Genomic DNA, 42,327 nt, shown 5'->3' on the forward strand with positions numbered 1-42,327 from the left:
CCGTCCGGCTCCAGGTCGGTGCGCCGTGCTGGTCGCACACCACGCGCAGCACGTCGCGTTCCTGCCCGAACTCGAGCATCGTACGCAGGAAGTTCTTACCGCGCATGCCGTACATCCAGCTGGTGCGCAGGATCAAGTGAGGGATGCCGGCCGCGGCGACCGCCTGTTCAGCCTCGAGCTTGGTGACGCCATAGACATTGACCGGATTGGCCACGTCGCTTTCCAGGTAGGCGCCCTGCTTGTTGCCATCAAACACGTAATCGGTGGAATACTGGACCATGGCGGCGCCCAGCTTGCGCGCCTCGTCCGCCATGACGGCGGGCGCCTCCGCGTTGATGCGGCGCGCCACGGCCGGCTCGGTTTCCGCCTGGTCTACCGCCGTGTATGCCGCCGCATTGACGACCAGGCCGGGGCGGACGGCGCGGATCACCGCGCGCACCTGCGCCAGGTCGGCCAGGTCCATCTGCGCACGTCCGGGCGCGACGACCTCGCCCAGCCCCTGCAGGCTGCGCTGCAGCTCGTAGCCAAGCTGTCCGCTACCGCCGGTCAGCAATATCTTCATGCGAATACTTCGGCGTCGGCAAGCAGCACGCCATGGCTGTCCTTGCCGGAAAGCATAGGCTCGCCAGACAGCGGCCAGTCGATGGCGAGTTCGGGATCGTTCCACAGGATCGAGCGTTCATGCTCGGGCGACCAGTAATCGGTGGTCTTGTACAGGCATTCGGCGCTGTCGCTGGTGACCACGAAGCCGTGCGCGAAACCCGGCGGCACCCACAGCTGGCGGCAATTCTCGGCCGACAGCTCGACGCCGATCCAGCGGCCGAAAAATGGCGAGGAGCGACGGATATCCACCACCACGTCGAAAATCGCGCCGTGGATAACCCTGATCAGTTTTCCCTGCGGCTGGCGGATCTGGTAATGCAAGCCGCGCAGGACATTCCTGGCGGAGCGCGAGTGATTATCCTGCACAAAATTTGCGTTCTGGCCGGTCTGTTCGAAAAACTCGCGCGCATTGTAGCTTTCGTAGAAAAAGCCGCGGCTGTCGCCAAATACCTTCGGCTCAAAGACAGGACTTCCGGCATCGCGGTTGGCGTAGCTTTCATTTAGAACACCCTATCGTTGAGGACGCGCAGCAGGTATTGGCCGTAGCCGTTATTCTTCAGGGGTTCGGCCAGCTTGGCCAGCGCGGCGGCGTCGATATAACCCTTGCGGTAAGCCATTTCTTCAGGCACGGCCACCTTCAGGCCCTGGCTCGATACCGGTACCACGAATCGCTGCTGGAAGCGTCGCAATTCATCGCGACGATCGAAAAACGCCAGGGCCTGAAGGTGGCCGTGCCTGAAGAAATGGCTTACCGCAAGGGTTATATCGACGCCGCCGCGCTGGCCAAGCTGGCCGAACCCCTGAAGAATAACGGCTACGGCCAATACCTGCTGCGCGTCCTCAACGATAGGGTGTTCTAAATGAAAGCTACGCCAACCGCGATGCCGGAAGTCCTGGTCTTTGAGCCGAAGGTATTTGGCGACAGCCGCGGCTTTTTCTACGAAAGCTACAATGCGCGCGAGTTTTTCGAACAGACCGGCCAGAACGCAAATTTTGTGCAGGATAATCACTCGCGCTCCGCCAGGAATGTCCTGCGCGGCTTGCATTACCAGATCCGCCAGCCGCAGGGAAAACTGATCAGGGTTATCCACGGCGCGATTTTCGACGTGGTGGTGGATATCCGTCGCTCCTCGCCATTTTTCGGCCGCTGGATCGGCGTCGAGCTGTCGGCCGAGAATTGCCGCCAGCTGTGGGTGCCGCCGGGTTTCGCGCACGGCTTCGTGGTCACCAGCGACAGCGCCGAATGCCTGTACAAGACCACCGATTACTGGTCGCCCGAGCATGAACGCTCGATCCTGTGGAACGATCCCGAACTCGCCATCGACTGGCCGCTGTCTGGCGAGCCTATGCTTTCCGGCAAGGACAGCCATGGCGTGCTGCTTGCCGACGCCGAAGTATTCGCATGAAGATATTGCTGACCGGCGGTAGCGGACAGCTTGGCTACGAGCTGCAGCGCAGCCTGCAGGGGCTGGGCGAGGTCGTCGCGCCCGGACGTGCGCAGATGGACCTGGCCGACCTGGCGCAGGTGCGCGCGGTGATCCGCGCCGTCCGCCCCGGCCTGGTCGTCAATGCGGCGGCATACACGGCGGTAGACCAGGCGGAAACCGAGCCGGCCGTGGCGCGCCGCATCAACGCGGAGGCGCCCGCCGTCATGGCGGACGAGGCGCGCAAGCTGGGCGCCGCCATGGTCCAGTATTCCACCGATTACGTGTTTGATGGCAACAAGCAGGGCGCCTACTGGAAAGCGACGTGGCCAATCCGGTCAATGTCTATGGCGTCACCAAGCTCGAGGCTGAACAGGCGGTCGCCGCGGCCGGCATCCCTCACTTGATCCTGCGCACCAGCTGGATGTACGGCATGCGCGGTAAGAACTTCCTGCGTACGATGCTCGAGTTCGGGCAGGAACGCGACGTGCTGCGCGTGGTGTGCGACCAGCACGGCGCACCGACCTGGAGCCGGACGGTGGCGGACACCACCGCCTTGCTGCTGGCGCACGTGCATGCCGGCGGGAGCGCCGGGTGGGACGCGCACGGCGGCATCTATCACCTCAGCAGCCAGGGCGAGGCCAGCTGGTGCGAATTCACGCAAGCGATGTCGATATCGCCGGACTGGAGTGCCGGGTCACGCCGATCACCGCCGCCGAGTATGGCGCACCCGCACGCCGCCCCCGCAATTCGCGGCTGGATACCGGAAAGCTTGGGGCGATCTGCCGCCTGCCGCACTGGCGTGAAGCGCTGGCGCTGTGCATGACCTAGCTGCTGCTGCCGGTTCAATATTCCAAATGTAAATAACCTCGGCATGGCCCGATGATCCGGGCACAATCGTTGGTTGCCAGAAACGTAACTATTCAGCCTGAATGAACACGGCAATGAGCAGTTGTAAACTATTGGCTATTGCCGCATCATGTCGGCATGCCACCGAAACCGCCTCGTCCGACCTCACGCAGCTGTCCGATACCGACAAGGATCGTCTCATCGACGTGCTCTTTGCACGCATGGATGCGCTTGAGGCAAAGCTGGGAATGAACAGCCAGAATTCGAGCAAGCCACCATCCTCGGATGGACTGGCCAAGAAGCAGAAGACTAGCTCGTTGCGCGGCAAGTCTGGCAAGGCGGTTGGCGGCCAACCGGGCCATAAAGGCAGTACACTCAAGCGGGTGGCCGAGCCCACCAGTACGAAGGATTATCCGCCGCCGTCGCATTGCAACCGCTGCCACAGTGCGCTGGCGCTCGAACAGGCGCAGGTGCTGGAGCGCCGCCAGGTATTCGATGTGCCTGCGATGAGCTTCGAGTGGTGGAACACCGTGTCTACACGGTGGTCTGCGCCTGCGGTCAGCGGCACGACAGCGTATTCCCGGCTGCGGTCGGCGACCTTGCGCAATACGGCCCGAACGTGCGCGCACTGGGCGTGCATCTGACCCAGGGCCAGATGCTGCCATATGCCGCGCCGCCGAGTTGATTGGCGAGATGACGGGCTTGTCTGTGTCGCCAGCAACCCTGCTTGCCTGGGTTGGCGAAGCGAGCCTGGCCCTGCAGGGTACAGCCGACCTGATAGCGCGGCAATTGCACCACGCGCCAGTGCTGTGCGCCGACGAATCGGGCTTGCGCGTGGATGGCAAACTGCACTGGATGCATGTGGCGGCCACGGCGGAACTGACCTGGTATGGCATGCACGCAAAGCGCGGCCTGGATGCCATCGTCGCGCATGGCATTCTCCCCAAACGCATCGGCGTTCTGGTGCATGATTGCTGGGCCCCTTACTGGAAACTCGACGATGGCCTGCATGCCTTGTGCAATGCCCATCTCCTTCGAGAACTGGTGTATGCGCAGGAAGTGACTGGCCAGCAATGGCCGACCGCCATGACGGAACTGCTGCTCAACGCCCAACGACTGAGCGCGGCGGCGCGACAGCAGGGCCGGCCATTTGATGCCGATGCCATCGCCGCCTTCACCATCGTCTACAACGACATCGTGCGCCAAGGGGAGCAATTGAACCCTCCCCAACTCAAACCAGACGGATCATCCGGTCGCTGCAAGCAATCCGACGCCTATAACTTGCTGCGCCGCTTCCGGCTGCACGCCGATGCTATCTTGCGCTTCATCGCCGATCCGACCGTCCCGTTCTCCAACAATATTGCCGAGCGGGCCGTCCGCATGCCCAAGGTCAAACAAAAATATCGGGATGCTTCCGCACCATTGCCGGCGCCGACAATTTCTGCATCATTCGCTCCTGCCTCGACACGCTACGCAACAGGGGCACAGCATGCTGGAAGTGCTACGCCGCGCATTTACTGGCGATCCGATCATGCCAGCTGCGTAGCGGCCGAACAGTTAACAATCGCATTCAATACCATGGCCCGAAGCGCAAACTGACCGTCGCCCAGAAGAGGGAGAAGGCACAGTTCATGACTATCTTCATCAACGGAAAACAAAGGCGGGTACGTCGTCCGGTCCTGATCGATGGCCTGGATCCCGATGAGTTCTACTTGCGAAATGCCGATTCGATCGCGCTGCATCAAGACGGCCTGTGGGAATGCATAGCTGAGGCCGAACAAGGCGACATCGCGTTCACCGATGCGGATGACGCGGATTGCTTTGGCCATTCAGGCTGAACAGTTACCCAGAAACAATAGTGATTACCAGTTGGTCTATACAGAGTTATTGCGGCTGGGGTTATTGTCCCCAATCCGGTACAATCACGGCAATAGCGGGCAGGCAAATGCCCGCGTCATTCGAACTCCAGTTGCGCACGGCGGGGCACACGAGCCTGTCGGAAATGTCGTCATTAGAATAATAAGATAATAATGTTTTCTTTCCTCGTGAGTTTCGTCGCCTCCGCCCTGCTGACCCTTCTTGTAATCAAGCAGGCAAAGCTGCACGGTCCCGCCCTCGATTCCGACTTCCTTGGCGTCCAGAAGGTGCATTCGCACGAGGTGGCGCGCATTGGCGGGCTTCCCATCTTTCTGGCGGTGCTGACCAGCGCCTGCATTTCGGTGTGGCGCGTGCCGCAGATGGCGCAATGGGTATTGGCGCTAATGCTGTGTTCCTCGCTTGCTTTCATCGGCGGTATCGTCGAGGACTATACGGGGAATGTCAGCGCGCTGCGCCGCCTGATATTGACCATGGCGGCCGCACTGCTCGGTTATTTCCTGCTCGACGCCAAGCTGGCGCGCCTGGATACGCCATTCGGCGTATTCGTGTTCGATTATGTCTGGCTGGCGCTGCCGGTCACCGTGCTGGCGGTCGCCGGTATTGCGAATGCGGTCAATATCATCGACGGGTTCAATGGCCTGGCCAGCGTCGTTACCATATGCATGTTAATTTCGCTGGCTTATGTCGCATTCCAGGTCGGCGATGTGTTTGTGCTGGTGGCCGCACTGATGGTGGCGGGCGCCACAGCCGGGTTCCTGATATGGAATTACCCGGTCGGGCTTATCTTCCTGGGCGACGGCGGCGCCTATTTCATTGGCTTCATGCTGGGCGAACTGGCGCTGCTGCTGGTGATGCGCAATCCCGAGGTGTCGACCTGGTACGCGGCGCTGCTGCTGATTTATCCCGCTTTCGAAACGATATTCTCGGCCTATCGCCGCATGTTTGTGCGCGGCAAATCCCCGGCAATGCCGGACGGTATCCACTTGCATAGCCTGATTTTCCGGCGCATTGTGCAATGGGCGGTAGGTCGAAAAGAAGCGCGCGCGCTGATGCGCCGCAATTCGCTAACATCGCCCTACCTGTGGACGTTCTCCCTGATGGCGGTTATCCCGGCCACGGTGTTCTGGAAGAGTACCGGCATTTTGATTTGTTTCTGTTTATTGTTCGTTATCAGCTACATCTGGTTGTATGCGCGTATTGTTCGATTCAAGTCACCGCGCTGGTTGATTATGTACAGGAAGGACTAGCATTTGATCGGAAATGTAGTATATTGCGACAATTGGTGATATTTCATTTATTCGTTCAAACCCACAACTAAGGAACCATGATGGATCTGTCAAATATGTCCGTTGGTGATTTGCGTAACCTGCAGGAGCAAATCAAGCAGGAAATGAAGAAGCGCGAACACCAGGAAGTCGCGAAAGCGCGTGAACAAATCATGGCAATCGCCCAAAGCGTGGGCGTTCCCCTGAAAGACCTGATTGCCACCGGAGCACGCGGCGGTAAAACGGGCAGCGTGGCGGTGCGCTATCGCCACCCTGACAATTCGGCGCAACAATGGACCGGCCGCGGCCGCCAGCCGAAATGGGTCAAGGAGTGGGTCGAAGGCGGCAAGTCGCTGGACAAGCTGCGCGTCTGATCCCGGCCCGAATGTAGCGGCGAGAGCTGCGGGCGCAATTCCCAAGCGCCCCGCTTGCCGCTACAATATGATGTGTTCCATTCAATCCAACTCCCCCAGGCTTACGACGGTTTTCCTCCAGCGTCGCCGGTTTCCAGGCCGGGGCGGCCGGGCCGATCGCGCCACGCTCATTCAAGGTAAAAAAACAACATGGTTTCCCTTTCCAAGACGATTTTCAAAGCCTATGACATCCGCGGCGTCATCGGCAGCACCCTCGACGAGGGCGTGGCGCGCCAGATCGGCCACGCCTTCGGCAAGGCGGCGCTGGCCAAGGGCGAGCGCAAGGTGGTGATCGGCCGCGACGGCCGCCTGTCCGGTCCCGGCCTGTCCGCGGCGCTGGCCGCCGGCCTGCAGGAAGCCGGCGTCGACGTGATCGACCTGGGCATGGTGGCGACCCCGATGGTCTACTTCGGCACCAATGTGCTGGGAGCGGCGTCGGGCATCATGGTCACCGGCAGCCACAACCCGCCGGATTACAATGGTTTCAAGATGGTGCTGGCCGGCGAAGCGATCCACGGAGAGACCATCCAGGCGCTGTACCACGCCATCGCCGCCGGCGATTTCGCCGCCGCGGCCACCGCGGGCAGCTACAGCACCCATGACATCCGCGCCGAATACATCGAGCGCATCGTGGGCGACGTGAAGATTTCGCGCCCGATGAAGATCGCGGTCGATTGCGGCAACGGCGTGGCCGGCGCCTTCGCGGGCGAGCTTTACCGCGGCATGGGCTGCGACGTGATCGAACTGTTCTGCGAAGTGGACGGCACCTTCCCGAACCACCACCCTGACCCTGCCCATCCCGAAAACCTGCAGGACCTGATCCGCTGCCTGCAGGAGACCGACGCCGAGATCGGCCTGGCCTTCGACGGCGACGGCGACCGCCTGGGCGTGGTGACCAAGGACGGCCAGATCATCTATCCCGACCGCCAGATGATGCTGTTCGCGGCCGACGTCCTGTCGCGCAACGCCGGCGCCGAGATCCTGTACGACGTGAAATGCACCCGCCACCTGGCGCCGTGGATCGCGAAGCACGGCGGCAAGCCGCTGATGTGGAAGACCGGCCACTCGCTGGTCAAGGCCAAGCTGCGCGAAACCGGCGCACCGCTGGGCGGTGAGATGAGCGGCCATATCTTCTTCAAGGACCGCTGGTACGGCTTCGACGACGGCCTGTACGCCGGCGCGCGCCTGCTCGAGCTGCTGACCCGCGTGCAAGATCCGTCGGCGCTGATGAACGCCTTGCCGCAGTCCGACAGCACGCCGGAACTGCATCTGCACCTGAAGGAAGGCGAGAACGTCGAGCTGATCGAGAAGCTGCGCAGCGGCGCCACCTTCGAAGGCTCGGACAGCATCAACACCATCGACGGCCTGCGCGTCGAGTACCCGGACGGCTTCGGCCTGGCGCGCTCGTCGAACACCACCCCGGTGGTCGTGATGCGCTTCGAAGCCGAGACGCCGGAAGCGCTGGCGCGCATCCAGGGCGACTTCCGCCGCGTGATCGTGGCGGCCAAGCCCGACGCCAAGCTGCCGTTCTAAGGGCCGGCGTTGAACATCCTGCTGGTGCGCGTCTCCTCGCTGGGCGACGTGCTGCACAACCTGCCGATGGTGGCCGACATCCTGCGCCGCCATCCGGATGCGAACATCGACTGGGTGGTGGAGGAGGGCTATGTCAGCCTGGTGCGCCTGAACCCGCACGTCCGCAACATCATCCCGTTCGCGCTGCGCCGCTGGCGCAAGAGCCTGGGCAAGAAGGAAACGCGCGACGAGATCCGCAGCTTCTTCGCCAGGCTGCGCAAGGAACGCTACGATTACGTGTTCGATACCCAGGGACTGCTCAAGACCGGCATCATCATGGGAGCCGCGCGCGGCAATCACAAGATCGGCCTGGCCAACGGCAGCGAAGGCTCGGGCTACGAAGGCATCTCGCGCGTCTTCCATAGCAAAAGCATTCCGCTCGACCCGCGCACCCATGCGGTGGCGCGCGGCCGGATGGTCGCGGGCGCCGCGCTCGGCTACCCGGTCGACACCGCGCCCGACTTTGGGCTGCCGGGCCCGCGCCCGGGCACGCGTCCGTACTGGATGCCGGCCGAGGAATACGCCGTGTTCTTCCACGGAACCGCGCGCGACGCCAAGAAGTGGGCGCCTGAAAACTGGATCGCCGCCGGCCGCGCGCTGGCGCCGATGCCGGTCCTGCTGGCCTGGGGTTCGCCCGGCGAAAAGCGCGAAGCGGAAGCCATCGCCGCCGGCGTGCCGAACGCGCTGGTGCTGCCCAAGCTGTCGATGGACGAAGCGGTGGAGCTGGCGCGCAATGCCGGCCTGGCGATCGGCGTCGACACCGGCCTGACCCATATCGCCGCCGCCTTCGTGCGCCCGACCATCGAGCTGTATTGCGATTCGCCGAAGTGGAAGACCGAAGGCAACTGGTCGCCGCGCATCGTCAACCTGGGCGACAAGGGCGCGCCGCCGTCCGTCGCCGACGTGCTGGAGGCGGTCGAACGCCTGAAGGGCCAGCCTTGAACCGTGCCGTGTATTCGGCGCTGTGGCTGGCGGCGCTGCCGTTCGTGCTGGGGCGCCTGTGGTGGCTCGGCATGCGCGAACCTGGCTACCGCCGCCACTGGGGCGAGCGCCTTGGCTTCTACGGCCGCCGCGACAGCGGCTGGCACGCGATCTGGGTGCATGCGGTGTCGGTGGGCGAGACGCGCGCCGCCGAACCGCTGGTCACCGCGCTGATGCAGGCCTACCCCGACAGCCGCATCGTGCTGACCCACATGACCCCGACCGGCCGCGCGACCGGCCAGGCGCTGTACGCGAAGCACGGCGCGCGGCTGGTGCAAAGCTACCTGCCTTACGACCTCGAGTTCCTGGTGCGGCGCTTCCTGCGCTTCTACGCGCCGCGCATCTGCATCCTGATGGAGACCGAAGTCTGGCCCAACCTGGTCGCCGCCTGCGCCAAGCAGGAGGTGCCGGTGGCGCTGGTCAATGCGCGCCTGTCGGAGCGCTCGCTGCGGCGCGGCCAGCGTTTTGGCCGCCTGATGACGGGCGCGGCGCGCGGCATCGCGCTGGTGGCGGCGCAGACCGGCGCCGACGCGCAGCGCGTGCGCCTGCTCGGCGCGCCTCGGGTCGAGGTAACCGGCAGCATCAAGTTCGATGTCGCGGTGCCGCAGGCGGCGCTCGATACCGGCGCCTGGCTGCGCGCGCGCTTCAACGGACGCCCGGTGCTGCTGTGCGCCAGCACGCGCGAAGGCGAGGAGGCATTGATACTCGACGCATACCAAGGCATGGCATCCAGGCCGGAAGGCATGCTGCTGGCGATCGTGCCGCGCCATCCGCAGCGCTTCGACGAGGTGGCGGCGCTGGTGGCGTCCAAAGGCCTGTCGCTGGTGCGCCGCTCGCAGCTTGGCGAGGACGCGCTGGTCGATGCCGACGTGGTGCTGGGCGACTCGATGGGCGAGATGTTCGCCTACTACGAGGCTTGCGATGTTGCCTACATCGGCGGCAGCCTGCTGCCGCTGGGCGGCCAGAACCTGATCGAGGCCTGCGCGCTGGCGCGGCCGGTCATCGTCGGCCCGCACACCTTCAATTTTGAACAGGCGACCGAGGAAGCGATTGCCGCCGGCGGCGCGGCGCGGGTCCAGGATGCGGACGGCATGGTCGAACAGGGCGTGCGCTTGTTGCAAGACCGTGGCGCGCGCGCCACGATGGGACAACGCGCCGCGGGCTTCGCAAGGGCGCACGGGGGCGCTACCCTGCGCACGCTTGAACTGCTGCGGCCCTTAATCCACTAAGTGTTTGTTACCATGACTCCCATAATAAAAGCTGGGGAAGTCCATGTCAGGGTACAAGCATTCGAAACAGGCCGGCGTTGCACCGGCCGCCTTTGCCGGACCGGGCCGCCATGCGGTCAGCATGCCGGCGCCTCCCGGCGCGGCCAATGACGGCGCCGCACCCACCTTGCATAACGATTCTGCGCGAGCGGGGATGCTGTTCAAGGTGCGGTATTCCCTGGCCGAGTATGCGGGCTTCATGTGGGAGCACGGCGGCTACCTGATCCGCCGCCGCAAGCTGGGCTTCCTGCGCACTTACCTGATGCTGCTGAAGAGCACTGGCGCGGCCGCGCTGAACTTTGCCGCGGCCGGGCGGGGCAGGCTGGATTATGAATTTACCATCGACGACCACGGCATCGTGCGCAGCTGCGCGCGCGGCGTGACCCTGATCGCGTGGGATGACGTGATGCGCATCCGGCGTTACCGGCGCGGTTACCTGATGGTTCTCAAGCGCGGGACCTTGCCGATTCCTTACCGTTGCCTGGGCAAGTCGGATGTGGCCGGGATGGAGAGGTATGCGGAGATGTTGAAGCTGGCCGCGCAACGGGCCGTGCAGATGTAATCAAATTCATGGCGCCGCATCGGCTCGGCGTCCAACTGACGGCGCACGAAGTGTAACGCTCGCACGCCGATCACTTGCCACGCTGTCCCGCTGTCATTTGTAATTATCCGGATCGATGACTGGCGTCCCTCGATGGGCGAACACGTCGCCACCGCGCGGATGGAGTTGCTTCTTGCGCTTCTCGTTCGACGGTGGGCTGACCAGGACGATCGAGGCCTCGTTGTGGTCGCGCAGGTTGATTGCTGCGCTGATGCCGCCGTCGCGGTAGCTGCCCATGACGCCGATGGCCATTTGCATGAACAGGGTAGCCGCGCCCGTATTGCCCAGGCGCTTATCTGTATCGATAAACTGGCTGGATTTGCCGCTGTCGATCTCCGGCCCGCCGCTCGCGGCGTGCGCGTCCAAGGCGCCGTGTAGGGCAATCATTTGGTCGGAATTGCCCCCGGTGGCGGCGATAACGCGGGCTGGCGCGTCGGCGCGCTGCGCTTCAGGCAATGTTTGCAGCGCCGCCTGCCAGCCCGCCTGCAGGGCCTTCTGCCGCTCGTCGCGGCGGGTAAGCGGCTTGCCATGTTCGTCGACAAAGTGGACGAAGGTGGGACGATGGATGAAGCCGAGCGTGGGCAGCCGGTCGAAGGTGTCCAGCTGATCCCGGTTCCAGGGAATCGGGAACCAGGGAGTCGGTGTCCATTCCTTCGGTGGGCGATGCGCGAATGGGTTGAGGTCGGCCAATGTGCCGACGAAGCCGGTACCACGGATGTCGGGGCGCTGCGCGAAGGCCGCAGCCGCTTCCAGCCATTCGCTGACAAGTGGCATGCGCTGCACCGCAGTGCCCTTATTGCGAGTGGGATCGGCGCCCACCTGGGCGGGTGTCCGTGTGATCTGCTTGCGGTCCGGGTGTGGGACGGATTCCTCCAGCTCGCAGTACATCCAACGAAATATTTTCTGCACGAAGTTGTTGTCCGGGTCGTCCCAAACGAACGGGCGCACCGGGTCGACCCGCTCGCGCCGCGCCAGCACGAACAGCGCAGAAGCGTCGGGCATTTCGGGGATGTAATAGCCGTCCTTGAGCAACTCCGGCGTGCCTTCCGGCCGCTTGTCATCGCGCGTCCCCATGCTGTCCTCGGAGTTCAGGACGATATATGGCACATCGGGATGGGCGTCGAAGAAGGCGAATATGTCCTCAAGAATACGGTCAGGATGTTCATCGAAGCGCCGTGGCCCGACGACGAAAAGGTGCCAGGCCATGCCGGACGAATCAGCACCGCCGGCAAGCCCTGGATTGGGTAGGTCGGGCGTGTCGGCCCGTTCTGGCTTTAGTTCCGGCGCTTCCGCATTGAAAACTGGAACACCATAGTACATCGGGGTGTATTGCGCGCCGTTCTGGAGAGTGTGTTCATTGCGCCCGCCCCCGGTGCCTGCCTTGTCCATCGCGCTCCAGTCATATTTTTCCTTGTCCTGTTCACGGATGGTCGTGTGTGGACTCCCCGCCTGAAGCGCTTCCCACAGCTTGCCTTGGCGGTACTTGTCGAGCGTCACCCCTAAGCCGATCACTTCAAGCACATATTCGCGCCTGGACTGGTCGCTTGCAACGGCGACACCTTGCATCCGGCTGGCCGTTTTCTGCTCGCTCGCTTGCGCGCTCCTGCTCGCCATCGTCCAGCGTGCTCCCAGGGATAGCGTCACGACCGCCAGCGGCAACAGGACGCCCCACCTCACCACCGGCCAGATCCACTTGTCGTTCATAAATTGCTCCTCCGTCAGAATAAAGGAATCCGGTTGAATTACCTGTGCCGCGAACATGATCCAAAGAGGAATCAGGATCGTCAGTACCACCAACCCACCGCACAGGTATTTCCTCAGTTGCGGGCGCGGCGCGCCTGTCATGGTCGTCATGCTCCCGCCTTGCGGCCAGGAGCGGCCGCTTTGGTCACTCGATTGGGACCGTCAGGCTGGGCCTTTCGTGTGCGGATGCCTTGCATCGTTTCGCAGACGACAGTTGACGGCAAGCCGGTGTGCAGGGGCGGTACGCAGGCCGGCAGTTCGCCGGAACTGTAGTAGCGAGCATTGCCTTCGATGAGTTCCTTGCGCGCTGGCGTTTCGACGTCCCAGTAGGCCTTGAATTTGGAAGCGAATTTGTCCCATAGCAGGATCGAGTTTCGAATGGGCGCTCGTGGGTTGTTTTGCAAGCGCCAGTCGGCCACCGCGCACAGATAGGCATAGAAATGCGGATCGGTAGACGCCAGCCCGCCGCCGATCGCAAGGTCGTACGCAGTGACGTTGCTGTGGTTTTTGGCGCTGCCGATGATCGCGCCGTGGAACGACTTCGGGCTTACCTCATGCTGCCAGCGCTTGCGCCCCTCGTTTGGACTTTCCTGCACCAGCGCGATCACTCTGCCATCCGGGTAGCGCACGACTTCAAGAATCCTGCGGCACGCTTCCGGGCCTAGCGGGACCAGGTTCTTGTCTTCGTTGTAGCGCGCCTCCACCAGCTTGCGTTCGGGCAGCGGCAGCGTTTGCGGCGCGCCGGGGCGGCGCGGAGCGCCCGAGGGATTAGGGCATTCCTCGCGCCATGCCTTGAGTCCGCTGCCGCTGGTAATGGCAATTGCCGCGTCGATCGGATCGACTTCCTCGCAGGGCCCCTGGTCTGCGGCTGACAGCTTGGCCTGGGCAGAGTTTTTCGGTATGTTTTTCGGGTCGATCTGGCCGCTGCCGCGCAGGTCGGCTGGCGCCGGCACGCGCAGCGGTTCGCCATTGATCATGCGGACGCCATCGCGCTTGCCCGCCTCGGTCCGCAAGAATTCCCAGCGGCTCGGCTTGGGCGGCCATGCGGCTTCCTCATGGTTTGCGCGGTGCCCGCGATTAGCGGCCGCAACGTGGGCATGATCATCTTCGTCTTCGGTGCGCAAGGCGAAGTCATGTGGCGGCTGTCCCACCAACACGGGGCTGGCAGTTTTTCGAATCAGATCAACACGTTGTTTGCCGGTGAACACGCGCTGATAGAAGCTGTGGCCCAATTCGGAAAGCGGCTTGCGATCTTGCTGCTCGGTAGTCCATCGAGGGGCGGAATCACCCCATAGGCTGCGCTGTTTCTCCATCCTGGTCTTCGAGAGGGCTGTGCCGCTCATATAGTCCGGCACGCCTTGCCAGCCGATGCCCTTCATATTGTCGAGCGCGACGGTCATGTCTTCGGGACAGAAGTACAGATACACCTTGCCCCGGTTGTCGCGGTCGGCGCTCGCACTCCATTTGGCGCCGACCATGGCGTGATATTTCCCGTGGTCGGTCAGCGCCGTCAGCGCCGGCGTGGTGTGTCTTTTCGTCGCGACGCCCTGCACGATGTTGACCAGCGTACGCAGACGCGCGTCGAAGGTTTGGCGCGCGTTGATCGCGTCGAAGTGGCTGTCCATGGCCGCGTCGCTGCCGCCGCTGAGCGTTTCCAGCGCATCAAACATCAGGGTCGTATCCTCGTCCAGGCTGTATGGTGGATGCGTGAGAATCAGCGTGTCGGCAGGCCGCTGCCCCTGGTCGAGCAGGAACGCCTGCGCCAGCAACGATATCAGGCAGCCCTGGCTGTGTGCGACGACGTTGACCACCTCGTTCGCGTCGTAATCGCGGATCATTGCAATCAGGGCAGCCAGCCGCTTTGCGGCGAGCACCATGTACATCCGGCCAGGCGCGCTCAAGAGCGGCCGCACTGGGTCGCCTCCCACATCGGCAGGGGCGGACAGGCCGCGGTTCCACATGTCGGGCAGCGTGCTGGTGGCGTTGCCGAACGGACCTCCACCCTTCGATAAATCCTTGTCCAGCCGGTTGCCGAAGCGGTCGATGTGCTGGCCGTTTTTTGTTCCGGCTTCTTTCTTTAATTCTCTGAATCCCCAGTAGAACGGAATCACCGGGCTATGCGTCTTGCCGTCCATCTTGCGTTTGAAGAATACTGCATCCGGGTCAGGCTCCACCACGTCTTTGTCCCTGGCGTTTGGCATGCGGTAGCTGCCTGGAACGAACCGGCCCCTCTGGCCGGCTTGAACGCCGAGCAGCCGAACGTCGAGGCCGTTGCACAAGCCTTCCTCCACCGCGCTAAAACTGGTGCCGACATCATTGACGCCATGAATCACAATGACATTGCAGGGCAGGTCGGGTTTAACGTCGACCTTCTTGTCGGATCGACGATCGGATTGCAGGACGCTGGTTTCCTGTCCAATCACATACGGCTCTCGTGGATAAAGCATGCGGTCTCCTCATTTGCGCGGCATACGGCTGTTGAAGGCAAGTACGATCCCGCTTGGGCGACGCCGACGCTATTACCTCGGCATGCAAATAAGCATTTTGTCTCTTGTCGTAATGACAGACATGAGATTTCGCAACTAATCGGGGAGATCAGATATCGTCACGCTCACGGACGCTGGCTTGGGATTGCACGTGCGCGTGGTCGAGGGGAAGGAGAAGACGTCGCGCTGCGCGAGCCTCGGGAACGGGGGAACGTGTTCGGTGGGTTGCTGGCGATTGACGGAGGGCGGCGACGGGGAAGTCGATTGATTCCGACGGTGGCAGCTTACGGATCGAAGTTTGCGACCGGATACCGCGGCTGCCGCCGAGGCCGCGCATCCGCCGATTTCTTATCCAAACAACACTGGCAATTCCTGCGAACGCTGGCGCAATGCTGCGCGGGCGCCGTCGTAATCGGGATATACCGACCCGACCTGGGCCCAGAAACGCGGGCTGTGGTTCATTTCCAGCAAGTGCGCCAGTTCGTGCGCCACCACATAGTCGATCAGCGGCAGCGAGAAATGGATCAGGCGCCAGTTCAGGCGGATGTCGCCGCCAACCGTGCACGATCCCCAGCGCGTTCCGGCAGACGACAGCGTCATCGTCGAATACGTCACCCCGAGCCGCGGCGCATACACGTCCAGCCGCTCCAGGAACAGCCGCCTGGCCTCGTCCTGGTACCAGATTTTCACCCGTTCCTTCAGCTGCCATTCCGCCAGCCCCGGCACCACGCCCAGCCGCAGTTCGCGCGATTCGGCTTCGTAGATGCAGTGGCTGCGCGCGGCTTCCTCCAGCCGCAGCGTGATGTCGCCGCCCAGGTAGGGCAGCTGGGCGCCGTCCTGCCAGCACACGGGCGGACGCTCGTCGCGGGTGGCGCGCCGTTCGCCGCGCTCGTGCAGCTTGTTGATGATCCAGCGCTGCTTGGCGCGGATGGCGTTGTCGATTTCGGCCAGGGTGATGCGCCTTGGCGCGGTGACGCGCAGGCCGTTATCGTCGATCATGAAACCGATCGAGCGGCGCGTGGAGCGGCGCAGTTCGAAGTCGAGGAAATGGGCGCCAAGCTGGATGCGGCGCAGCGGCGGCGCGTCGGGTGCGCGCGGCGGGGTGGGGAAAGCGATGCGCGGCGGCGCAGGCGGCGCCTTGAACAGCGGCTGCGGCGGCGGTGACGGACTTTTGGCGGCCGGTTCGAGCGCCGCGAAAAAGTCCTGTGCAAATAATTCGAGTTGGTGCCCGTTGATCTTTGGTGACGTCATGTTTTGCTGCGATGCCCGGATCAGGGCGCCCATTTCGCTTAGCCAGCTTTGTAGGCGTGGGGTGAAATGACGCGCATTTCTGACTCTGTCCAATTTTGCACCTCTTCCATCATGCTGTCGGCCGTGTGGCCTTCCGGGGATATTGGTTTTCCGATCGATACGGTAATGAGGCCGGGGCGCTTGATGAACGAGTTCTTCGGCCAGCACTCGCCCGAGTTCAGCGCGATCGGCACGACCACCGTGCTGGTTTCGATGGCAAGGCGCGTTCCTCCGCTCTTGTACTTGCCAGCTTTTCCAACGGGGATGCGTGTCCCTTCAGGGAACATGATAATCCATTGGCCATCGGCCAAGCGGCGTTTTCCCTGCGCTACAACATGTTTGAATGCGTATTTCCCCCGGCTGCGGTCGATCGGGATCATGCGCAGCAGCGCCATGCCCCAGCCGAAGAAGGGAATGTAGAGGATCTCTTTCTTGAAGACGTAGACCAGCGGGTGGGTGAGGCTGGGCAGCAGGAAGATGGTCTCCCACGCCGACTGGTGTTTCGACAGCACGATCGCCGGCGAATCGGGCAGGTTGTCGTAGCCCTTGAACTGGTAGCGGATGCCGCAGATGGCCTTGGCCGCCCAGATGACGAACACGTTCCAGCGCGAGGTGATGTAGAAACGCTTGTTGTAGGGCAGGGGCGCGGCCAGCATGCAGACCCAAACCCATGTGACGGTGGCCAGTATCATCACGATGGTAAACAGCAGTGAACGCAGGAACAGGGTGAAATTGCGCAAAGAAGTCTCCGGATTTTTTGTTGTTTCAGGTGGCGTCGGCCGCAGGCTGCGGGGTGTCCCCCTTGAGCAGGGCGTCGACCATGTGCGCCAGGTCCGGGAAGACCTGGGTGCCGGGTGGCAGGCCGCCTGTTTCCAGCGTCTTTTCGCCCTTGCCGGTCAGGACCAGGTAGGGCACGCAGCCGCTCATGAAGCCGGCCTGCAGGTCGCGCAGCGAGTCGCCCACCGTCGGCACGCCTTTCAGGCTGACCTTGAAGCGCTTCGAGATCTCGTCGAACATGCCGGCCTTGGGCTTGCGGCAGTCGCAGTTGTCGATGGCGGCGTGCGGGCAGAAGAAGATCGCGTCGATGTCTGCGCCCACCTGCTGCGCGCTCATGTGCAGCTTCTGGTGGATCGCATTCAGGATCTGCATGTCGAACAGTTCGCGCGCGATGCCCGACTGGTTCGACGCGACCACCACGCGGTAGCCTGCCTGGTTGAGGCGGGCGATCGCCTCCAGCGAGCCGGGGATCGGGATCCATTCCCCCGGCGACTTGATGAACTCCGGCGAGTCTTGGTTGATGACGCCGTCGCGGTCGAGGATGATCAGCTTCATGGTGCAGTTCCGGTCAGGCCGCCAGCTTCGAGATGTCGGCCACGCGGTTCATCATCCCGTGCAGCGAGGACAGCAGCGCCAGGCGGTTGTTGCGCAGCGCCAGGTCTTCGGCCATCACCATCACGTCGTTGAAGAAGGCGTCGACGTCGTCGCGCAGCTGGGCCAGGGTCTTGAGCGTGCCGGTGAAGTCGCCGGCCGCGAAGGCGGCGTCGACTTCAGGGCGCACCCGGGCGATCGCGTCGTACAGCTTGCGCTCGGCGTCTTCCTGCAGCAGGTCCTGCGACACGGCGCCGATGGCGGCGTCGGTCTTCTTGAGGATGTTGGTGATGCGCTTGTTGGCCGCTGCCAGCGATGCGCTTTCCGGCAGCGCGGCGAAGGCCTGCACCGCTTCCAGGCGCTGGACGATGTCGTCCAGGCGGTCCGGGTCCTGGGCCAGCACCGCTTCCACTTCGTTCGGCGTGAAGCCGCGCTCGCGCAGCATGCCGCGCAGGCGGTCGATGATGAACACGGTGACCTCAAGCGACGGATCCTTGAACCCGGCGCGGGTCTCGAACTGGGCGGCAGCGTAGCCGAGCAGCTCGCTGATGGCGACCGGCAGGCGTTTTTCCAGCATCATGCGCAGCACCCCGAGGGCGTGGCGGCGCAGCGCGAACGGGTCCTTGTCGCCGGTCGGCTGCAGGCCGATGCTCCAGATGCCGACCAGGGTTTCCAGCTTGTCGGCCAGCGCGACGGCGGTGCCGGTGGCGGTGGACGGCAGGGCGTCGCCGGCGAAGCGCGGCTGGTAGTGCTCGGAAGCGGCGGTCGCCACTTCCTCATGCTCGCCGTCGTGGCGCGCGTAGTAGGTGCCCATGATGCCTTGCAGCTCAGGGAATTCGCCCACCATGTCGGTCAGCAGGTCGGCCTTGGCCAGCAGCGCGCCCCGTTCGGCCAGCAGCATGTCGTAGCCGAGCCGCTTGGCGATCAGGCCGGCCAGGCTGGTCAGGCGCATGGTGCGCTCGGACTGGGTGCCCAGCTTGTTGTGGTAGACCACATTGGCCAGCAGCGGCAGGCGCGCTTCCAGCGTCTTTTTCTTGTCCTGCTCGAAGAAGAACTTGGCGTCCGACAGGCGCGGACGCACAACGCGCTCGTTGCCGCCGATGATGTGCTGCGGGTCCTTGGCCGCGATGTTCGAGACGATCAGGAAGCGCGAACGCAGCTTGCCGTCAAGATCGGTCAGGGCGAAGTATTTCTGGTTGGTCTGCATCGTCAGGATCAGGCATTCCTGCGGCACGGCCAGGAATTCTTCCTCGAAGCGGCATTCGTAGACGACCGGCCATTCGACCAGCGCGGCCACTTCGTCGAGCAGCGATTCAGGCATCAGGACCTTGTCGGCGCCGGCCTTTTCCAGCAGCGCGGTGCGGATGCGGTCCTTGCGCGCGGCCGGGTTGGCGATCACGTGGCCTTCGGTTTCCAGCGCAGCCGCATAGCGCTCGGCGTGAGGAACGGTCAACGGGCCGCCGTGCGACAGGAAGCGGTGGCCGAGGGTGACGTTGCCTGCGGTGAGGCCGAACGCCTGCAGCGGGACCACGCGGTCGCCGTGCAGGGCGATCAGCTTGTGCACCGGGCGCACGAACTGCACGGTGGCGCCATCCGGGCGCTGGTAGCTCATCACCTTCGGGATCGGCAGCTTGCCGATGGTCTCATCGAGGGCAGCCTGCAGGCCGGCGTCGAGCGCGCTGCCGGCCGCGGTGTAGGTGTAGAAGAAGGACTCGGCCTTGCCGTCGACGGCGCGTTCCAGGCTGGCGACGGTCACGTCGGCGAAGCCCATCGCGGCCAGCTTCTTGGCCAGCGGCGCGGTCGGGTTGCCGCTGGCGTCGAGCGCGACGCTGACCGGCAGGACTTTTTCGCGGATCGACTTGTCCGGCGAGGTGGCGCGCACGTTGGTGATGGAGACCGCCAGGCGGCGCGGGGTGGCGTAGGTGGTGGCGGTGGCGCCGGCGTCGAGGAAATCGCGCGCCTTGAGGCCGTTCACGATGCCGTTGGCGAAAGCCTCGCCCAGTTTGACGAGCGCCTTCGGCGGCAGTTCTTCGGTCAGCAGTTCGACTAGTAATGTCTGGTTCATGGTTCTTTTCTTGTCGTTCAGGCGGCGGCTTCAACAGCCTTCGGGGCCATCGGGAATCCGAGCTTTTCGCGCGAATCGTAATAGGCTTGCGCGACCAGGCGCGACAGCGTGCGCACGCGGCCGATGTAGGCGGCGCGTTCGGTCACCGAAATGGCGCCGCGCGCGTCCAGCATGTTGAAGCTGTGCGAGGCGCGCATGATCTGTTCGTAGGCCGGCAGCGTCAGCTGCAGCTCGATCAGGCGCTTGGCTTCCGATTCGTGGTTGGCGAATTGGGCGAACAGCAGATCGGTGTTGGCGTGCTCGAAGTTGTAGGTCGACTGCTCGACTTCGTTCTGGTGGTAGACGTCGCCGTAGCTCAGGCGCTTGGTAGTACCGTTCTCTTCCCACTCGGTCCATACCAGGTCGTACACGTTCTCGACGCCCTGCAGGTACATCGCGAGGCGCTCGATGCCGTAGGTGATCTCGCCCAGCACCGGCTTGCAGTCAAGGCCGCCGACCTGCTGGAAGTAGGTGAACTGGGTGACTTCCATCCCGTTCAGCCAGACTTCCCAGCCCAGGCCCCAGGCGCCCAGGGTCGGGCTTTCCCAGTCGTCCTCGACGAAGCGCACGTCGTTCTGCTTGAGGTCGAGGCCGAGCGCTTCGAGCGAGCCGAGATACAGGTCGAGGATGTTTTCCGGCGCCGGCTTGAGCACCACCTGGTACTGGTAGTAGTGCTGCAGGCGGTTCGGGTTCTCGCCGTAGCGGCCATCCTTGGGGCGGCGTGACGGCTGCACGTAGGCGGCGCGCCATGGCTCGGGGCCGATCGCGCGCAGGAAGGTACCGGTGTGGAAGGTGCCGGCGCCGACTTCCATGTCATACGGCTGGAGCAGGGCGCAGCCCTGCTTGTCCCAGTAGGATTGCAGGGTCAGGATAATTTGTTGGAATGTGAGCATTGTGGGTAGCCGTCGCGCCGGGCGCGTATTCGAATATGGGTGTTTGCCAAAAGGCCAATTTTAGCGGGTTTTGCGAGGTGGCTGTGCCGGAAAAGTGGGAACTATGTCGGTTTCGGGCCGCCCGCGGCGGATTTTTGACGGTAGCGCCGTCCCATCAGCCACGCCGCGGCGAGGCTGGCGGCGCCCAGCGCGAGGAACAGCACGTTGCCCAGCCTGATGAACGGCGTCATGCCGCCCATGCCCTGCACCGTCGCCGACAGGGTGCCGTGGGTATAGTTGGGCAGGTGAGCGGCGACCCTGCCGCGGTGGTCGATCACGGCGGTGGCGCCCGTATTCGTCGAGCGCAGCATCGGGCGGCCGGTCTCGATCGAACGCATCTGCGAAATCTGCAGGTGCTGCGGGATCGCCACCGATTCGCCGAACCATGCCAGGTTCGACACGTTCAGCAGCATCGTCGCAGGGCGGCTCATGCTGCGCAGCTGCAGCGCGATCTCTTCGCCGAACACGTCTTCGTAGCACACGTTCGGCAGCACCAGCTGGTCCTTGACCGGGAACGCGGTTTGCACCGCGCCGCCGCGCGTCATGTCGCCCAGCGGGATGCGCATCATGTCGACGAACCAGCGGAAGCCGGGCGGCACGAATTCGCCGAACGGCACCAGGTGGTGCTTGTCGTAGCGGTAGCTTTGCCCGGCCGGACCGATGCCGGCCACGCTGTTGGCGTAGGTGCCGGGGCCGTCGGTCAGGGGTATGCCGTACATCAGGAAGCTGCCGGAACTGGCCGAGAACTGCTTGAGCGAGTCCAGGTAGCCCGGCGGCAGGTAGTCGGGGAATACGGCGAAGGCGGTTTCCGGCACCGCGATCAGGTCGGCCGGCGCGGCGGACACTTCGCGGCGGTACATGTCGAGCGCGCGCAGCACGTGCTCCGCTTCGAACTTGTTCTGCTGCGGGACGTTGCCCTGCAGGAGACGCACCGTGATCGGGCGGCCTTCGGGCTGGGTCCACTCCACGGCGCGCAGGCCGAAGCCGGCCGCCATCACCGCCACCAGCAGGCCGATGGCGAGCCCGCGCGCGCGCTGGGTCAGCATGACGATGCAGCCGGCGCACAGCGCGGCGATCACGCCGATGCCGTACACGCCGACCAGCGGCGCGTAGCCCGCCAGGGGGCTGGTGTTGTGCGCATAGCCGGACGATACCCAGGGGAAGCCGGTGAGCAGCCAGCCGCGCGTCCATTCCGACACGCCCCACAGCACCGGCAGCACCAGCAGCAGGAAGGCGGAAACGGGCAGCGACCAGCGCCGGCGCAGCCAGGTGGCGACGCCGGTGGTAAATGCGCCGAACAGGCCCATGTAGATACCGAGCAGGATCACCGCGGCCACAGCCATCGGCCCCGGGATGTTCCCGAAGCGGTTCATGGTGATGTACAGCCAGTGCATGCCGGCCACCGCCCAGCCGAAGCTGAAGGCCCAGCCGATCAGGGCGCTGCGCTTGGGCGAGATGTCCATGCCGGCTTGGTAGAACAGGAAGGCGAGCGCCAGGATCTGCACCGGCCACCAGCCGAAAGGCGCGAACGAAAACACGCCGGTCGCGCCGGCCAGGGCCGCGAACAGCATCGGCAGCGCAGTGGTGCGCGGCCGCTGGGTTGAAGGATTGAGCGTGGTGGCGCGGCGGCGGAACATCAGTCGTGCAGATCTTCGGCCGGAGGCAGCTTTTCAACCAGCAGGACATGCACCTGGCGCGCGTCGGCGCGCAGCACTTCGAAGCGCAGGTGGCCGATGTCGAACACGTCGCCCTTGTGCGGCATGCGCCCAAGGTGGCTGGCCACCAGGCCGCCGATGGTGTCGACATCGTCGTCGGGCAGCGCTGTGCCCAGTTCGTCGTTGAACTGCTCGATCTCGGTCAGCGCCTTGACGCGCCAGCGCGGGCCGAGCTGGCCTTCCTTGATCGACAGGATGTTGTCTTCTTCTTCGTCGAAGTCGTATTCGTCCTCGATGTCGCCGACGATCTGCTCGAGCACGTCCTCGATGGTGATCAGGCCGGCCACGCCGCTGTACTCGTCGACCACGATCGCCATATGGTTGTGGTTGGCGCGGAAGTCGCGCAGCAGCACGTTGAGGCGTTTCGATTCGGGGATGAACACGGCCGGGCGCAGCATGTCGCGCACGTCGAAGGATTCCTCGGCGTAGTAGCGCAGCAGGTCCTTGGCCAGCAGGATGCCGACCACGCGGTCGCGGTCGCCCTCGCAGGCCGGGAAGCGCGAGTGCGCGGTCGCCAGCACCTGGGGCATCCAGTCGTCGATGGGCTTGGAGATGTCGATCACGTCCATCTGCGAGCGGGGAACCATGATGTCGCGGGCGGAGAGGTCGGAGACCTGGAACACACCCTCGATCATCGACAGCGCATCGGCGTCGATCAGGTTGCGTCCGTGGGCATCGTACAGTACTTCGAGCAGCTCGACGCGGCTTTCGGGCTCGGGGGAGATTAGTGCGGTCAAGCGTTCAAACAGTGACCGGTGGGGCTTGGCGTCGGTTCTGACGTCACTAGGGTGCTCTGGCATAGTTGGCATGAAGCCGTTGTTGCGATGGTTAACAGGATACACCAAAAGCAGGATTGCCCGTTTTTTGGGCGGGCCTGCCCTGGCGCCGCGGCTTATTCGGGATAAGGGTCGGGATAGCCCAGCGCTTCCAGGATATCGCGTTCGAGCTGCTCCATTTCGGCAGCTTCCTCGTCGTTTTCGTGGTCGTAGCCCTGGGCATGCAGTACGCCGTGCACCACCAGGTGGGCGGCATGCTCCTCGACCGTTTTTTCCTGTTCGGCCGCTTCCTTTTCCAGCACGTCGGTGCACAGGATGATGTCGGCGCGGGTCGGTTCGTCGTCGGCGATTTCTTCGCCCTCGTTATAGGCGAAGGTGAGCACGTTGGTGGCGTAGTCCTTGCCGCGGTAGTCGCGGTTCAGGACCTGGCCTTCGGCGGCGTCGACGAAGCGCACCGTCAGTTCGGCCGGCGCGAACTGGGCGGCCTGCACCCAGCGCCTTACCTTGGCGCGCGCGCACACCTGTTCGAGGCGCGGGTCGGGATACTGGACGGTCAGTGAAAGCTTATTTTTTTCGGACATTTTTGGCGGCTGCACGTTTGGGGAGGGCGATGGCGGCGACGTCGGCGGCCGACGCCGCCGATTCATAGGCGTCGACGATGCGCGCCACCAGGGGGTGGCGCACCACGTCGGCGCTGGTGAACTGGGTGAAGGCGATGCCGCGCACGTCTTTCAGCACGTGGGCCGCGTCGACCAGGCCGCTGCGCTGGGTCTTGTGCAGGTCGACCTGGGTGACGTCGCCGGTGACCACGGCCTTGCTGCCGAAGCCGATCCGGGTCAGGAACATCTTCATCTGTTCGACCGTGGTGTTCTGCGCCTCGTCGAGGATGACGAAGGCGTGGTTCAGCGTGCGGCCGCGCATGTAGGCCAGCGGTGCGATTTCGATGACCTGCTTCTCGAACATCTTCTGGGTGCGGTCGAAGCCGAGCAGGTCGTACAGCGCGTCGTACAGCGGGCGCAGGTAGGGATCGACCTTCTGGGTCAGGTCGCCGGGCAGGAAGCCGAGGCGCTCGCCCGCTTCGACCGCGGGACGGGTCAGCACGATGCGCTTGACCACGTCGCGTTCGAGCGCGTCGACCGCGCAGGCCACCGCCAGGTAGGTCTTGCCGGTGCCGGCCGGGCCGACGCCGAAGCTGATGTCGTGCTCGAGGATCGCCTTCAGGTAGCGGATCTGGTGCGGGGTGCGTCCGCGCAGGTCGGTGCGGCGGGTTTTCAGCACCGGGCTGACCGCTTCGGCGTCGAGCGGCTCCTCGGCCGGCTCTTCGTCGGGCAGGGCCGGGCGCAGGCCGCTGCGCTGTTCCACCAGCGCCAGCTGCACTTCCTCGATCGGCACTACCTTGTTGGCGACGGCGTAGAAGCGCTCCAGGATTTCGACCGCACGCGCGGCGTTGGCGCCGCTGACGATGAATTTTTCGCCGCGGCGGAAGATGGTGACGTCGAGGGCGGCGGAAATCTGGCGCAGGTTTTCGTCGAGCGGGCCGCACAGGTGGGCCAGCCGCGTATTGTCCATCGGCTCGGGATAAAAGTACTCGGGCTGGACGGGTGTCTTGGTTTTCAAAGGGCTTTGACGATCGTTTGGCCGGCGGGAGATACGCCAGGCGCTCTATGTTATGAGGCGGGACAGGCGCTATGTGCGCGTATTCCGGCATGATTGCTTCGGCATGAATGGATGATCTGACAAGCCTCGGGCGCAGTTTACCGTAAATCACCGGCAAGGGCCAAAACGGGGCAGCGATGACGTGCGCGACGTTATAAGAAATGTTAATTAACGCGTGGAAATATAATCGCGAGAGATACTGTGTTACAACTTTCCAATTTCAAAGATTAACAATTAAATGGATTGTGCGCGAAATATTTCCTCTTGAAAATCAATGAGTTCCGAAGGAATGGTGAGGCGCGAAATTAAAACAAGAAAACTCTTGCGTGCGCCACCAAATTGATTTATGTGTTGAAATAATTATGTGACAAGCTTTCCGCACGATAGCTTGATTTCAAACAAGGACGCTTGTGCGCCGGTCGGATGTACTGATGGCGTATGAGTCTGATAATTTGTGTGAAATACAAGCCGGTGGGAAGCGCGTAGCGCAGGGCGCCTACGAACCGGTCGCGTGCTTGGACTGAGGACCAGACTTGTTCTGTAATCAAGTTGAAGAACGTATTTCCGGGGAACTTGTTTAGGCAAATTATGGTCTTTAGCAAGGTTCGGCACGGAATCATTTCAATCCAACCTAAGAGGTAAATCATGGCACACCATGCACTGGCATCACAGGAGAGTTACAACCCCAACCACTTACTGGACATCCTGCTGGGCAAAATGCAGCTGAAGAACGATGCAGCGCTGTCGCGCATGCTGGAAGTGGCGCCGCCTGTCATCAGCAAGATCCGCCACCACCGCCTGCCGGTCGGCGCCTCGCTGCTGATCCGCATGCACGAAGTGACCGGCATGAGCATCCGCGACTTGCGCGACCTGATGGGCGACCGCAGGACCAAGTATCGCCTGTCCGACGCCCAGGGCCGTCCAAAGCCTGAAGAAAAGGCCGCAGCGGAAGCCGCATCCAAGGCGCAAAACCAGACCCCTGGCAATTATGCGCACTAAGGCCGCCGGCGTGACCGCAGGCGCTGTCATGCGTTCGGCCGGGGAGGGCGCCTGTCGCATGTTGCGGCAGGCCCTGCCACGCCAGTGCGGCAGGTAAGCGAAGGGCTGCTGGCCGTTCAGGCCATCAGGATGGTGGAAATTTCGTCGAACTGCAGTTCCGTTTCGCGGAACACATGCAGGTAGGACTCTTCGTTGAGCCCCATCGCGGTCCATGCGACCGATGAGACTGCGGGTACGAGGTCGTCCGCTTCACCCGCAAGGTCCAGCGCATGGACGATTGCGTTCGCCACATGCACGATGGTGGCAAGAAGGCCCGCGCCGGGCGTTTCGGGGTCATGGTGCCTGGCGATGGCCTGCCGCATGGTATCGGAAAAGTTCCAGTGTCCGGCCAGGGCAACTCCCGCCTGGACATGATCCACCCCCAGCACCGCCCGCTCCGCTTCGAGCAGTTCGATGTCGACCGCCTTGCTGGCCGCGATCGCCTGCGCGTATTGCGCCGGGTAGGCCGACACCAGCACCTGGCGGCCTATGTCGTGCAGCAAGCCCGCCGTGAAGGCATAGTCCTGGTTGAACTTGACGCGCCTTGCCAGTACCTTGGCGCAGGCGGCGGTGGCGATCGCGTGGCGCCAGAAGGCGCGGTGGTCGAAGCCGGCGCACTGGGCTTGCGGGAAACAGCCGGTGACGGCCGCCGAGATGATCAGGTTGCGCGTGGTCTGGAAGCCGAGGAAGGTGATGGCCTGGCTGATGGTGGTGACCCTGACCTGCAGGCCGAACAGCGACGAGTTGGCCAGGCGCAGCACCTTGGCCGTCAGCGCCTGGTCGTGCGACACCTTCCTGGCGAGGACGGAAATGTCCACGTCCTCCTGGTCGATGCAGGTGAGCAGTTCCATCACCACCGCCGGCAGCGAGGGCAGGTCGTCCAGGGTGCGTACGACGTCGTCGAGTGCCAGGGCGGTCATTCCTCGATCCCCCGGTCCAGGCGGTAATCCTCGACGTAGCGGCGCAGCAGGCCGGTGGCCCAATCGTCGTGGTTGTCGATGCCGTTCTTTCGGAACAGGTGGGCGATGCGCTGTTGTACCTGGCCGGGATTGGCAGGCTCGGGCACCGCCGGCCCGCCCGGGAGCAGCACCGGGACCGCCTCGACGCCGTGGCGCGGAAGCAGGGCGATCGACTGGGTCGTCAGCACCGCGCCCTTGGGCAGCAGCATGTTGCCTTGCTCGTCCAGCAGTTCATCCGACAAAATCATTCCTGGTCTAATGTCTGCCAGCGCCAGGTGCTGGTAAGCAACGCTCATCGGATTCTCCATATCAATACAACGATCTTACCATCATGGCAAGACTCGTGGGCGCCCGAACGCCGCCATCGCCGTCTTGACCGGCGCAAGTAGACGGGGTTGTTTCGTTGTATTCTTGGCACTTGCCAACGCCAATACAAAGGAGAAACATGAAACTCTGGAAACGAGACCTGCCATCCCTGACACTCCGCGCCCTGTGCGCCGCCATTGCACTGATGTCCACGGCCGCTCCCGCGCTTGCCGCCAACCCGGCCGTCAAAGCGCTGCGCCTGTACGTGTTCGACTGCGGCACGGTCGAAGTGACCGACATTTCCTATTTCAGTCCCGGCGTCGACCAAGGCAAGAAGAAAACGCTGGCCGATTCCTGCTACCTGGTGGCCCATCCGAAGGGCACGCTAATGTGGGACGCGGGTTTTCCGGACAGCCTGGCTGGCAATCCCGAGGGCACCCAGGTCAGCCCGCGCTTCAAGAGGGTGTCGCAAAACGTTTTTCTGCGATCACATCAGGCCCGGGCGATGTTGTGGTTGAGGACGCAAGCCAAAAAAACGCGGCATGCGGCCGAAAAAACGTATGCGCCCCTCTGAGCGCGTATGGAACGGCGTAAAAGTAGAAAAACAGCGCCCTCAGCAGGGCAACCGCTCTGGACAAGTTGTACGCCATGACATGTAAGGCAAATTCGCGCTTGACCGCCTGTAGCCCACGTCGGCGAAAGCGATCCAGGCCCTGCTGACCGCGCAGGCTGCTGAACACTGGTTCGACGATCGCCTTGCGCTGGCTGAAAATGTAGCGCGCCTGGCGATGCTGCATCACGAGACGAAGCGCGTCCCGTTGTTCATCCTCGGGGTAGCGTTTGATGCGCCGCCCCTGCGCGGCCTTCGTACAGTTCGCACGCAGGCGGCAAGCTGTGCAGCTTGATGCCGCATACACGCTCACTGCCCGCGTGCGCGGTGTTTCTCCGCATTTGGAAATGAGGACCAAGGTTTGGCCGGCAGGGCATCGGTAAGTGTCGGTATGCGCGTCGTAGGTGAATGCGCTCTTGTGGTACAGCCCCTCCTCTTTGGTCTTGGCAGGCCACTGGCCCTCCGGACACAACAAGCTGATATCGCGTGTGAGCGTCGCGTCAATCACTTCATCATCGAAGTAGCCGGCGTCGAGCAGCAATTCCCTGACATCTTCTCCAGTCACGCGTGCACTTTGATCGAGCATCGGTGCGATCACCTTCGTCTCGCTCGATGGATCGATTTCGAAGGCTGTGATGATTCTGTCTGGATTTGCCAGTACCGATGGTTTGTACGACGCCGCAAACCCGTGTCCACGTTTCAGGCGCTGTACCATGGCCTCCGGTTCGCTGCCGCTGATACGCAAGGTCTCGACATTCTTGCCATTGCTGCGGCGCGCAGTCTGGCGCTGCTCGAAGAGTTCCTGGCATCGCGCACTGCGTTCCTGTTCCTGCTGCGCCGCCTGATTCTCCGGTGTGCGTTCTACGGCCTGGTGCGCCGCTGTTGCGCGCGCCTTGACGGCCTCTTCCTTGAGCAGATTGTAGTGCGAGCAAGCCGCTTCAATAACGGTGCCGTCACCGGCCAACCGAGCGCTGCCAGAACCCGTCGCTTTCAAAATCGACCCGGTCAGCGATTCAAAGAAATCCCGGGTCAGCGACGCTTCATGCTGGACGATGAAGCGTCCGATGTTGGCATGGTCCGGCGCGATGCCGCCGGTCACCCACATGCATCCGAGATCGAGTCGCGCCAGCCGTTCCAATTCGCGCAGGGAATGCACCCCTTGCATCACGCCGTACAGGATCAGGCCGACCATCAGTTGCGGCGCATAGGGAGCGCGGCCAGTTGCAGCGTAGCGCCGCTCAAACGCTTGCCAGTCTTGTGCTCCGAGCAGACGGGCCACGGTAAATGGAGCATGCTGGCCAGAACGCTTCAGATGTTCTTCCAGACGCATCGTCCCCAGGAAAATGGCGTTGGCATCGCCCGTCACGAAACGCCGACCGCTATGGACCGCCGTTTGCAGAGCCGGCGCATCCGAACCTGCCGGCACGCCGCCAAACAAATCGTACTGCGGAACGTCGGGCGAAGGTAATTTGCGGGTGCTGCTCATTGTCGGTTCCTGGCATTTCATTCTGAGCAATATTTTATCGCGCAGAGGGCTTTTGCGACACCCTCTCAAGGTGCGGGTGCCAAAGACGCTGGCGCAGCAGTTCAAGGCCATCGGCTATGAGCCGAAGGATGTGACCTACCTCGGCCTGTCGCACATGCATTTCGACCACATCGGCAACGTCGGCCTGTTCCCGGCCTCGACCTTGCTGATGCAGGACGAGGAATACGAAGCGGCGTTCGGCCCGGACAGCGCCAAGTACGGTAACGACCCGGCCAGCTATCCGACGCTGAAGGCCAACCCGGTGACAAGGCTGTCGGGCGATCATGACGTATTCGGCGACGGCAGCGTGGTCATCAAGCGCACGGCAGGCCACACGCCGGGCCACCAGTCGCTGTTCCTGAAGCTGCCCAAGACCGGCAACATCCTGCTGTCGGGCGACCTGGCGCACTTCAGCAAGAACTGGAAGCACCGCCGGGTGCCGAGCTTTAACTTCGACAAGGAAATGTCGGTCAAGGCGATGGACGACATGGCGAAGTTTATCAAGGACAACAAGGCGACTTTGTGGATCCAGCACGACCTGGAGCAGAACGCAAAAATGTAACTGTTCAGCCTGAATGACCAAAGCAATCCGCGTCATTCGCATCGGTGAAAGCGATGTCGCCTGGTTCGGCCTCCGCAATGCATTCCCACAGCCCGTCTTGATGCAGCGCGATCGAGTCTGCATTTCGCAAGTAGAACTCATCGGAATGCAGGCCGTCGATCAGGACCGGACGACGCACGCGCTTTTGTTTTCCGTTGATGAAGATAGTCATGAACTGCGCCTTCTCCCTCTTCTGGGCGGCGGTCAGTTTGCGCTTCGGTTTGGCCATGGGATTGATTGCGATTGCTGACTGTTCGGCCGCTACGCAGCTGGCATGATCGGATCGCCAGCAAATGCGCGGCGCAGCACTTCCAACATGCTGTATCCCTGTTTGCGTAGCGTGTCGAGGCAGGAGCGAATGATGCAGAAATTGTCGGCGCCAGCAATGGTGCGGAAGCAGCCCGATATTTTTTGCTTGACCTTGGGCATGCGGACGGCCCGTTCGGCAATATTGTTGGAGAACGGAACGGTCGGATCGGCGATGAAGCGCAAGATGGCGTCGGCGTGCAGCCGGAAGCGGCGCAGCAGGTTGTGGGCGTCGGACTGTTTGCAGCGACCGGATTTTCCGTCGGGCTTGAGTTGGGGAGGGTTCAGTTGTTCGCCTTGGCGCACGATGTCGTTGTAGACGGTGGTGAAGGCGGCGATGGCATCGGCATCAAATGGCCGGCCCTGCTGTCGCGCCGCCGCGCTCAGTCGTTGGGCGTTGAGCAGCAGTTCCGTCATGGCGGTCGGCCATTGCTGGCCAGTCACTTCCTGCGCATACACCAGTTCTCGAAGGAGATGGGCATTGCACAAGGCATGCAGGCCATCGTCGAGTTTCCAGTATGGGGCCCAGCAATCATGCACCAGAACGCCGATGCGTTTGGGGAGAATGCCATGCGCGACGATGGCGTCCAAGCCGCGCTTTGCGTGCATGCCATACCAGGTCAGTTCCGCCGTGGCCGCCACATGCATCCAGTGCAGTTTGCCGTCGACGCGCAAGCCCGATTCGTCGGCGCACAGCACTGGCGCGTGGTGCAATTGCCGCGCTATCAGGTCGGCTGTGCCCTGCAGGGCCAGGCTCGCTTCGCCAACCCAGGCAAGCAGGGTTGCCGGCGACACAGACAAGCCCGTCATCTCGCCAATCAACTCGGCGGCGCGGGCATATGGCAGCATCTGGCCCTGGGTCAGATGCACCCCCAGTGCGCGCACGTTCGGGCCGTATTGCGCGAGGTCGCCGACCGCAGCGGGGAAGACGCTGTCGTGCCGCTGACCGCAGGCGCAGACCACCGTGTAGACACGGTGTTCCACCACCTCGAAACACATCGTCGGCACATCGAATACCTGACGGCGCTCCAGCACGTGCGCCTGTTCGAGCGCCAGCGCACTGTGGCAGCGGTTGCAATGCGACGGCGGAGGATGATCCTTCGTGCTGGTGGGCTCGGCCACCCGCTTGAGGGTACTGCCTTTATGGCCCGGCTGGCCGCCAACCGCCTTGCCCGACTTGCCGCGCAAGGAACTGGTCTTCTGCTTCTTGGCCAGTCCATCCGAGGATGGTGGCTTGCTCGAATTCTGGCTGTTCATGCCCAGCTTTGCTTCGACCGCATCCAAGCGCGAAAACAGCGCGTCGATGAGTCTGTCCTTGTCCTGATGGGACAACTGCGTGAGGTCGGGACGGGGCGGTTTCGGTGGCATGACAACATGATGCGGCAACTGTACAAAGTTTACAACCGCTGATTGCTTCGGTCATTCAGGCTGAACAGTTACGCAAAAATCAAACACGTGCCGAAGTACTACGAATAAGGCAAAAAAAATCCCGCACACGCTGCGGGATTTTTTTCGGGCAGGCTGCCGCCGCCAGTTAGCATGTTGCGTTGCAGCAAAAATGACGGCTTTTGGTTCGTCTTATTTAACGATGGCGCCGTGGGTTCTCCAACGCCCGTTCGATTGAGGCAGGCGCCTTATCGACCATTTCTCAGCGTAAATTTTGTGTCGAAATATGCCGCTGCGACGCGGAAAATTCCTACCGGTGTTATTCTCTGTCTTGCGTCAACAAACCGAGGCAGTACGCATCATCCGACAGGTCGATGAGACCGCCAAGATGGTCTTCCTGCGGGGCAAAACCAGGATTCAGGAAACGTTGGAAGAATGCAAATAAGCGGCTCATAACAGATCGTCCATTGAATAAGTAATACGATAATGGATCGGCTATCCTGACTCATCAAGTCTTGATACGAACTGTTACGAACTCGGCCATTTTTATCGCTTGGCCAATAATGTTTGCCAGCTTCACAATCCATTCAATTGCCGGTCTGTCCACAGCTGTTGCGCAGCACAATTTTTTCTCAAAAACAGTTTGCGTGCGCCTTTTTTTTGAGGGTATAGTCTCCACATCCCTCTTGCCTTCAAGCACTAGACAGATGGCAAGAAAACCATATCCGGGCCAGCTTTTCCCGGCACATGTATAGCGACGTTGATGAACCAATATCGAGCGTTGCTGTCGCCACCGCGCCCCAGGCGCGCGGCATACACAAGCTACTAACGATGTTGCGGTACCTGCGTCCACTATTCATAAAGTCACTACATGTCAAATCTCGCCAAACTCCAGGTCGCTTTCAAGAACGTCTACGTGCGCATCGGCGCCGGACTCCTTCTCGCCACTGTGATTGGCCTGGCCATCTACAAGAACGATGTGCCCCAGGACCCGAGCCCTGTGGTCTATTCGCAAAACATCTCCGAGATCACCGGCCTGGCCGCCCAGAAAGGGCGGCTGGACTACCTGATGGTGGCCAAGCCGCTGTCGGAAGCGCCGCGCTACATCTACAAGTTCAAGGACGCGCCGCAGCTGCACGTGGTCAAGGTGCCAAGCACCTCGCACCTGTCGCTCGAACGCGAAGTGCTGCTGAAGAACGCGATTCCCTATTCGATCGCCAAGGACGACTACCTGGCCTCGCGCAAGGCCGTGCTGCTGGATGAAGGCCAGAACGCCGCCACCGAACAGGCGCTGGCCTTCCTCAAGAAGCACGCGCTCGACATCGCCATCATTCTGCTGCTGATCTACGTGCTGAAGTTCGGCATTCCCGGCATGGGCGTGAGCGCCTCCGTGATCGCGCCGGACAAGCTCAAGGGCAGCATGGACGACCTGATCGGCATGGACGACATCAAGCAGGAAGTGCTGCACCTGGAAGACATGATCCGCAACCGCGCGGAATACAAGTCGCACAATATCGACAAGCCGTTCAACGTGATGCTGACCGGGCCTGCGGGCACCGGCAAGACCAAGCTGGTCGGCTACCTCGCCAAGCGCCTGGACGTGCCGCTGATCCAGGCTTCCGGCTCGGCGCTGGAGTCGGGCTACGTCGGCGGCGGCTCCAAGGCGCTGAACGCGCTGTACCGCAAGGCCTGCAAGCAGGGCAGCTGCATCATCTTCCTGGATGAAGCGCAAACCCTGTTCACCCCGCGCGGCCGCGGCGAAAAGAAATGGGAAGACGACACCGCCAACACCCTGCTGGGGCTGCTGGACGGCGTCAAGAGCGACAAGGGCGCGGGCGTGATCTGGGTGGTGGCGTCGAACTTCGACGACGCATCGACCGAGATGGACGAAGCGATGCTGCGCCGCTTCTCGGTGAAGATCAACTTCCGCCTGCCGAACAAGTCGGAGCGTAGCGAACTGCTGCGCACCTTCCTCAAGCGCAAGAAGGAAGGACTGGTCGATTGGAGCAAGCTCGACCTGGACCAGGTTGCCGAGATGACCGCCAACCTGAGCCCGGCGCTTCTGGAGACCGTGGTCGAGCGCGCCAGCATGATCTCGATCCAGGAAAAGCTGATCATCGACACCGACCTGATGTTCCGCGCCTTCGAGCGCGCGACCCTGGGCCTGACCGACCGCGCCACCACGGCGGAAAAGCACAAGCAGCGCGAAAGGGTGGCGCTGCACGAGCTGGGCCACTTCTTCATGCAGATCGATCCCTACCTGCGGGCCGGCATGACGCTGGACGAGGTGAAGGAAAAGTCGCACCTGCTGAAGATCAGCACCGAATCGGTATCGAAGCTGGGCGCGCTGGGTTATGTGCTGCAGTCCGGCGACGACGTGTCGCTGCGCACGCTGGAAGAACTCGAGCGCGACGTGATCCAGCTGTACGGCGGCGTGGCGGCGGAAGAACTGTTCTACGGCGCGCGCGGCATTTCGGTGGGCAGCCAGAACGACATCGAAAAAGCGACCAAAATGCTGAACCTGATGGTCAACCGCCTGTCGATGTACTCGCGCTCGAAGATCGACTATTCGCAGCTGAAGCAGGAAGGCAGCGACAACCCGACGATCCGGCAGGTCGAGGAAAAGTCGGACGAGCTGTACAGCTACACCCTGGGCGCAATCCGCGACTACAAGGCCGTGATCGAATCGCTCAAGGACACGCTGCTGGACCAGTACGTGCTGTCGAAGGATGCCGTGTTCGCGCTGCTGGAAGAGCGCCGCGAGCTGCTGATGGCGCACCTGACCGGCCCGCGCAACGCCGGCCTGCATCTCTGCACCGAGGGCGAAGCCGCCTGAGCGCACGCAACAAGCTGAAACGAGAACGGGGCCCGCGGGCCCCGTTTTTCGTGAAGAACTCAGGAAGCACCTAGCCGTGCCCGTGGCCGGGTTCGGCGGCGAGATTGTCGAGCACATGGCGCGCCATGCTGGAGGCGAGCTCCTGTTCGCCGAGGAAGATTTTCGCCGACGTCTCGTTCCGCAGCAGCGCGGCTTCTTCTTCGTTATGCGTGCGGATGACGATCCGGATGTCCGGATTGAGTGCGCGCGCGGTCTCCGTCATGGCCCGCACGTGGAAGGTGTCCGGCGTCGCGATCACCAGCATCGACGCCCGCGCGATGTGAGCCTGGATCAGCACCGCCGGCTCGCCGGCATTGCCGGCCACCGCGGGGATGTTGTTCGCGCGTAGTTCTTCGACCAGCTCGCGGTTCTGCTCGGCCACCACGAAGTGCACGCCTCCCGCGGCCAGCGCATTGGCGATCTTGCGGCCCACGCGCCCGTACCCGACCAGCACCACCTGCCCGCTCAGCTTCTCGTGCTCCACCGTCATCGGCAGCTGCGCCAGCGGGTCGTCGGTGCGTTCGAACTTGCGCGCGAGGTGGGACTTGGAGCGCAGCCAGTTCTGCAGCGGTTCGACCGCCTTGAACAGCAGCGGGTTGAGCGCGATCGAGATGATCGCGCCGGCCAGGATCAGGCTCTGTCCCTCGGCCGGCAGCAGCCCGAGCGACATGCCGAGCGCCGCCAGGATGAAGGAGAACTCGCCGATCTGCGCCAGGCTGGCCGATACCGTGATCGCGGTGTTGAGCGGGTAGCGCAGCGCGATCACCAGCAGGAAGGCGGCGAGCGACTTGCCGAACATGATGACGGCCACCACGGCCACCACCTTCCACGGACTGTTCACCAGCACCATCGGGTCGAACAGCATGCCGACCGAGACGAAGAACAGTACCGAGAATGCGTCGCGCAGCGGCAGCGATTCGTGCGCGGCGCGGTGGCTCAGTTCCGATTCGCGCAGTACCATGCCGGCGAAAAAGGCACCCAGGGCGAACGACACGCCGAACAGTTCCGACGAGCCGTAGGCGATGCCGACTGCGGTGGCGATCACCGCCAGCGTGAACAGCTCGCGCGAGCCGGTGGTCGCGACGCGCCACAGGAACCACGGGAACAGCTTGCGGCCGATGAGCATCATGAAGGCGAGGAAGGCCGCCACCTGGCCGAGCGTGAGCACCATGGCCTTCAGCAGCCCGCCTTCGCTGCCCGCGCCGGTGCCGCCCAGCGAACCGGCGACCGCCGGCAGCAGCACCAGCACCAGCACCGTCACCAGGTCCTCGACCACCAGCCAGCCGACCGCGATGCGGCCATTGAACGAGTCGAGTATGCCGCGGTCCTCCAGCGCCCGCAGCAGCACCACCGTGCTGGCCACCGACAACGACAGCCCGAACACCAGGCCGGCGCCCAGGCTCCATCCCCACAGGTGGGCCAGGCCGATGCCCATTCCGGTGGCGACGGCGATCTGCAGCACCGCCCCGGGCAGCGCGATGCCGCGCACTTCGAGCAGGTCCTTGAGGGAGAAGTGCAGGCCGACGCCGAACATCAGCAGCATCACGCCGATCTCGGCCAGTTGGCCGGCCAGCGCCACGTCGGCCACGATGCCCGGTGTGGCCGGGCCGATCATGATGCCGGCAGCGAGATAACCCACCAGTGCGGGCAGCTTGAGGCGCACCGCCAGCATGCCGAAGAGAAGGCCGAAACCGAGGGCAGCCGCGATGGTCGTTATCAGGCTGATGTTGTGATGCATGCGGTCGCCCCTTTTCGCTTTGTCGGAAAGCCAAGTATAAGCGACGGGGGGCGGGCGCGAAAAAAGGGGGCTAGGGAAGCGTCGCCAGTGCCACCAGCGCCTTGCGCACCGAGGCGCGCACCGCCTCGAATTCGGCGGCGCGCCGGGTGCGGTCGAGGCGGAACAGCATCAGGCCCTCGACCTGGGCCACGATCAGGATCGCGCGCTGCATGGTCTCGGCGTCGCCAAGGCCGGGCGCAAGGCCGCGGATCAGGTGGAAGATGGTCTTGCGCTCGCGCGCCATCATGAGGTCCATCAGCGTCGACGCGAACGGGTTGCGCGAGGCCAGCGCCCAGATCTCGAAGAAGATCGCGTGCGTCACCGGGTCGGTGATCTCGTCCAGGAACATGTCGACGGTGGACAGGAATCGGTCGATCCGCGAGTCGCTCTGCATCGCGGCCGATATCGCATCGATCTTGGCCTGGAACACGTCCATCGTATACAGCAGCAAGGCTTCCAGCAGCGCGTCCTTGCTCTGGTAGTAGTGCTGGACGTTGGACAGGCTGATGCCCACTTCGGCCGCCACCCGCCGCATCGACAGTCCGGCATAGCCTTCGGCGGCGAGGATGACGCGCGCGGCCTGCAAGATATCTTGCGCGCGGCCGAGGCCTTTTCCGGTGGTGGCCGAGGCTTTTTTCTTCAGTGCGGTGGCGAGGGAGGCAGGCATGGCAGGATTATCGCATGGCGCTTTTAAAAATAGTACGACTGACCTATAATCGGCCTCTCAGGTCGTGCGACGCGACCAAATCCAGATGATCAATCCGGGCATTCATTCAGGAGACCTCGATGAGCCGCAATGTCTATGTAACCGGTGTGGGCATGATCCCGTTCGCCAAGCCGGGCGCCAGCGCGCCTTACGACCAGATGGGCGCACAGGCCGCGCGCCAGGCGCTGGAGGATGCGGACCTGTGCTACGGCGATATCGAGCAGGCTTACGCCGGCTACGTGTACGGCGACTCCACCAGCGGCCAGAAGGCGCTATACCAGGTCGGCATGACCGGCATCCCGATCGTCAACGTCAACAACAACTGCTCGACCGGCTCCACTGCGCTGTACCTGGCGCGCCAGGCGATTGCCAGCGGCGCCGCCGAATGCGTGCTGGTGCTGGGCTTCGAGCAGATGAGCCCCGGCGCACTTGCCTCGGTGTTCACCGATCGTCCCAGCCCGTTCGACCCGTTCGACGCGGTCACCGATGAACTGGTCGGCAAGCCCGAAATCCCGTTGGCGCTGCGCTACTTCGGCGGCGCCGGCCTGTCGCACATGGAAAAATACGGTACCCCGCTGGAGGCTTTCGCGAAGATCCGCGCCAAGGCCAGCCGCCATGCGGCCAACAACCCGCTGGCGCTGTTCAGGAAAGTGGTGACGCCGCAGGAGGTGCTGGAGTCGCCCGCCATCTGGCCGGGCGTGATGACGCGCCTGATGGCCTGCCCGCCCACCTGCGGCGCGGCCGCGGCGGTGCTGGTGTCCGAAGAATTCGCGAAGAAGCGCGGCCTGAAGGCGGACGTCTATATCGCCGCCCAGTCCATGACCACCGACCGTCCCGGTACTTTCGATTCGCGCGACATGATGCGCGTGGTCGGCTACGACATGAGCTGCGAGGCGGCGGCCAAGGTGTACGCGCAGTCCGGCCTGGGCCCGGAAGACCTCGACGTGGTCGAGCTGCACGACTGCTTCGCCCATAACGAGCTGATCACCTACGAGGCGCTGGGCCTGTGTCCGGAAGGCGGCGCCGACAAGTTCATCAGCGAAGGCGGCAACACCTACGGCGGCAAGGTCGTCACCAACCCGTCCGGCGGCCTGCTGTCGAAAGGCCACCCGCTGGGCGCCACCGGCCTTGCGCAGTGCTTCGAACTGACCCACCAGCTGCGCGGCAGCGCCGGCGCGCGCCAGGTCGACGGCGCGCGCGTCGCCCTGCAGCATAATCTCGGCCTGGGCGGCGCCTGCGTGGTCACCATGTACCGGACCGCATGATGGAGTACGCCTCCCCTTGGATGGACGCGGAGCTGGAAGGCTTCCGCGATTCCGTGCGCCGCTTCGTGGGCAGCGAGATCGTGCCGCACCAGGAACGCTGGCGCAAGCAGCAGCACGTCGACCGCGCGTTGTGGAACAAGGGCGGCGACATGGGCCTGCTGCTGGCCGACATACCCGAGCAGTACGGCGGCTCGGGCGGCAGCTTCGCCCACATGGCCGTGGTGTTCGAGGAGCTGGGCTACGCCGGCGACATGGCCTTCGGCATCCACGTGCACGCCATCGTCGCCCACTACATCCTCAACCAGGGCACCGAGGAACAGAAACTGAAGTACCTGCCCCTGCTTGCCAGCGGCGAGATGGTGGCAGCGATCGCCATGTCCGAGCCGGGCGCCGGCTCCGACCTGAAGGGCATCCGCACCAGCGCCACCCGCGGCGCCGATGGCTACAAGGTCAATGGCTCCAAGACCTTCATCTCGAACGGCTACCTGGCCGACCTGGTGCTGGTCGTGGCCAAGACCGACCCCGACGCGGGCGCCAAAGGCATATCGCTGCTGCTGCTCGAAACGAAAGGCAATCCGGGGTTCCGGGTCGGCCGCATCCTCGAGAAGGTCGGCCAGAAGGGCCAGGACACCTGCGAGCTGTTCTTCGACGACGCCCATGTGCCGATGGAGAACGTGCTGGGCGGCGTGGAGGGCCGCGGCTTCGCCCAGCTGATGACCGAGCTGCCCTACGAGCGCACCATCCTTGGCGTGGCCGGCGTGGCCGCGATCGAGCGCGCGCTCAAGCTCACGGTCGAGCATACGCGCGAGCGCAAGGCCTTCGGCCAAGCCCTGTTCGAGATGCAGAATACCCGCTTCGTGCTGGCCGAGATCAAGACCGAGGCCACCATCGCGCGCATCTTCATCGACCGCTGCATCGAGGACATGATCGCCGGCCGCATGGACACCGTGCAGGCGTCGATGGCGAAGTACTGGATCTCCGACCTGCAGTGCAAGGTGATCGACCAGTGCGTGCAGCTGTTCGGCGGCTACGGCTACATGCTCGAGTACCCGATCGCCCAGATGTACGTGGACGCCCGCGTGCAGCGCATCTACGGCGGCGCCAACGAGATCATGAAAGAAATCATCGCACGCTCACTGTAAGAGGCAGGCATATGGCTGGACCGCTGGCAGGCATCAAGGTCATCGAAATGGTGGGACTCGGGCCGTGCCCGTTTGCCGCCATGATGTTGGCGGACATGGGCGCGGAAGTGATCCGCATCGACCGCATCACGCCGCCCGCGGCGAGCAACCCGTTCCCCATCCTCGGCACCCGGTTCGACGTGCTGGCGCGTGGGCGCCGCTCGCTCGCGCTCGACCTGAAGAACCCGGAAGCGCGCGAAGTGGTGCTGGCGCTGGCCGGCCAGGCCGACGTGCTGCTGGAAGGATTCCGTCCCGGCGTGATGGAGCGGCTCGGGCTTGGTCCGGATGCCTGCCAGGCGCGCAACCCGAAACTGGTATTCGGCCGTGTCACCGGATGGGGCCAGGACGGCCCGCTGGCACAGGCCGCCGGCCACGACCTCAATTACATCGCGCTGACCGGCATGCTGCATGCGATGGGCCGCGAAGGCAGCCCGCCCGCGCCGCCCCTGAACCTGGTCGGCGACTTCGGCGGCGGCGCCATGATGCTGGCCTTCGGCGTGGTCTGCGCGATGCTGGAGGCGCGCACGTCCGGCAAGGGCCAGGTCGTGGACGCGGCCATGACCGACGGCGCGGCCCTGCTGGGCGCGATGATCTACGGTTTCCGCGCCTACGGCGACTGGAGCCGCAAGCGCGAAGCCAACCTGCTCGACGGCGGCGCGCCGTTCTACGACACCTATGCCTGCGCCGACGGCAAGTTCATCTCCATCGGTTCTATCGAACCGCAGTTCTATGCGCTGCTGCTGCAGCTGGCCGGCGTGACCGACCCCGCCTTCAATGCGCAGATGGACCGCAGCCAGTGGCACACGCTGAAGGCCAGGCTGGCCGCCGTGTTCCGTACGCGCCCGCGCGGCGAGTGGTGCGAGCTGATGGAAGGTACCGACGTCTGCTTCGCGCCCGTGCTCGACATGGGCGAGGCGCCCGGGCACTTCCACAACAAGGCGCGCGGCACCTTCGTCACCGTCGATGGCGTCGTCCAGCCGGCGCCGGCGCCGCGCTTCTCGCGCACCGTTCCCGAAACCGGCTTGCCGCCGGCCGCAGCGGGCGCGCACAGCGCCGCAATCCTGCGCGACTGGGGCTGGAGCGCCGAACAGGTCGAGGCGCTGGCCGCGCGCAAGGTGATCGGCTAGGCCGAAACCCTACGCTGCCTGCAACACCGCATCCAGGCCCGGGCGGATTTCCACTGGAAAGAAAAGCATTTGTGTTGACTGGACAATAATCTCCTTATGGCATTGCCGAACACGCTTGGAGACGCCGTCCAGTTGTGTTAAATGTAAGATCTTGGAGGCCAGGCTGCGGAGGTGCTATGGATGGAATGCTGCGCATAAATTCGCCGGCGCCGCTGTGCGTGGACGGATACCTCGAGGCCGAGGCGGCACAAGGGCGCGACCTGTTCGCGGTCGCCAAATGCCTGGTGCCGACCGACGCCTACCTGGTGCAGGGCTGCCTGGTCGCTTCCGGCATTCCCGCGGTGGTGGCCGACGCCAACCACGTGCAGGCCGACCTGCTGATCGCGCCCGCCCTCGCGGCGTGCGCATCCTGGTGCCCGCGTCGTTTGTCGACGAGGCGCACAGCGTGCTCGATGCCTTCGAGCGCGGCGCGTATGCGCTGGACGAGGATGCCGACGTCGGCGCGCCGGAATGAAAAAAGCCCGCACTTGGCGGGCTTCCTTGCGGCACAGGCCGGGAGATTAGCTGGCTGCTGCCTTGTTCTTGCGGCGCGCTGCCGCGAAGCCGATCATGCCGATGCCCAGCAGCGCAAACGCGCCAGGTTCCGGTACTGCGGTTCCGTTCAGGGTGATGTCGCGTCCGACGTCGGCCATGCTGCAGCCCGCGCCGGGGCACTCGTGGTTGGCGAAACCGAACTGGCCACCGGCGGTGGAGGTGACGTAGAAGCGCAGCGTGGTGGTGCCGCCCAGGGCGCCCAGGGCGTCGAAATCGAAATCGCCCATGGTGACGTCGGCATTGCCCCAGCTGAAGGAGTCGATGTTCGATGCAAAGTTGTCGGCGCTGCTGCGCACGTACATCGTCGCCGGCGCGTTAACGGTCGATTCGGTCGAGAAGGTCATCTTGTTCAGCACATAGCCGCTGGTGCCGGTGACGGAGAGCTGGAAGTACTTGTTCAGGTCGACTGCGCTGCCCCAGCCGCTGAAGTAGAAGTGATTGTCGAAGGCGCTGCCGGTCAGGCCGACCGCGGTCAGCGCGCTCAGGGTGTAGCCTGGCGCGCTGGTGGCGACCGGGGTGGTCTGGACGGCGGACGATGCCAGGTTCCAGGTGCCGATCACGGTGGCATGGGCCGCGTTGGCCAGGCTGAGGGCTGCGATGGCGCCGGCGACGAGCAATTTCTTGGAAATCATCTGTTGTCCTTCGATGTGGGTTGTTTAGTTTTATTTAATTATTCTTGCAACTAGTCATTAATAATATCATAAGAGAAATTGCAGTGTTGACTGATATTTACGTTCTGTTGTATGGGCGCATCTAAAGAGGCCGAGCTACGCCGTGCGAAACAGGTCGCCCTGGCCTTCCTGGCGGGCGCCGCGGCGATTTTCGCCGTTACCCTGTTCCTGCCACGCGCATGGTGGGTCGAGCTGCTGGCCGCCTTTTCCGAAGCGGCGATGGTGGGCGCGCTGGCCGACTGGTTCGCGGTGGTGGCGCTGTTCCGGCGCGTGCCGATCCCTTATGTGTCGCGCCATACCGAGATCATCCCCGCCAACCAGGAAAAGATTGCCGACAACCTGGCCCAGTTCGTGCGAGAGAAGTTCCTCGATACCGAGTCGCTGGTGGGCCTGATCCGCCGCCACGATCCGGCCGCGCGGGTGGCCGAGTGGCTGACCCAGCCCGACCATACCCGCCAGCTGGGCGGCCAGTTGGT

General features: G+C 63.4%; 39 protein-coding genes and 4 pseudogenes. 20 read left to right on the plus strand and 23 right to left on the minus strand.

The window, feature by feature from the left end:
- The 3 genes and pseudogenes from rfbD (D3872_RS20710) to D3872_RS20720 form a co-directional block, all read right to left on the minus strand.
- Nucleotides 1–562 (minus strand): dTDP-4-dehydrorhamnose reductase (gene rfbD / locus D3872_RS20710; RefSeq protein ID WP_119812593.1); only part of this gene is annotated, 562 nt, incomplete at its 3' end.
- Nucleotides 559–1,103, minus strand: a pseudogene (rfbC, locus tag D3872_RS20715) (dTDP-4-dehydrorhamnose 3,5-epimerase). The gene rfbD (D3872_RS20710) and the pseudogene rfbC (D3872_RS20715), both read right to left, overlap by 4 nt.
- Nucleotides 1,104–1,253, minus strand: a pseudogene (locus D3872_RS20720) (glucose-1-phosphate thymidylyltransferase RfbA); the annotation flags it as partial.
- Here D3872_RS20720 and D3872_RS20725 point away from each other — a divergent pair.
- The 12 genes and pseudogenes from D3872_RS20725 to D3872_RS20775 all read left to right on the plus strand — a co-directional run.
- Nucleotides 1,249–1,463: pseudogene (locus D3872_RS20725) on the plus strand (glucose-1-phosphate thymidylyltransferase RfbA); the annotation flags it as partial. The pseudogenes D3872_RS20720 and D3872_RS20725 overlap by 5 nt on opposite strands.
- Nucleotides 1,464–2,009, plus strand: a complete 546-nt coding sequence (gene rfbC / locus D3872_RS20730; protein ID WP_119812594.1) for a dTDP-4-dehydrorhamnose 3,5-epimerase — start codon at nt 1,464–1,466, stop codon at nt 2,007–2,009.
- Nucleotides 2,006–2,858, plus strand: a pseudogene (gene rfbD, locus D3872_RS20735) (dTDP-4-dehydrorhamnose reductase). The gene rfbC (D3872_RS20730) and the pseudogene rfbD (D3872_RS20735) overlap by 4 nt, the downstream one beginning before the upstream one ends.
- Nucleotides 2,859–2,971: 113 nt before the next feature.
- A complete protein-coding gene (locus D3872_RS26725) occupies nt 2,972–3,520 on the plus strand; it encodes a DUF6444 domain-containing protein (RefSeq protein ID WP_229459447.1) in 549 nt (182 codons plus the stop codon).
- A 49-nt stretch (nt 3,521–3,569) separates the two neighbouring features.
- A complete protein-coding gene (locus D3872_RS26730) occupies nt 3,570–4,475 on the plus strand; it encodes an IS66 family transposase (protein ID WP_229459448.1) in 906 nt (301 codons plus the stop codon).
- Nucleotides 4,476–4,507: 32 nt separating this feature from the next.
- Nucleotides 4,508–4,714: a hypothetical protein gene (locus tag D3872_RS26735; protein WP_119812595.1), complete on the plus strand. Its 207-nt coding sequence runs from the start codon at nt 4,508–4,510 to the stop codon at nt 4,712–4,714.
- A gap of 192 nt (nt 4,715–4,906) precedes the next feature.
- Entirely contained in the window at nt 4,907–6,001 is a 1,095-nt protein-coding gene (locus tag D3872_RS20750; protein WP_119812596.1) for a glycosyltransferase family 4 protein, read from the plus strand.
- An 80-nt stretch (nt 6,002–6,081) separates the two neighbouring features.
- Nucleotides 6,082–6,393: an H-NS histone family protein gene (locus D3872_RS20755; protein WP_119812623.1), complete on the plus strand. Its 312-nt coding sequence runs from the start codon at nt 6,082–6,084 to the stop codon at nt 6,391–6,393.
- A 189-nt stretch (nt 6,394–6,582) separates the two neighbouring features.
- Nucleotides 6,583–7,965 carry a phosphomannomutase/phosphoglucomutase gene (locus D3872_RS20760; RefSeq protein WP_119812597.1) on the plus strand — a complete coding sequence of 461 codons (1,383 nt, stop codon included), beginning with the start codon at nt 6,583–6,585 and terminating at the stop codon, nt 7,963–7,965.
- A gap of 9 nt (nt 7,966–7,974) precedes the next feature.
- Nucleotides 7,975–8,946: a lipopolysaccharide heptosyltransferase I gene (gene waaC / locus D3872_RS20765; protein ID WP_119812598.1), complete on the plus strand. Its 972-nt coding sequence runs from the start codon at nt 7,975–7,977 to the stop codon at nt 8,944–8,946.
- A complete protein-coding gene (gene waaA / locus D3872_RS20770) occupies nt 8,943–10,214 on the plus strand; it encodes a lipid IV(A) 3-deoxy-D-manno-octulosonic acid transferase (protein ID WP_229459449.1) in 1,272 nt (423 codons plus the stop codon). Before waaC ends, waaA begins: the two co-directional genes overlap by 4 nt.
- 43 nt (nt 10,215–10,257) lie before the next feature.
- Nucleotides 10,258–10,815, plus strand: coding sequence for a YcxB family protein (locus D3872_RS20775; protein ID WP_147373950.1), 558 nt, complete (start codon nt 10,258–10,260; stop codon nt 10,813–10,815).
- Between the two features lie 93 nt (nt 10,816–10,908).
- Here D3872_RS20775 and D3872_RS20780 read toward each other — a convergent pair whose 3' ends face one another.
- The 11 genes from D3872_RS20780 to D3872_RS20830 form a co-directional block, all read right to left on the minus strand.
- Nucleotides 10,909–12,708 (minus strand): type VI lipase adapter Tla3 domain-containing protein, encoded by a 1,800-nt coding sequence (locus D3872_RS20780; protein ID WP_119812600.1) that lies wholly within the window; start codon nt 12,706–12,708, stop codon nt 10,909–10,911.
- Complete coding sequence (locus D3872_RS20785) at nt 12,705–15,044, minus strand: T6SS effector phospholipase Tle3 domain-containing protein (RefSeq protein ID WP_119812601.1); 2,340 nt, start codon at nt 15,042–15,044, stop codon at nt 12,705–12,707. The genes D3872_RS20780 and D3872_RS20785 overlap by 4 nt, the downstream gene beginning before the upstream one ends.
- A 387-nt stretch (nt 15,045–15,431) precedes the next feature.
- Nucleotides 15,432–16,334 carry a M48 family metallopeptidase gene (locus D3872_RS20790; RefSeq protein WP_119812625.1) on the minus strand — a complete coding sequence of 301 codons (903 nt, stop codon included), beginning with the start codon at nt 16,332–16,334 and terminating at the stop codon, nt 15,432–15,434.
- A 38-nt stretch (nt 16,335–16,372) separates the two neighbouring features.
- Nucleotides 16,373–17,113, minus strand: coding sequence for a lysophospholipid acyltransferase family protein (locus D3872_RS20795; protein ID WP_119812602.1), 741 nt, complete (start codon nt 17,111–17,113; stop codon nt 16,373–16,375).
- A gap of 25 nt (nt 17,114–17,138) precedes the next feature.
- Nucleotides 17,139–17,705 (minus strand): D-glycero-beta-D-manno-heptose 1,7-bisphosphate 7-phosphatase, encoded by a 567-nt coding sequence (gmhB, locus tag D3872_RS20800; RefSeq protein WP_119812603.1) that lies wholly within the window; start codon nt 17,703–17,705, stop codon nt 17,139–17,141.
- A 13-nt stretch (nt 17,706–17,718) separates the two neighbouring features.
- Nucleotides 17,719–19,806, minus strand: coding sequence for a glycine--tRNA ligase subunit beta (glyS, locus tag D3872_RS20805; protein ID WP_119812604.1), 2,088 nt, complete (start codon nt 19,804–19,806; stop codon nt 17,719–17,721).
- A 17-nt stretch (nt 19,807–19,823) separates the two neighbouring features.
- Nucleotides 19,824–20,738 carry a glycine--tRNA ligase subunit alpha gene (glyQ, locus tag D3872_RS20810; RefSeq protein ID WP_119812605.1) on the minus strand — a complete coding sequence of 305 codons (915 nt, stop codon included), beginning with the start codon at nt 20,736–20,738 and terminating at the stop codon, nt 19,824–19,826.
- Nucleotides 20,739–20,839: 101 nt separating this feature from the next.
- On the minus strand, nt 20,840–22,414 hold the full coding sequence (gene lnt, locus D3872_RS20815; protein WP_119812606.1) for an apolipoprotein N-acyltransferase: 1,575 nt from the start codon (nt 22,412–22,414) through the stop codon (nt 20,840–20,842).
- Nucleotides 22,414–23,292, minus strand: a complete 879-nt coding sequence (locus D3872_RS20820) for a CorC family transporter (RefSeq protein ID WP_119812607.1) — start codon at nt 23,290–23,292, stop codon at nt 22,414–22,416. The genes lnt and D3872_RS20820 overlap by 1 nt, the downstream gene beginning before the upstream one ends.
- A 92-nt stretch (nt 23,293–23,384) precedes the next feature.
- Nucleotides 23,385–23,849: an rRNA maturation RNase YbeY gene (gene ybeY, locus D3872_RS20825; protein ID WP_119812608.1), complete on the minus strand. Its 465-nt coding sequence runs from the start codon at nt 23,847–23,849 to the stop codon at nt 23,385–23,387.
- On the minus strand, nt 23,833–24,885 hold the full coding sequence (locus tag D3872_RS20830) for a PhoH family protein (protein ID WP_119812609.1): 1,053 nt from the start codon (nt 24,883–24,885) through the stop codon (nt 23,833–23,835). Before D3872_RS20830 ends, ybeY begins: the two co-directional genes overlap by 17 nt.
- A 684-nt stretch (nt 24,886–25,569) precedes the next feature.
- Between D3872_RS20830 and D3872_RS20835 the strand changes: the two genes are divergently transcribed.
- Nucleotides 25,570–25,923: a hypothetical protein gene (locus D3872_RS20835; protein ID WP_119812610.1), complete on the plus strand. Its 354-nt coding sequence runs from the start codon at nt 25,570–25,572 to the stop codon at nt 25,921–25,923.
- A gap of 116 nt (nt 25,924–26,039) precedes the next feature.
- On the opposite strand, the gene D3872_RS20840 is transcribed toward D3872_RS20835, so the two are convergent.
- Together D3872_RS20840 and D3872_RS20845 are read right to left on the minus strand one after the other, a co-directional pair.
- Nucleotides 26,040–26,882 (minus strand): HDOD domain-containing protein, encoded by an 843-nt coding sequence (locus D3872_RS20840; RefSeq protein ID WP_119812611.1) that lies wholly within the window; start codon nt 26,880–26,882, stop codon nt 26,040–26,042.
- The gene (locus D3872_RS20845) at nt 26,879–27,217 is read right to left on the minus strand and encodes a hypothetical protein (protein ID WP_119812612.1); all 339 of its coding nucleotides are present in this window, start codon (nt 27,215–27,217) and stop codon (nt 26,879–26,881) included. Before D3872_RS20845 ends, D3872_RS20840 begins: the two co-directional genes overlap by 4 nt.
- 149 nt (nt 27,218–27,366) lie before the next feature.
- Between D3872_RS20845 and D3872_RS20850 the strand changes: the two genes are divergently transcribed.
- Nucleotides 27,367–27,801, plus strand: coding sequence for an MBL fold metallo-hydrolase (locus tag D3872_RS20850; RefSeq protein WP_119812613.1), 435 nt, complete (start codon nt 27,367–27,369; stop codon nt 27,799–27,801).
- On the opposite strand, the gene D3872_RS25360 is transcribed toward D3872_RS20850, so the two are convergent.
- On the minus strand, nt 27,683–29,323 hold the full coding sequence (locus tag D3872_RS25360) for an IS1182 family transposase (protein ID WP_182915880.1): 1,641 nt from the start codon (nt 29,321–29,323) through the stop codon (nt 27,683–27,685). The two genes, D3872_RS20850 and D3872_RS25360, sit on opposite strands and share 119 nt — an antisense overlap.
- 52 nt (nt 29,324–29,375) lie before the next feature.
- On the opposite strand from D3872_RS25360, the gene D3872_RS20860 reads away from it, so the two are divergent.
- Nucleotides 29,376–29,924 carry an N-acyl homoserine lactonase family protein gene (locus tag D3872_RS20860; protein ID WP_182915881.1) on the plus strand — a complete coding sequence of 183 codons (549 nt, stop codon included), beginning with the start codon at nt 29,376–29,378 and terminating at the stop codon, nt 29,922–29,924.
- A 4-nt stretch (nt 29,925–29,928) separates the two neighbouring features.
- On the opposite strand, the gene D3872_RS20865 is transcribed toward D3872_RS20860, so the two are convergent.
- From D3872_RS20865 to D3872_RS27140, 3 genes are all read right to left on the minus strand, one after another.
- The gene (locus D3872_RS20865) at nt 29,929–30,192 is read right to left on the minus strand and encodes a hypothetical protein (RefSeq protein ID WP_119809238.1); all 264 of its coding nucleotides are present in this window, start codon (nt 30,190–30,192) and stop codon (nt 29,929–29,931) included.
- Between the two features lie 32 nt (nt 30,193–30,224).
- Nucleotides 30,225–31,637, minus strand: coding sequence for an IS66 family transposase (gene tnpC / locus D3872_RS20870; RefSeq protein WP_119809239.1), 1,413 nt, complete (start codon nt 31,635–31,637; stop codon nt 30,225–30,227).
- Between the two features lie 337 nt (nt 31,638–31,974).
- Complete coding sequence (locus D3872_RS27140; RefSeq protein WP_274381751.1) at nt 31,975–32,109, minus strand: hypothetical protein; 135 nt, start codon at nt 32,107–32,109, stop codon at nt 31,975–31,977.
- A 417-nt stretch (nt 32,110–32,526) separates the two neighbouring features.
- Between D3872_RS27140 and D3872_RS20875 the strand changes: the two genes are divergently transcribed.
- Complete coding sequence (locus tag D3872_RS20875; RefSeq protein ID WP_119812615.1) at nt 32,527–34,491, plus strand: AAA family ATPase; 1,965 nt, start codon at nt 32,527–32,529, stop codon at nt 34,489–34,491.
- A gap of 70 nt (nt 34,492–34,561) precedes the next feature.
- On the opposite strand, the gene D3872_RS20880 is transcribed toward D3872_RS20875, so the two are convergent.
- Both D3872_RS20880 and D3872_RS20885 read right to left on the minus strand, forming a co-directional pair.
- Nucleotides 34,562–36,268, minus strand: coding sequence for a cation:proton antiporter domain-containing protein (locus D3872_RS20880; RefSeq protein ID WP_119812616.1), 1,707 nt, complete (start codon nt 36,266–36,268; stop codon nt 34,562–34,564).
- 70 nt (nt 36,269–36,338) lie between these two features.
- The gene (locus tag D3872_RS20885) at nt 36,339–36,974 is read right to left on the minus strand and encodes a TetR/AcrR family transcriptional regulator (protein ID WP_119812617.1); all 636 of its coding nucleotides are present in this window, start codon (nt 36,972–36,974) and stop codon (nt 36,339–36,341) included.
- 119 nt (nt 36,975–37,093) lie between these two features.
- On the opposite strand from D3872_RS20885, the gene D3872_RS20890 reads away from it, so the two are divergent.
- The 3 genes from D3872_RS20890 to D3872_RS20900 are packed head-to-tail and all read left to right on the plus strand — an operon-like array spanning nt 37,094 to nt 40,586.
- Nucleotides 37,094–38,278 (plus strand): lipid-transfer protein, encoded by a 1,185-nt coding sequence (locus D3872_RS20890; protein ID WP_119812618.1) that lies wholly within the window; start codon nt 37,094–37,096, stop codon nt 38,276–38,278.
- Nucleotides 38,275–39,420 (plus strand): acyl-CoA dehydrogenase family protein, encoded by a 1,146-nt coding sequence (locus D3872_RS20895; RefSeq protein ID WP_229459450.1) that lies wholly within the window; start codon nt 38,275–38,277, stop codon nt 39,418–39,420. Before D3872_RS20890 ends, D3872_RS20895 begins: the two co-directional genes overlap by 4 nt.
- A gap of 11 nt (nt 39,421–39,431) precedes the next feature.
- Nucleotides 39,432–40,586 carry a CaiB/BaiF CoA transferase family protein gene (locus D3872_RS20900; protein WP_119812620.1) on the plus strand — a complete coding sequence of 385 codons (1,155 nt, stop codon included), beginning with the start codon at nt 39,432–39,434 and terminating at the stop codon, nt 40,584–40,586.
- A 560-nt stretch (nt 40,587–41,146) separates the two neighbouring features.
- On the opposite strand, the gene D3872_RS20910 is transcribed toward D3872_RS20900, so the two are convergent.
- Nucleotides 41,147–41,812 (minus strand): PEP-CTERM sorting domain-containing protein, encoded by a 666-nt coding sequence (locus tag D3872_RS20910; protein ID WP_119812621.1) that lies wholly within the window; start codon nt 41,810–41,812, stop codon nt 41,147–41,149.
- Nucleotides 41,813–41,923: 111 nt separating this feature from the next.
- On the opposite strand from D3872_RS20910, the gene D3872_RS20915 reads away from it, so the two are divergent.
- On the plus strand, nt 41,924–42,327 hold a 404-nt coding region (locus tag D3872_RS20915; protein ID WP_119812622.1), incomplete at its 3' end, for a DUF445 family protein.

It is taken from the genome of Massilia cavernae, from assembly GCF_003590855.1.
Lineage (GTDB): Bacteria > Pseudomonadota > Gammaproteobacteria > Burkholderiales > Burkholderiaceae_D > Telluria_A > Telluria_A cavernae.

What these genes read in the sequence shown, in the direction of transcription:
- rfbC (WP_119812594.1), top strand. Translation starts at nt 1,464, where the DNA reads ATGAAAGCTACGCCAACCGCGATGCCGGAAGTCCTGGTCTTTGAGCCG.
- D3872_RS26725 (WP_229459447.1), top strand. Translation starts at nt 2,972, where the DNA reads ATGAGCAGTTGTAAACTATTGGCTATTGCCGCATCATGTCGGCATGCC.
- D3872_RS26730 (WP_229459448.1), top strand. Translation starts at nt 3,570, where the DNA reads ATGACGGGCTTGTCTGTGTCGCCAGCAACCCTGCTTGCCTGGGTTGGC.
- D3872_RS26735 (WP_119812595.1), top strand. Translation starts at nt 4,508, where the DNA reads ATGACTATCTTCATCAACGGAAAACAAAGGCGGGTACGTCGTCCGGTC.
- D3872_RS20750 (WP_119812596.1), top strand. Translation starts at nt 4,907, where the DNA reads ATGTTTTCTTTCCTCGTGAGTTTCGTCGCCTCCGCCCTGCTGACCCTT.
- D3872_RS20755 (WP_119812623.1), top strand. Translation starts at nt 6,082, where the DNA reads ATGGATCTGTCAAATATGTCCGTTGGTGATTTGCGTAACCTGCAGGAG.
- D3872_RS20760 (WP_119812597.1), top strand. Translation starts at nt 6,583, where the DNA reads ATGGTTTCCCTTTCCAAGACGATTTTCAAAGCCTATGACATCCGCGGC.
- D3872_RS20775 (WP_147373950.1), top strand. Translation starts at nt 10,258, where the DNA reads ATGTCAGGGTACAAGCATTCGAAACAGGCCGGCGTTGCACCGGCCGCC.
- D3872_RS20780 (WP_119812600.1), bottom strand. Translation starts at nt 12,708, where the DNA reads ATGACGACCATGACAGGCGCGCCGCGCCCGCAACTGAGGAAATACCTG.
- D3872_RS20785 (WP_119812601.1), bottom strand. Translation starts at nt 15,044, where the DNA reads ATGCTTTATCCACGAGAGCCGTATGTGATTGGACAGGAAACCAGCGTC.
- D3872_RS20790 (WP_119812625.1), bottom strand. Translation starts at nt 16,334, where the DNA reads ATGACGTCACCAAAGATCAACGGGCACCAACTCGAATTATTTGCACAG.
- gmhB (WP_119812603.1), bottom strand. Translation starts at nt 17,705, where the DNA reads ATGAAGCTGATCATCCTCGACCGCGACGGCGTCATCAACCAAGACTCG.
- glyS (WP_119812604.1), bottom strand. Translation starts at nt 19,806, where the DNA reads ATGAACCAGACATTACTAGTCGAACTGCTGACCGAAGAACTGCCGCCG.
- glyQ (WP_119812605.1), bottom strand. Translation starts at nt 20,738, where the DNA reads ATGCTCACATTCCAACAAATTATCCTGACCCTGCAATCCTACTGGGAC.
- lnt (WP_119812606.1), bottom strand. Translation starts at nt 22,414, where the DNA reads ATGTTCCGCCGCCGCGCCACCACGCTCAATCCTTCAACCCAGCGGCCG.
- D3872_RS20820 (WP_119812607.1), bottom strand. Translation starts at nt 23,292, where the DNA reads ATGCCAGAGCACCCTAGTGACGTCAGAACCGACGCCAAGCCCCACCGG.
- ybeY (WP_119812608.1), bottom strand. Translation starts at nt 23,849, where the DNA reads ATGTCCGAAAAAAATAAGCTTTCACTGACCGTCCAGTATCCCGACCCG.
- D3872_RS20835 (WP_119812610.1), top strand. Translation starts at nt 25,570, where the DNA reads ATGGCACACCATGCACTGGCATCACAGGAGAGTTACAACCCCAACCAC.
- D3872_RS20840 (WP_119812611.1), bottom strand. Translation starts at nt 26,882, where the DNA reads ATGACCGCCCTGGCACTCGACGACGTCGTACGCACCCTGGACGACCTG.
- D3872_RS20845 (WP_119812612.1), bottom strand. Translation starts at nt 27,217, where the DNA reads ATGAGCGTTGCTTACCAGCACCTGGCGCTGGCAGACATTAGACCAGGA.
- D3872_RS20850 (WP_119812613.1), top strand. Translation starts at nt 27,367, where the DNA reads ATGAAACTCTGGAAACGAGACCTGCCATCCCTGACACTCCGCGCCCTG.
- D3872_RS25360 (WP_182915880.1), bottom strand. Translation starts at nt 29,323, where the DNA reads ATGAGCAGCACCCGCAAATTACCTTCGCCCGACGTTCCGCAGTACGAT.
- D3872_RS20865 (WP_119809238.1), bottom strand. Translation starts at nt 30,192, where the DNA reads ATGGCCAAACCGAAGCGCAAACTGACCGCCGCCCAGAAGAGGGAGAAG.
- tnpC (WP_119809239.1), bottom strand. Translation starts at nt 31,637, where the DNA reads ATGCCACCGAAACCGCCCCGTCCCGACCTCACGCAGTTGTCCCATCAG.
- D3872_RS27140 (WP_274381751.1), bottom strand. Translation starts at nt 32,109, where the DNA reads ATGAGCCGCTTATTTGCATTCTTCCAACGTTTCCTGAATCCTGGTTTT.
- D3872_RS20875 (WP_119812615.1), top strand. Translation starts at nt 32,527, where the DNA reads ATGTCAAATCTCGCCAAACTCCAGGTCGCTTTCAAGAACGTCTACGTG.
- D3872_RS20880 (WP_119812616.1), bottom strand. Translation starts at nt 36,268, where the DNA reads ATGCATCACAACATCAGCCTGATAACGACCATCGCGGCTGCCCTCGGT.
- D3872_RS20885 (WP_119812617.1), bottom strand. Translation starts at nt 36,974, where the DNA reads ATGCCTGCCTCCCTCGCCACCGCACTGAAGAAAAAAGCCTCGGCCACC.
- D3872_RS20890 (WP_119812618.1), top strand. Translation starts at nt 37,094, where the DNA reads ATGAGCCGCAATGTCTATGTAACCGGTGTGGGCATGATCCCGTTCGCC.
- D3872_RS20895 (WP_229459450.1), top strand. Translation starts at nt 38,275, where the DNA reads ATGATGGAGTACGCCTCCCCTTGGATGGACGCGGAGCTGGAAGGCTTC.
- D3872_RS20900 (WP_119812620.1), top strand. Translation starts at nt 39,432, where the DNA reads ATGGCTGGACCGCTGGCAGGCATCAAGGTCATCGAAATGGTGGGACTC.
- D3872_RS20910 (WP_119812621.1), bottom strand. Translation starts at nt 41,812, where the DNA reads ATGATTTCCAAGAAATTGCTCGTCGCCGGCGCCATCGCAGCCCTCAGC.